The 57,671-nt window shown below is 47.3% G+C and carries 52 protein-coding genes and 1 tRNA gene (1 of these 53 only partly in view); 37 read left to right on the top strand and 16 right to left on the bottom strand.

Annotation, left to right across the window (positions count from 1 at the left end):
* Positions 1–52: 52 nt before the first annotated feature.
* The 10 genes from thrS to AC1RJL_RS07360 all read left to right on the top strand — a co-directional run bounded on the left by thrS (position 53) and on the right by AC1RJL_RS07360 (position 8,845).
* Entirely contained in the window at positions 53–1,978 is a 1,926-nt protein-coding gene (thrS, locus tag AC1RJL_RS07405; protein ID WP_492912460.1) for a threonine--tRNA ligase, read from the top strand.
* A 74-nt stretch (positions 1,979–2,052) separates the two neighbouring features.
* The gene (gene infC / locus AC1RJL_RS07400) at positions 2,053–2,601 is read left to right on the top strand and encodes a translation initiation factor IF-3 (protein ID WP_492913450.1); all 549 of its coding nucleotides are present in this window, start codon (positions 2,053–2,055) and stop codon (positions 2,599–2,601) included.
* Between the two features lie 61 nt (positions 2,602–2,662).
* Complete coding sequence (rpmI, locus tag AC1RJL_RS07395; protein ID WP_007642209.1) at positions 2,663–2,860, top strand: 50S ribosomal protein L35; 198 nt, start codon at positions 2,663–2,665, stop codon at positions 2,858–2,860.
* A gap of 35 nt (positions 2,861–2,895) precedes the next feature.
* Entirely contained in the window at positions 2,896–3,255 is a 360-nt protein-coding gene (rplT, locus tag AC1RJL_RS07390) for a 50S ribosomal protein L20 (protein WP_133685253.1), read from the top strand.
* 254 nt (positions 3,256–3,509) lie between these two features.
* Positions 3,510–4,523, top strand: a complete 1,014-nt coding sequence (gene pheS / locus AC1RJL_RS07385; RefSeq protein ID WP_492912457.1) for a phenylalanine--tRNA ligase subunit alpha — start codon at positions 3,510–3,512, stop codon at positions 4,521–4,523.
* Positions 4,524–4,635: 112 nt separating this feature from the next.
* Positions 4,636–7,011, top strand: a complete 2,376-nt coding sequence (gene pheT, locus AC1RJL_RS07380) for a phenylalanine--tRNA ligase subunit beta (protein ID WP_492912455.1) — start codon at positions 4,636–4,638, stop codon at positions 7,009–7,011.
* 12 nt (positions 7,012–7,023) lie between these two features.
* Positions 7,024–7,332 carry an integration host factor subunit alpha gene (gene ihfA / locus AC1RJL_RS07375; protein WP_007642205.1) on the top strand — a complete coding sequence of 103 codons (309 nt, stop codon included), beginning with the start codon at positions 7,024–7,026 and terminating at the stop codon, positions 7,330–7,332.
* Positions 7,313–7,672 (top strand): MerR family transcriptional regulator, encoded by a 360-nt coding sequence (locus AC1RJL_RS07370; RefSeq protein ID WP_492912452.1) that lies wholly within the window; start codon positions 7,313–7,315, stop codon positions 7,670–7,672. The genes ihfA and AC1RJL_RS07370 overlap by 20 nt, the downstream gene beginning before the upstream one ends.
* 152 nt (positions 7,673–7,824) lie before the next feature.
* Positions 7,825–7,901, top strand: a tRNA-Pro gene (locus AC1RJL_RS07365).
* 194 nt (positions 7,902–8,095) lie between these two features.
* Entirely contained in the window at positions 8,096–8,845 is a 750-nt protein-coding gene (locus AC1RJL_RS07360; protein ID WP_492912450.1) for a SapC family protein, read from the top strand.
* Positions 8,846–8,954: 109 nt separating this feature from the next.
* Here the strand turns inward: AC1RJL_RS07360 and AC1RJL_RS07355 are convergent, their stop codons facing one another.
* A complete protein-coding gene (locus AC1RJL_RS07355; RefSeq protein WP_133685247.1) occupies positions 8,955–9,269 on the bottom strand; it encodes an HPF/RaiA family ribosome-associated protein in 315 nt (104 codons plus the stop codon).
* Positions 9,270–9,604: 335 nt separating this feature from the next.
* On the opposite strand from AC1RJL_RS07355, the gene AC1RJL_RS07350 reads away from it, so the two are divergent.
* On the top strand, positions 9,605–10,075 hold the full coding sequence (locus AC1RJL_RS07350; protein WP_492912447.1) for an Hsp20 family protein: 471 nt from the start codon (positions 9,605–9,607) through the stop codon (positions 10,073–10,075).
* Between the two features lie 74 nt (positions 10,076–10,149).
* Here the strand turns inward: AC1RJL_RS07350 and AC1RJL_RS07345 are convergent, their stop codons facing one another.
* Positions 10,150–11,154 carry a GlxA family transcriptional regulator gene (locus AC1RJL_RS07345; RefSeq protein WP_492912445.1) on the bottom strand — a complete coding sequence of 335 codons (1,005 nt, stop codon included), beginning with the start codon at positions 11,152–11,154 and terminating at the stop codon, positions 10,150–10,152.
* 135 nt (positions 11,155–11,289) lie between these two features.
* Between AC1RJL_RS07345 and AC1RJL_RS07340 the strand changes: the two genes are divergently transcribed.
* The 10 genes from AC1RJL_RS07340 (at position 11,290) to recJ (ending at position 22,027) form a co-directional block, all read left to right on the top strand.
* The gene (locus tag AC1RJL_RS07340; protein WP_492912443.1) at positions 11,290–13,197 is read left to right on the top strand and encodes a beta-ketoacyl synthase; all 1,908 of its coding nucleotides are present in this window, start codon (positions 11,290–11,292) and stop codon (positions 13,195–13,197) included.
* Between the two features lie 213 nt (positions 13,198–13,410).
* Positions 13,411–13,659, top strand: a complete 249-nt coding sequence (gene rpsP / locus AC1RJL_RS07335; RefSeq protein WP_133685243.1) for a 30S ribosomal protein S16 — start codon at positions 13,411–13,413, stop codon at positions 13,657–13,659.
* Between the two features lie 28 nt (positions 13,660–13,687).
* Positions 13,688–14,227: a ribosome maturation factor RimM gene (gene rimM / locus AC1RJL_RS07330; protein WP_492912441.1), complete on the top strand. Its 540-nt coding sequence runs from the start codon at positions 13,688–13,690 to the stop codon at positions 14,225–14,227.
* A 57-nt stretch (positions 14,228–14,284) separates the two neighbouring features.
* Positions 14,285–15,058, top strand: coding sequence for a tRNA (guanosine(37)-N1)-methyltransferase TrmD (trmD, locus tag AC1RJL_RS07325; RefSeq protein WP_492912439.1), 774 nt, complete (start codon positions 14,285–14,287; stop codon positions 15,056–15,058).
* Between the two features lie 4 nt (positions 15,059–15,062).
* Positions 15,063–15,419, top strand: coding sequence for a 50S ribosomal protein L19 (gene rplS / locus AC1RJL_RS07320; protein ID WP_492913449.1), 357 nt, complete (start codon positions 15,063–15,065; stop codon positions 15,417–15,419).
* Between the two features lie 141 nt (positions 15,420–15,560).
* On the top strand, positions 15,561–16,487 hold the full coding sequence (xerD, locus tag AC1RJL_RS07315; protein ID WP_492912437.1) for a site-specific tyrosine recombinase XerD: 927 nt from the start codon (positions 15,561–15,563) through the stop codon (positions 16,485–16,487).
* Positions 16,488–16,529: 42 nt separating this feature from the next.
* Positions 16,530–17,327 (top strand): DsbC family protein, encoded by a 798-nt coding sequence (locus AC1RJL_RS07310; RefSeq protein WP_492912435.1) that lies wholly within the window; start codon positions 16,530–16,532, stop codon positions 17,325–17,327.
* A gap of 144 nt (positions 17,328–17,471) precedes the next feature.
* Positions 17,472–18,776, top strand: coding sequence for a homoserine dehydrogenase (locus tag AC1RJL_RS07305; RefSeq protein ID WP_492912433.1), 1,305 nt, complete (start codon positions 17,472–17,474; stop codon positions 18,774–18,776).
* Positions 18,777–18,796: 20 nt separating this feature from the next.
* On the top strand, positions 18,797–20,194 hold the full coding sequence (thrC, locus tag AC1RJL_RS07300; protein ID WP_492912431.1) for a threonine synthase: 1,398 nt from the start codon (positions 18,797–18,799) through the stop codon (positions 20,192–20,194).
* A gap of 93 nt (positions 20,195–20,287) precedes the next feature.
* Positions 20,288–22,027: a single-stranded-DNA-specific exonuclease RecJ gene (gene recJ, locus AC1RJL_RS07295; RefSeq protein WP_492912429.1), complete on the top strand. Its 1,740-nt coding sequence runs from the start codon at positions 20,288–20,290 to the stop codon at positions 22,025–22,027.
* A 2-nt stretch (positions 22,028–22,029) separates the two neighbouring features.
* Here the strand turns inward: recJ and AC1RJL_RS07290 are convergent, their stop codons facing one another.
* Positions 22,030–22,659, bottom strand: a complete 630-nt coding sequence (locus tag AC1RJL_RS07290; RefSeq protein ID WP_492912427.1) for an arylesterase — start codon at positions 22,657–22,659, stop codon at positions 22,030–22,032.
* Positions 22,660–22,722: 63 nt separating this feature from the next.
* Between AC1RJL_RS07290 and AC1RJL_RS07285 the strand changes: the two genes are divergently transcribed.
* The 3 genes from AC1RJL_RS07285 (at position 22,723) to AC1RJL_RS07275 (ending at position 27,361) form a co-directional block, all read left to right on the top strand.
* Positions 22,723–23,406, top strand: coding sequence for an ABC transporter ATP-binding protein (locus AC1RJL_RS07285; protein ID WP_492912425.1), 684 nt, complete (start codon positions 22,723–22,725; stop codon positions 23,404–23,406).
* A gap of 5 nt (positions 23,407–23,411) precedes the next feature.
* The gene (locus AC1RJL_RS07280; protein WP_492912423.1) at positions 23,412–25,910 is read left to right on the top strand and encodes an ABC transporter permease; all 2,499 of its coding nucleotides are present in this window, start codon (positions 23,412–23,414) and stop codon (positions 25,908–25,910) included.
* Positions 25,911–25,981: 71 nt separating this feature from the next.
* A complete protein-coding gene (locus tag AC1RJL_RS07275) occupies positions 25,982–27,361 on the top strand; it encodes an MATE family efflux transporter (protein ID WP_492912421.1) in 1,380 nt (459 codons plus the stop codon).
* Between the two features lie 45 nt (positions 27,362–27,406).
* On the opposite strand, the gene AC1RJL_RS07270 is transcribed toward AC1RJL_RS07275, so the two are convergent.
* The 7 genes from AC1RJL_RS07270 to AC1RJL_RS07240 form a co-directional block, all read right to left on the bottom strand.
* Complete coding sequence (locus tag AC1RJL_RS07270; RefSeq protein WP_492912419.1) at positions 27,407–29,395, bottom strand: hypothetical protein; 1,989 nt, start codon at positions 29,393–29,395, stop codon at positions 27,407–27,409.
* Position 29,396: 1 nt separating this feature from the next.
* Positions 29,397–29,789, bottom strand: coding sequence for a DUF2304 domain-containing protein (locus AC1RJL_RS07265; RefSeq protein ID WP_492912417.1), 393 nt, complete (start codon positions 29,787–29,789; stop codon positions 29,397–29,399).
* A gap of 2 nt (positions 29,790–29,791) precedes the next feature.
* Entirely contained in the window at positions 29,792–30,508 is a 717-nt protein-coding gene (locus AC1RJL_RS07260; RefSeq protein ID WP_492912415.1) for a glycosyltransferase family 2 protein, read from the bottom strand.
* A gap of 26 nt (positions 30,509–30,534) precedes the next feature.
* Positions 30,535–32,499 carry an NPCBM/NEW2 domain-containing protein gene (locus AC1RJL_RS07255; RefSeq protein ID WP_492912413.1) on the bottom strand — a complete coding sequence of 655 codons (1,965 nt, stop codon included), beginning with the start codon at positions 32,497–32,499 and terminating at the stop codon, positions 30,535–30,537.
* Between the two features lie 37 nt (positions 32,500–32,536).
* On the bottom strand, positions 32,537–33,496 hold the full coding sequence (locus tag AC1RJL_RS07250; RefSeq protein WP_492912411.1) for a glycosyltransferase family 2 protein: 960 nt from the start codon (positions 33,494–33,496) through the stop codon (positions 32,537–32,539).
* A 1-nt stretch (position 33,497) separates the two neighbouring features.
* Complete coding sequence (locus AC1RJL_RS07245; protein ID WP_492912409.1) at positions 33,498–33,893, bottom strand: GtrA family protein; 396 nt, start codon at positions 33,891–33,893, stop codon at positions 33,498–33,500.
* 209 nt (positions 33,894–34,102) lie between these two features.
* Positions 34,103–34,330, bottom strand: a complete 228-nt coding sequence (locus tag AC1RJL_RS07240; protein ID WP_492912407.1) for a 4-diphosphocytidyl-2C-methyl-D-erythritol kinase — start codon at positions 34,328–34,330, stop codon at positions 34,103–34,105.
* A 331-nt stretch (positions 34,331–34,661) separates the two neighbouring features.
* Between AC1RJL_RS07240 and AC1RJL_RS07235 the strand changes: the two genes are divergently transcribed.
* The 4 genes from AC1RJL_RS07235 (at position 34,662) to AC1RJL_RS07220 (ending at position 37,267) form a co-directional block, all read left to right on the top strand.
* On the top strand, positions 34,662–35,135 hold the full coding sequence (locus AC1RJL_RS07235; protein WP_492912405.1) for a MerR family DNA-binding protein: 474 nt from the start codon (positions 34,662–34,664) through the stop codon (positions 35,133–35,135).
* A gap of 75 nt (positions 35,136–35,210) precedes the next feature.
* Positions 35,211–35,780: a dCTP deaminase gene (gene dcd, locus AC1RJL_RS07230; RefSeq protein WP_492912403.1), complete on the top strand. Its 570-nt coding sequence runs from the start codon at positions 35,211–35,213 to the stop codon at positions 35,778–35,780.
* A 54-nt stretch (positions 35,781–35,834) separates the two neighbouring features.
* The gene (locus AC1RJL_RS07225) at positions 35,835–37,061 is read left to right on the top strand and encodes a BaiN/RdsA family NAD(P)/FAD-dependent oxidoreductase (protein ID WP_492912401.1); all 1,227 of its coding nucleotides are present in this window, start codon (positions 35,835–35,837) and stop codon (positions 37,059–37,061) included.
* A gap of 20 nt (positions 37,062–37,081) precedes the next feature.
* On the top strand, positions 37,082–37,267 hold the full coding sequence (locus AC1RJL_RS07220; protein ID WP_062058844.1) for a hypothetical protein: 186 nt from the start codon (positions 37,082–37,084) through the stop codon (positions 37,265–37,267).
* An 84-nt stretch (positions 37,268–37,351) separates the two neighbouring features.
* Here the strand turns inward: AC1RJL_RS07220 and AC1RJL_RS07215 are convergent, their stop codons facing one another.
* From AC1RJL_RS07215 to purM, 4 genes are read right to left on the bottom strand one after another with little or no spacing between them, the layout of a single operon-like run.
* On the bottom strand, positions 37,352–37,837 hold the full coding sequence (locus AC1RJL_RS07215; protein ID WP_492912398.1) for an FKBP-type peptidyl-prolyl cis-trans isomerase: 486 nt from the start codon (positions 37,835–37,837) through the stop codon (positions 37,352–37,354).
* 60 nt (positions 37,838–37,897) lie between these two features.
* Entirely contained in the window at positions 37,898–38,611 is a 714-nt protein-coding gene (locus AC1RJL_RS07210; RefSeq protein WP_492912396.1) for a DUF3108 domain-containing protein, read from the bottom strand.
* Between the two features lie 11 nt (positions 38,612–38,622).
* Entirely contained in the window at positions 38,623–39,291 is a 669-nt protein-coding gene (purN, locus tag AC1RJL_RS07205; protein ID WP_492912394.1) for a phosphoribosylglycinamide formyltransferase, read from the bottom strand.
* 4 nt (positions 39,292–39,295) lie between these two features.
* Positions 39,296–40,351: a phosphoribosylformylglycinamidine cyclo-ligase gene (gene purM, locus AC1RJL_RS07200; protein WP_492912392.1), complete on the bottom strand. Its 1,056-nt coding sequence runs from the start codon at positions 40,349–40,351 to the stop codon at positions 39,296–39,298.
* Positions 40,352–40,610: 259 nt separating this feature from the next.
* Between purM and AC1RJL_RS07195 the strand changes: the two genes are divergently transcribed.
* The 9 genes from AC1RJL_RS07195 (at position 40,611) to AC1RJL_RS07155 (ending at position 55,557) form a co-directional block, all read left to right on the top strand.
* Positions 40,611–41,867, top strand: a complete 1,257-nt coding sequence (locus AC1RJL_RS07195; protein WP_492912390.1) for a DUF2066 domain-containing protein — start codon at positions 40,611–40,613, stop codon at positions 41,865–41,867.
* Positions 41,855–42,589 (top strand): DnaA regulatory inactivator Hda, encoded by a 735-nt coding sequence (hda, locus tag AC1RJL_RS07190; protein ID WP_492912388.1) that lies wholly within the window; start codon positions 41,855–41,857, stop codon positions 42,587–42,589. The genes AC1RJL_RS07195 and hda overlap by 13 nt, the downstream gene beginning before the upstream one ends.
* A 237-nt stretch (positions 42,590–42,826) precedes the next feature.
* Positions 42,827–44,599 (top strand): glycoside hydrolase family 9 protein, encoded by a 1,773-nt coding sequence (locus AC1RJL_RS07185; protein ID WP_492912386.1) that lies wholly within the window; start codon positions 42,827–42,829, stop codon positions 44,597–44,599.
* A 170-nt stretch (positions 44,600–44,769) separates the two neighbouring features.
* Positions 44,770–46,659, top strand: a complete 1,890-nt coding sequence (locus tag AC1RJL_RS07180; RefSeq protein WP_492912384.1) for a methyl-accepting chemotaxis protein — start codon at positions 44,770–44,772, stop codon at positions 46,657–46,659.
* 331 nt (positions 46,660–46,990) lie between these two features.
* Positions 46,991–47,887 carry a hydroxypyruvate isomerase family protein gene (locus AC1RJL_RS07175; protein WP_492912382.1) on the top strand — a complete coding sequence of 299 codons (897 nt, stop codon included), beginning with the start codon at positions 46,991–46,993 and terminating at the stop codon, positions 47,885–47,887.
* Between the two features lie 20 nt (positions 47,888–47,907).
* Positions 47,908–49,596, top strand: coding sequence for a GMC oxidoreductase (locus AC1RJL_RS07170; protein ID WP_492912380.1), 1,689 nt, complete (start codon positions 47,908–47,910; stop codon positions 49,594–49,596).
* Positions 49,593–50,147 carry a gluconate 2-dehydrogenase subunit 3 family protein gene (locus AC1RJL_RS07165; RefSeq protein ID WP_492912378.1) on the top strand — a complete coding sequence of 185 codons (555 nt, stop codon included), beginning with the start codon at positions 49,593–49,595 and terminating at the stop codon, positions 50,145–50,147. The genes AC1RJL_RS07170 and AC1RJL_RS07165 overlap by 4 nt, the downstream gene beginning before the upstream one ends.
* A 312-nt stretch (positions 50,148–50,459) precedes the next feature.
* Positions 50,460–53,036, top strand: coding sequence for an ATP-binding protein (locus AC1RJL_RS07160; RefSeq protein WP_492912376.1), 2,577 nt, complete (start codon positions 50,460–50,462; stop codon positions 53,034–53,036).
* A 244-nt stretch (positions 53,037–53,280) separates the two neighbouring features.
* Positions 53,281–55,557 carry a PQQ-dependent sugar dehydrogenase gene (locus tag AC1RJL_RS07155; RefSeq protein ID WP_492912374.1) on the top strand — a complete coding sequence of 759 codons (2,277 nt, stop codon included), beginning with the start codon at positions 53,281–53,283 and terminating at the stop codon, positions 55,555–55,557.
* Between the two features lie 78 nt (positions 55,558–55,635).
* Here AC1RJL_RS07155 and sppA read toward each other — a convergent pair whose 3' ends face one another.
* On the bottom strand, positions 55,636–57,552 hold the full coding sequence (sppA, locus tag AC1RJL_RS07150) for a signal peptide peptidase SppA (protein ID WP_492912372.1): 1,917 nt from the start codon (positions 57,550–57,552) through the stop codon (positions 55,636–55,638).
* Between the two features lie 21 nt (positions 57,553–57,573).
* Positions 57,574–57,671, bottom strand: partial view of a DUF2069 domain-containing protein gene (locus tag AC1RJL_RS07145; protein ID WP_492912370.1) — the final stretch only. 352 nt of this gene lie beyond the right edge of the window; only the last 98 of its 450 coding nucleotides appear in the window; the start codon falls outside the window, past its right edge — the gene reads right to left on this strand; its stop codon occupies positions 57,574–57,576.

Genomic DNA, 57,671 nt, shown 5'->3' with positions numbered 1-57,671 from the left:
ACTTTTAAATCATGTGACCTTTCGTAGGGGTCACCACTGAAAAGGATACAACATGCCTGTAATTACTCTCCCCGACGGTTCCAAGCGTCCTTTCGAAAATCCCGTTACTGTTTATGAAGTTGCCGCTTCTATCGGCGCCGGTTTGGCCAAGGCGACCCTCGGCGGCCGTGTGAATGGTCAACGTGTGGATGCGCACGACTTGATTACTGAAGACGCAGACCTGGTGATTTTCACCCCGAAAGACGAAGACGGTTTGGAAATTATCCGCCACTCCTGTGCGCACTTGCTCGGCCATGCGATCAAGCAACTGTTTCCCGATGTGAAAATGGCTATCGGCCCAACCATCGACAATGGTTTCTATTACGACATTGACCTTGAGCAGAAGCTGACCGACGAGGATATCTCCCGCCTTGAAGTACGCATGCTGGAATTGGCCAAGACCGAATACGACGTCGTGAAAAAGAAAGTCAGCTGGCAAGAAGCCTATGACGTGTTCACCGTGCGCGGCGAGACTTACAAGCTGGAAATTTTGGATCGCGACGTCCCTAAAGATGCGACGCCGGGTCTGTATCACCACGAAGAATACGTTGACATGTGCCGTGGCCCCCACGTGCCCAATATGCGCTTCTGCCTGAACTTTAAATTGATGCGCACGTCCGGCGCCTACTGGCGCGGCGACTCCAACAACAAAATGTTGCAGCGTATCTACGGCACTGCGTTTGCAGATGCTAAACAACTTAAAGCCTATTTGAATTTGCTGGAAGAAGCGGCCAAACGCGACCATCGCAAACTGGCGAAAAAATTTGATTTGTTCCATCTGCAAGATGAAGCACCGGGCATGGTGTTCTGGCATCCGAAAGGATGGACTCTGTGGCAACAAATCGAACAATACATGCGCACCAAGCAAAACGACTGGGGGTATCAGGAAGTAAAAACCCCGATGATTATGGATCGCACCCTGTGGGAGAAGTCCGGCCACTGGGAAAACTATCGCGACAACATGTTTACCACTGAGTCAGAGAAGCGCGACTTTGCGGTTAAACCAATGAACTGTCCGGGTCATATCCAGATTTTCAATCACGGCCTACGCTCGCACAAAGACTTGCCATTGCGTTTGGCAGAATTTGGCTCCTGTCATCGCAATGAAGCTTCAGGTGCATTGCACGGTATTATGCGTGTACGCGGTTTTGTGCAGGATGATGCCCATATTTTTTGTACTGATGACATGGTGGTGGAAGAAGTTTCTTCCTTTAACCAGATGCTCAAATCCGTGTACGACGATTTCGGTTTTACCGATATCGCTGTAAAACTTTCCCTGCGTCCGGAAAAATATGCCGGCACCCTGGAAACCTGGAACAAGGCGGAAGAGGGCCTGCGTGCAGCGTTGCGTGCGGCTGGGCTGGAGTGGGAAGAACTTCCCGGTGAAGGCGCCTTCTATGGCCCGAAAATTGAATACCAGATCAAGGACGCGTTGGGTCGCTCCTGGCAGTGCGGTACTATCCAACTGGATTATGTCTTGCCTGAGCGTCTGGATGCGGAATATGTTGCTGAAGACAATGTGCGCAAACGTCCGGTCATGTTGCATCGTGCGATCCTTGGCTCCTTCGAACGTTTCCTTGGAATCCTGATTGAGCACTATGAAGGTTCCTTCCCGGTTTGGTTGGCGCCAGCCCAGGTTGCAGTGATGAATATCACCGATAACCAGGCTGATTACGTCAAATTAGTGGAAAAAACCTTGCGCGATAAGGGCATTCGCGTAATTCCGGACTTGAGAAACGAGAAGATCGGCTTTAAAATCCGCGAGCACACAATTCAGCGGGTACCCTACCTGCTCGTCATTGGCGATAAAGAGGTTGAAAATCAATCACTTGCAGTTCGCACAAGGGACGGACAAGATTTGGGTGTAATGACTCTGGAAGCTTTCATCGCGCACTTGACCGCCGATATAGCGCGTCGAGGCAGAAATATTTCTGTTTAAAAGAAAGTTTTTTTGCCTGTTAACGCTAAGAAGCAAAAAAGATTCGTTCCTATTAATTATTTGGAGATACAACTATCAAACGAGATAACGCTCCCGCGGCCAAAGGCAATTCTAAGAAAGCGCGGATCAACGATCAGATCGAAGCCAAGCAGGTTCGTTTAATCAATGCAGAGGGTGAGCAAGTTGGTATCGTGGCACTGAGCGATGCACTGGCTCAGGCACAAGCCGCTACCCTTGACCTGGTGGAGATCGTTGCTGATAGCGATCCAATAGTCTGTAAGATTATGGATTATGGCAAGCATCTGTTTGAAATCAAAAAAACCAAGGCAGCTGCTAAAAAGAAGCAAAAGCAGCAACTGGTGAAGGAAATGAAATTTCGCCCAGGGACGGAGGAAGCGGATTATCAGGTCAAATTAAAGGCTCTGATGCGCTTCCTTGAGCATGGGGATAAGGCCAAGGTAACGTTAAAGTTCCGCGGTCGCGAGCTCGCCCACCAAGAATTGGGAATGGAAATGATGCAACGCATCGAGACCGACCTGACCGAGATGGGTACCGTGGAGCAGGCTGCCAAAATGGAAGGTAAGCAGCTCACTATGGTGATCGCCCCCAAAAAGAGAAAATAGTCGGGCTTTTAGCTGCCTTGATTATTTATATTATTTACCCAAATGTGTGGAGTTCTATCACATGGCAACCAAAGCTAAAGTACACAGTGGCGCGTCAAAGCGCTTCAAAAAGACTGGCGCGGGCTTCAAGTTCAAGCACGCTAACAAGAGCCACATCCTGACCAAAATGACGACCAAGCGTAAACGCCAACTGCGCGGCACCAGCATCGTTGATGCAGCCGATGTACCACGCGTAAAACGTTTGTTCCGTGCTATCTAATAGCGCTTTTTGAGAATTTTGTAGAGGATTGAATTATGGCCCGTGTTAAGCGTGGTGTAGAGGCGCGTCGTCGTCACAAGAAAGTATTAAAAGCGGCTAAAGGTTACTACGGTGCACGTTCGCGTACATTCCGTGTTGCCAAGCAAGCGGTTATCAAAGCTGGTCAATATGCTTACCGCGATCGTCGCGTTAAAAAGCGTAATTTCCGTGCTCTGTGGATTACTCGTATCAATGCCCAATCTCGCGCTGAAGGCTTGTCCTACAGCCAATTGATTGCTGGCTTGAAAAAGGCGAGCATCGTTCTCGACCGTCGTGTACTGGCTGATCTGGCTGTGTACGACAAAGCAGCTTTTGCTGCTGTTGTTGCGAAGGCTAAATCAGCTCTGGCTGCTTAATCGTCCAACAACCTCAAGCCCGCAAGGGCTTTTGTGAACGCGATGAAAGGGGAGAGCTTTAGGGTTCTTCCCTTTTTTTATGTTCAGGATGAACGGGCAGAAATTGCTCTTGCATTTCTGCACTTCCGCCATCCATGGCGGTCGTGTACCGCTCGATATATAGCACAGGAGCGGTCTCTTTCCGGCGAAGTCATGCGCTTGAAAAATCTAATCTAGTCCGACTCATAGTTGACCTATTCAAACTGGAAAAGCAGATGGAAAATCTCGCTGCGCTTACCCAAGAAGCGCTCAAACTTGTTGCCGATGCCCAAGATCTGGCTGTACTGGATGCAGTGCGTGTGGATTATCTCGGTAAAAAAGGCCACATCACGGCGTTGATGAAAAATCTCGGTGGTTTATCTCCCGAAGAAAGACCGGCCGCCGGTGCTGAAATCAATAAAGCCAAAGATGCGGTGCAAGACGCGCTCAATGTGCGCAAAGAATTACTTGAACAAGCAGCGATTAACGCCAAGCTTGCCAGCGAAGTGGTTGATGTAACCTTGCCAGGTCGCGGTCAGCACACTGGTGGTTTGCATCCGGTAACCCGTACATTGCAACGTATTGAAGAAATCTTTGCTGCTGTCGGTTACAGCGTTGAAGTGGGTCCTGAAATCGAAGATGACTATCACAACTTTGAAGCACTCAATATTCCCTCCCATCACCCCGCGCGGGCGATGCATGATACGTTTTATGTGGATGATACCCACGTACTGCGCACCCACACTTCACCGGTGCAAGTGCGCACTATGGAAAACAAAAAACCACCCATTCGTGTGATCTGTCCCGGTCGTGTTTATCGCTGCGACTCCGATGTAACTCACTCACCAATGTTCCATCAGGTAGAGGGGTTGGTGGTCGATAAAAATATCAGTTTTGCCGATCTCAAAGGCACCATGGATCAATTCCTGAAAGCGTTCTTTGAGGCCGATGTTCCTGTGCGTTTCCGTCCATCCTATTTCCCGTTTACTGAGCCATCTGCCGAGATGGACATCCAATGTACCCAATGCCGCGGTAAAGGCTGCCGTATGTGTAAAAGCACAGGTTGGTTGGAAGTCGGGGGGTGCGGCATGGTGCATCCGGAAGTGTTTAAATCCAGCGGTGTTGATCCGGAGACTTATACCGGTTTTGCATTCGGCATGGGCGTGGAGCGCTTGGCGATGCTGCGCTACGGCGTGAATGACCTGCGTTTGTTCTTCGAGAACGATCTGCGTTTCTTAAAACAGTTTTAATGGTGCGTAGGTTGGGGTGAGGTACGAACCCCAACACAAATAACGCGGTGATGTTGAATGTTGTTACGTTGGGGTTCGCGTTGCTCACCCCAACCTACGGAATAGATGAAATATGAAAATCAGTGAATCTTGGCTGCGCGAGTGGGTAAACCCGGCCATAGGTACCGATGAATTAGTCGCCCAGCTGACCATGGCGGGGCTTGAAGTGGATGCAGTGGAGTCTGTTGCGGGCGATTTCACCGGCGTGATTGTGGGTGAAATTATTGGCTGCGAACAGCACTCCGATGCCGACAAACTGCGTGTTTGCCAGGTGGCAGGTTTGCCTGATGGCCCGAGTCAAGTCGTCTGCGGTGCAGCCAATGCACGCGTCGGTATCAAAATTCCCTTTGCCACCATAGGTGCGCAACTGCCGGGCGATTTCCAGATCAAAAAAGCCAAGCTGCGCGGTGTCGAATCCTTCGGCATGCTGTGCGGCCAAGCCGAATTGAAAGCCGGTGATGATGATACAGGCCTATGGGAACTGGCAGCCGATGCTCCAGTAGGGCTGAATCTGCGTGAATACTTAAATCTCGACGATAAGCTGATCGAAGTCGACCTGACTCCCAATCGCAGTGATTGCCTCAGTGTAAAAGGCATTGCGCGCGAAGTAGGGGTGTTGAACCGCGCCTCGGTCAAGGCGCCTGCTATTGCTCCTGTTGCGGCGAGTATTGATGACAGTGTCCCTGTGCATCTGGAAGCTGGTGCTGCGTGTAGCCGCTACGTAGGTCGGGTGATTCGCAACATTGATATCAGCCGTCCAAGTCCAGCATGGTTGCAGGATAAGTTGGTTCGTTCAGGTTTGCGCAGTATTGATGCTGTGGTTGATGTGACCAACTACGTGCTGCTTGAATTGGGTCAGCCCATGCACGCGTTTGATTTGTCCAAGCTTAGCAACGCAATTCATGTGCGTTTGGCGCAGCAGGGTGAATCAATCCGGTTGTTGGATGGACAAGAGATCAAACTCAATGTCGATACTATGGTTATCGCCGACCAACAAAAAGTTTTGGCCGTTGCGGGCATTATGGGCGGCAAGGAAAGTGCGGTAAGTGAAGCTACGCGCGATATCTTCCTGGAAAGTGCGTTCTTTAATCCGCTGGCTATTGCTGGCCGCGCCCGTTCCTATGGTTTGCATACCGATTCATCACATCGCTTTGAGCGCGGCGTCGATTACAGCTTGCAACTGGATGCTGTTGAGCGCGCAACGGCATTGCTGCTGGAGATTGTTGGCGGTGAAGCCGGGCCGGTCGTGCATGTCACTAATGAGCTCTTGCCGCAGGAGCGTAAAGTCAGTTTGCGCAAGGCCCGTATTGTTAGTGGGCTGAGCTTGGAAATGGCCGATGACGAAGTGGTCGATATCCTTGCGCGCTTGGGGCTGTCCCTGCTGTCGCAAAATACCGAGGGTTGGGTATTTGCGGTCCCAAGTTACCGCTTTGATATTTCCATCGAAGCAGATTTGTTGGAAGAGCTGGCGCGCGTCTACGGCTACAACCGTTTACCGACAAGAAGCCTCGCTGCGCCCCTGGATATAGAGCCTCATCCCGAAGCCAGTATGGGTTTGCCCGCGTTGCGTAACCAATTAATAGCCCGTGGCTATCAGGAGGCGATTACCTACAGCTTTATCGAGCCAAAACTTTCTGCGTTGTTTGATCCGGAAGTGTTTCCCGTTGTGCTACGCAATCCTATCAGTTCGGATATGGCGGCAATGCGTACCAGTTTGATGCCCGGTTTGGTCAGCGTGTTGCGCAGCAACCTCAATCGCCAACAGAACCGGGTGCGGTTGTTTGAATCCGGCTTGCGTTTTGTCCCTTCGGCAGATGGCCTGAAACAGGAAGCCATGCTTGCCGGTTTGATTTACGGTAGTCGCGCTCCTGAGTCCTGGGCGAATGTTGCCGATGTTGTAGATTTTTTCGATCTCAAAGGGGATTTAGAGTCTTTGCTGGCGTTAACTGGCGATGAATCAGCTTTTACCGTTAAGGCAGGCTCTCATCCTGCATTGCACCCTGGCCAGACAGCGGATGTTTATCGCGATGGAGAGTGGCAGGGTGTGATAGGGGCATTGCATCCGAGCTTGCTGCAGCAATTGGATATCCCGCAATCAGTCTATTTATTTGAGGTGCGTCTCAACTCGCTGTTAAAAGCGCGTATCCCGGCATTTACGTCATTGTCTAAATTCCCTGAGGTGCGCCGTGATCTGGCATTGCTGGTCGACCGTGATTTGGCTGCCGACAAACTCTTGGCGGCAGTTAAAGCTCAGGCAGGTGAGTACCTCATCGACTTAAAGGTATTTGACGTATATATGGGCAAAGGCATTGATCCACATAGAAAAAGTGTTGCAATGGGGTTGACCTTTCAGCATCCATCACGCACTCTTAATGAAGATGAGATCAACGCCTCCATTGATTCGATTGTTCAGTATCTGGGGGTAAATTTTTCCGCTACCCTCAGATAGGGAATAATAATTATGTCGGACGGTGCTCTGACCAAAGCAGATTTGGCCGAGAAACTTTATGAGGATCTTGGACTCAATAAGCGTGAAGCTAAAGAGTTGGTGGAACTCTTCTTTGAAGAGATCCGCCATGCTTTGGAAAATAACGAACAGGTCAAACTTTCTGGTTTCGGCAATTTTGAATTGCGCGATAAAAGCCAACGTCCGGGTCGGAACCCCAAAACGGGTGAAGAGATTCCTATCAGCGCCCGCCGTGTGGTTACCTTCCGTCCAGGACAAAAACTTAAGGCACGAGTAGAAGCGTATGTTGGAACCGAGTCATAACGACGAACTTCCCGTAATTCCCGGTAAGCGTTATTTCACTATTGGTGAAGTCAGTGAATTGTGTGCGGTAAAGCCACATGTGCTGCGTTATTGGGAACAGGAGTTTCCCCAGTTGAATCCGGTTAAGCGCCGTGGGAACCGCCGTTATTATCAGCGTCAGGATGTATTAACTATCCGTCAAATTCGCAGCTTGCTTTACGATCAGGGGTTTACCATTGGTGGTGCGCGGTTGCAGATGTCGAGTGAAACCAATCCCTCAGAATCAGGCCAGTTAAATCAACTGGTTGTACGTATGATTGATGATTTGGAACACCTGCTTGATCTATTGAAAATCAAATAATTTTGCAGGAAAAACAACCGCTTTTTTTGGCAGTTGTTTGCTTATCAGGCTTTGGTAGTAATTCTTAATTCTCTGATTGCATTGCCAATAAATTAAGGTATTATGCCCGTCCTTCGCGAGGCAGGATTCAGGTTCTGCTGCGGATAAAAAGTCGGAGCGTAGCGCAGTCAGGTAGCGCACTATACTGGGGGTGTAGGGGTCGTGGGTTCAAATCCCGCCGTTCCGACCATTTTTTATTTAAGAATCAATAACTTAAAAGCCCGCTTTTTAGCGGGCTTTTTCGTATCTGTATTTTGGTCCAGCTTAAGGCCAATTAATCGTCTTCTAGTGGCAGGCGCTTGTGAAAGTGCTACCATGCGCCCCTGTTTTGATTTACAACCCTGGTTTTTATCCCAAGCCGAGAAAATAAATAGAGGTATCCTCGTGGCAAAGCAACTCATGATTTATGACAACATCCAACCATTGTCATCTGATATCCATCGCAACTGGTCTGTCCAGGTTGATGATTATTCATTTGTCTCGCATATGATTTCTGCGCCGATATTGGCCACTGAAATTCCGTTTGCAGCAAGCGAATTCCCGATTGTGTTTTCTGCAACTGCTAACGAGGGCGAATATATTCCTCTGGCAATCATGGGTTTGAAGGAAGGTGAAAACCTTTCGCTGAATGAAAACTTCCAATTCACCTCGCGTTACATTCCTGCATTTATCCGTCGTTACCCGTTTGTTCTGGGTGGTGATAAGGATGCGGATACCATGGCATTGTGTATTGATGCCGACAGCAAAACTGTGTTGAAAGATGGTAGTAAAGGTCGTCGTTTGTTTGAAGAAAACGGTGAGCAGTCTGCGCATTTAAAAGAAGTGGTTGAATTTTTGAAGGATTACCAGTATCGCGCTGAAATGACCAAGGTTTTCTGCAGGCGTTTACATGAGCTTGATTTACTTGAGCCAATGCAGGCCAATATCACCTTCAAAGGCCGCGAAGAATCCAATATGAATTTGACTGGCTTTTACGTAGTTAAGCGTGAAAAATTGAAGGCATTGAATGATGCTGATGCATTGGATTTGTTCAAAAAAGATGGCTTGGAATTAATTTATAGCCACATGCAATCCTTGGCAAATCTGAATCATTTGATTAGCAAGAAATCAGAGAAGCTTGGTGTAGTTGCTTAAAGGCTACTTAATAAGCTTGATTTGATAATAAACCTAAACCGGGGTCAGAAAATGATCCCGGTTTTTTTGTTTTGGGCAAATGAAATATCTGATGTGAAAGCGTAAGAAATTAACGGGTATTACGTTGTCGTGCTGCCAGCTGTTTTACTTTTCGCTCCGCACTTGAGAATGCATCGCGGACAGCAACATGAATGGATTCATCATTCTGGGTAATTGCGAGAGGGTGACCAACAATATCCAGTTCAATTGAGGCGCGGAATTGCTTGCCTTTGTTTTTATGATGATGGGGAGTATCAAGAACAACACGGCTATGAACTATCTGGTCGGTGTAGCGGCTGAGCTTTTCAAGCTTTTTGGTAATAATGTCGTTTAGTGCAGCAGAAGAATCCAAATCACGATATACAACGTCGACAGCAGGTTTCATCGTAAGGCTCCTTAACGTTTATGTTTAGGAGGCTGGGGATTCGCGTTGAGTTCCGCGAAACAATCCCGACCCTCCCTATCTATATTGATGATCCCTCAATAAATAGCAAGTTTTTTATTAAGTTTTCTTAATAACATTTAGATCTTTTGTTGGGACTTAAAGGTATTGGCAGCCATAAGGAAAATAACCTTATATTTTTTTAAAAGCGCCTTGAAATAGTGTGGTCTGTCCTCATTTCATTTTTCGTGATGGCTCGTTAGAGGATCACATACCCTGAATGACTTGATCGAGAAGATAAGTCGCCCAATTATATTGCTCAAATGAGGATATTGAATATGCGTAATTTTGATTTTACCCCTTTATACCGGTCTGCAATTGGCTTTGATCGTATGGCTAATTTATTGGATAACCTGTCTCGTACCGAACAGAATCAACCCAGTTATCCCCCGTACAACATTGAACTAACAGGTGAAGATAAATACCGAATTACTATGGCGGTTGCCGGTTTTGATCAAGCTGAATTAACTATCGAAGTAAATCAAAACAACTTGACTGTATCGGCAAACAAAGCAGCCGATGAACAAGCGCGTACTTATCTACATCAGGGAATTGCAGCGCGGAGTTTCGAGCGCCGTTTCCAGTTAGCTGATCATGTACAGGTGAAGTCGGCAAATTATGAAAATGGATTACTGCATATCGATTTGCAGCGGATTATTCCTGAATCCATGAAGCCGCGTACTATTCCGATTGGAGTGCAAACATCCGAAAAATTATCCGTTGTGCCTGCGAGTGTTGACGCTGCATAACTGAAGAAAATTTTGTGCTAACAAATAACCCCGATGTCATCGATATCGGGGTTATTGTTTTGAGTTATGAATGCTCAGGTGCTAAATAATTTTGCTCTTACAGTATCGCGATAAGCATTGGGTGTGGTGGCTAATTTTTTCTTAAACAGGGTAGTGAAGTAGCCTGTATCTTGATAACCAACTTTGTCCGCAATCTCGTTGATTGACAAGTTACTTGTTTTTAATAAATCCTTGGCAATATTGATGCGAATTTCTTGCAGGTAATCCAGTGGGGTTTGCCCCAGGGCGTTTTTAAAACGGCGGTTGAGTGTGCGCACACTCATGCCGAATCGAGTGGCAACTTGCGGAAATAAAATATCGCGTTGGTAATTATCCTGTAGCCAAATTTGTATTTGGGTAATGTCTTCATCCGGATGTGGATTTTCTGTTGCTTCAAAAAATCCGCTCGTTTCATAGGCCTGGCGAATTTCGTGGGAAAAGTGTCGTTCTACATGGCTGGAAATATTTTTCCCAAAAAAACGCTGGATGAAATGTACGGTTAAATCGGCGAGCGAATTAACGCTGGCCGCGCAATACAAATTTCCTGCTTGCGTAATAAAGTATTGACGCTTGAGTTGTACCTGCGGATAGTCTTTTTGGAACTGGTCGAAGTAATGCCAGTGAGTCGTTGCCGCTTTGCCTTCCAATAATCCTGTCTCTGCCAGAAAACATACCCCGGTTCCTACTGCGCTAATGATGGCGCCGTTTTGGTATTGCTCGCGCAGCCATTCCAATGTCTCGCCATGCTGTTGAATTATGGGGCGAGGATTTCGCCACAAGCCGGGAATATAGATCAAATCACTGACTGGTTTATCCGCAATAGTAAGTTCGGGTTGCCATAAGATGCCGGTTCGCGTCGCAATTGGGAACTTACTGAGTCCGATAGTTTTTATGTCGAGCGGGCGCTGCTGGTTTTTGGGCAGCATGCTGCGAACGGCGCTTTCTGCAGCAAGCAACATCTCCATTGGCAGTGTGCTGCTTGTGGCGAGCATGCGCTCACACAGCAGAAAGTGAATACGAATAGGTGGATTTCTGCTCATTTTATGGTGGGTTTATCCAGATTGATGATTTTTGGCTAATTTACCACTGAAAATGACCAAATCAACAAGGACATTGCATCGCAATGCTCATACACTTTCTCCGGTTTTGTATTCTTGCCAATAATGGAGTTGGTTATGTCTGTTGCTCGTTTGCCGGTTATCGTGGGTTTTGGTGGATTTAATGCGGCTGGCCGCAGTTCCGGCCACCACGCTTATCGCCGCATGGTGATTGAGAGCTTGCAGCCGGCGGAACGTCAGGAGACGCTGGCTGGATTGGCATTAATGATGGGGTTGATCAGTTTTGCTGAGGGTTCCTATCGTGATGCTGATGGCAATCCACTTGGTCTTGTGGATATAGAATCCCGTTTTGGTGAGCAGGTGCTGGATGGCACCCTTATCCGTCGTATCGATAAAACTTTCTTTGACGTTGATGCTACCCATTGGCAGAAATCGGCAACCTTGAGTGCTGGCGCTTCGCCTTTGGTTGTCGAAATGCGTAAGCGTGACCTGCCTGAGCCCGTACCTGCTGAGTGGCAAGTTGAAGCGATTGATGATGATCGTGTGCGTGTGGTGATTCCGTCGGGACTTGAGGTTAAGTTTGATAGCTACCGCGAGCTACCAGTCAAATCCGCCGGCCAATTGCCGCGCGGCTTTAATCCTGGTGCGCTGTATAACTCTCACTATCACCCGCGTGCGTTACAGCTAGCGGTGATTGGTGCGTCTGACGCAATTCAATCCACAGGATTGGCGTGGCAGACGGTGATGAACTCTATAAGACCTGATCAGGTTGGGGTTTATGCCAGTAATGTAATGAGCCAAATGGATGAAAATGGCTTTGGCGGGCTTTTACAATCGCGCCTGAAAGGTAGTCGTGTCAGCGCCAAGCAGTGTCCGCTGGGATTAAATACTATGCCGGCTGATTTCGTAAATGCCTATATTCTCGGCAGTGTCGGCCAGACTGGTGCGATTACCGGTGCTTGTGCGTCTTTCCTCTACAACTTGCAGGCGGCTGCGGATGACATCGCTTCAGGTAAGTGTCGTGTGGCGGTGGTGGGCTGCGCAGAAGCTCCGATAGTGCCGGAGATAATCGATGGCTATGCGACTATGGGAGCGCTGGCCAGCGAGGAAAAACTGAAGAAGCTGGATGGTACAGAGGAGGCGGATCCGCGCCGTACCAGCCGTCCTTTCGGTGAGAATGCCGGTTTCACTATGGCAGAGGCCAGCCAATATGTGGTGTTAATGGATGATGCCTTGGCAATCGAGTTGGGTGCCGATATTCACGGTGCAGTAGGCGATGTGTTTATCAATGCCGATGGCTTTAAAAAATCCATTTCTGCCCCTGGCCCGGGAAATTACATCACCATGGCCAAGGCCGTGGCTTCGGCCCGTGCGATTCTGGGTGATGAGTCAGTCCGGTTGCGTTCAATTGTTCAGGCGCACGGTTCCAGCACGCCGCAAAACCGGGTAACTGAATCGCAAATTTTTGACCAGGTTGCGCAGGTATTTAATATTACTAATTGGCCGATATCTGCAGTAAAGGCCTATGTCGGCCACTCTCTGTCAGCCGCCAGTGGCGAGCAGTTAATTGCCAGTTTGGGTATTTTCAAATACGGCCTTATCCCCGGTATCAAAACGATCGATAAGGTGGCCGACGATGTGTTCGCCGACCGATTGCAAATTTCGACCAAAGATGTTGCAGCTGAACACCCTCTGGATGTCGCCTTCCTGAATTCCAAAGGTTTTGGTGGTAACAATGCTACTGCCAGTATTTTTGCCCCTCATATCGTCGATTCAATGTTGGCTCGTCGCTATGGGGAGGCTGCATTTGCTCGCTATCAGGAAAAGCGCGAAGAGGTTCGTGCCAATGCGTCTGCCTATGATGTTGCTGCATCCCATGGTGATTTTGCTACCATATATCACTTTGGTGAGGGCTTGATTGATGAAACCCTGATTAAATTCGATCAGGAGCACTTGGGGTTGCCTGGGTTTGCACAGGCGATAGATCTCGGCTTTACCAATCGTTTTTCCGATATGTTTGACTAGATATAGTGGTAAAACGCCGCTTGCCCCATAGGTAGAGGGGCGAGGTTATTTTGCTTAATGATTTTTGGCCTATACAAAACCCAATCTTTCCCTTAAAATGCCGCGCCTTTCGCACAGCTTATTGTGCGACTCACGATTTTTTAACTTGAAAGTCGATTTTTAACCGGGAATGCATGTCTTTCCCCCATAAGTAAACACAGGAAGAAGACCTCAATGGTAACTATTCGTCTGTCACGTGGTGGCTCCAAAAAGCGCCCGTTCTATCATCTGACCGTAACCAACAGCCGCAGCGCCCGTAATGGCCGCTTCATCGAGCGTATCGGTTTCTTCAATCCGGTTGCTCGTGGTCAAGAAGAGCGTCTGCGTGTTGATGCTGACCGTTTGCAACACTGGGTTGGTCAAGGTGCACAGTTGTCTGAGCGCGTTGAGCAACTGGTTAAAGAAAGCAAAAAAGCAGCTTAATTGCCTGCAAAAACAGTAAAGGCGCCTGATGTCTGCGGAATCCAATTTAGTTAACGTCGGGCGAATTACCGCTGTTTATGGTGTAAAAGGGTGGGTGAAAGTTCACTCTTACACCGATCCGCAAGAAAATTTGTTTGAGTACCATCCCTGGTTTTTGAAAACCAGACATGGCGTTAAAAAAATTGAGATCGATGAGGCTCGTCCTCATGGCGATGCATTTGTCGCGCACATTGTGGGTATCGATGATCGCGATTTGGCTGCGCAATATACCGCCGCTGATATTGCTGTCGAGCGCGAGCTGTTACCGGAACTGGATGATGGCGAATACTACTGGAGCCAGCTAGAAGGCTTGGTGGTGTTTACCCGGTTCGAGGGTGGTGAACGTCAACGCCTTGGTGTCATTTCCAAATTAATGGAAACCGGCGCAAATGATGTGCTTGTTGTGGTTGCAGATGCAGAGAGTATTGATCAGCGCGAGCGTTTGATACCTTATGTGCCTGAGCAGTTTGTGTTGTCCGTTGATCTCAATGTTGGCGAAATGCTGGTAGATTGGGATCCTGGATTTTAGTTTTTAAAGCTCAATTTTTTGGTGTAAACGCTGTGAGGCGAGAGGGGTAATCGTCAATTGCTTAAAATTGCGGTTGTTTCCATTTTTCCTGACATGTTTAACGCGATTGCCGGTTTTGGGATAACCAGCCGCGCAATCAAGCAAGGCCTGGTGGAGTTAAAAACAGTAACTCCACGTGATTTTGCCCATGATCGTCATTCAACGGTAGATGATCGGCCATTTGGCGGTGGTCCCGGAATGGTGATGATGGTACAGCCACTGCGCGATGCCATAGCTGCCGCAAAAACCTGGGCGGGTGAGGATGCAAAAGTCATCTATCTCTCACCGCAAGGACGAACACTGACTCAATCCGGTGTTGTTGAGTTGGCAGCCAGTGGCAATCTGGTTTTGGTGGCGGGTCGTTACGAAGGTATCGACGAGCGATTGATACAAACAGTTATCGATGAAGAATGGTCCATCGGTGATTACGTGTTAAGTGGCGGTGAGTTGCCAGCAATGGTGCTGATTGATGCGGTAACACGGCTGATTCCGGGTGCTCTTGGGCACGCGTTGTCGGCAGAGCAGGATTCATTTACGGATGGTTTGCTGGATTGTCCTCACTATACCCGTCCGGAGGAATTTGAAGGGATGCGTGTGCCGGAGGTATTGGTATCCGGTAATCACGAACTGATTCGGCGCTGGCGCTTGAAACAAGCGGTAGGGCGAACGTGGCTGAGAAGGCCTGATTTATTGCACGCAATAAATTTAACCGAGGAGCAGCAAAAGCTGTTGACGGAATATCGTCGTGACCTTGATACGACAAACTCTAGCTGTGAAGCTATAGACTCTTAGGAGAATATCAATGACTAACCCAATTATTCAGGCGTTGGAAAACGAACAACTGAAAGCAAGCCTTACTGAATTTTCACCAGGCGACACCGTTGTTGTAAACGTGAAAGTAAAAGAAGGTGACCGTGAGCGTGTACAGGCTTATGAAGGTGTTGTAATTGCCATTCGTAACCGTGGCCTTAATTCTGCATTCACCGTGCGTAAAATTTCTCACGGTGTAGGTGTTGAGCGTACCTTCCAAACTCACAGCCCATTGATCGACAGCGTAACCCTGAAGCGTCGTGGTGATGTGCGTCAAGCGAAACTTTACTACCTGCGTGACCTTACTGGTAAGGCTGCTCGTATTAAAGAGAAGCTGGTATAAGTTTAAATCGATAGTTAGTATCGATTTTCAAAAAGCCGAAGCAGGAAACTGCTTCGGCTTTTTGCTTTTCTTTGCCTCGCTGTATGATTGCCATGTTTTAATTGAGCCGCTACAGTCGGCTTTTGGTTTCTGGTTGTCATTATGGTAGTTAACAAGCCTTTGGAATTGGTGCCGGCGCTGGCGGATTCGCAACTTATTGCTGAATATCTGGATGCCATCTGGATGGAAAAAGGCTTGAGCGATAATACCCAGGAATCCTACCGGCGTGATCTCGCACAGTTTGCCGTTTGGTTAAATCAGCGAGGTCAACAATTGATTGGTGCCGATGCGGCGCTGGTGCAGGATTATCTGGATATCCGCCTGCAGCAAAAACTATCGAGCCGTACATCGGCACGTTTTCTCTCTTGTGTGCGAGGTTTTTATCGCTATCTGCTGCGCGAGAATCATATCAGGGAAAATCCGATCGCTCTGGTCGATAATCCAAAATTATCCCGACCACTGCCGAAATCTTTAAGCGAAGCTGATGTCGAAGCCCTGCTTGCAGCACCGGATTTATCGGATCCGATTGGTTTGCGTGATCGAACTATGCTGGAAGTGCTTTATGCCTGCGGTTTACGCGTCACTGAATTGGTTGAATTGACCATGCCGCAAATCAACCTGCGCCAGAATGTGGTACGGGTGATGGGCAAGGGTAGCAAGGAGCGGTTGATTCCCATGGGAGAAGAAGCGGCAGCATGGCTAGCGCGTTATTTGCGCGAAGCGCGACCTGTGTTGCTGAATAATATGCCGGATGAGGTAGTATTTCCGAGTGCGCGTGCCCAGCCGATGACCCGCCAGACGTTTTGGTATCGTATAAAGCATTGGGCGATGGTGGCGGGTATTAAAAAAGATTTGTCGCCGCATACATTGCGCCACGCGTTTGCGACCCATTTATTGAATCACGGTGCCGATTTACGTGTGGTACAGTTGCTGCTCGGGCACAGTGATTTATCGACGACACAAATTTATACCCATGTGGCCAAGCTGCGGATGAAACAACAGCACGCGCAGCATCATCCGCGCGGTTAGTGACAATGACCAACAATTTATAAACCTGTAAGAGATATGACTATGATAAAAACATTAAAAACGCTGGGCTTTGCAGCTTTGGCGACTTTCTCTTTAACCGCTTTTGTAGCAACTCCTTTTGCTGCGGCACAAGGGGATCTGCTCAAGCGTAAAAGTGTTGAAGATACGATCCTGGAAAACCTTCAGAAGGCGCGTCCTGATATTAATTTCGGTAAGCCGCGTCCTTCGGTTATCAAAGGTCTTTATCAGGTACAGGTGCCTGGTGGTCCGGTACTGTATGTGACGCCGGAAGGTGACAAGTTTATTGCCGGTGAAGTATTTGGTATCGATAGCAATGGCTTCGCTAAAATTGAAGATCCCTATGTAATTGAAGAGCGCAAGAAGGCGCTGGCAACTCTGGACGGTAAGAGCAGTATCAACTTTGCACCGAAAGGTAAGGCCAAAGCAGTTGTATATGTATTCACTGATATCGATTGCGGTTATTGCCGTAAATTGCATAGCCAGATGCATGCCTATAACGAAGGTGGCCAGCAAAAACCCGGATACAACGATTTGGGTATTGAGATTCGCTATCTTGCTTATCCGCGCGCCGGTATTCCCAGCCCATCAGCTGACAAATTGATCTCCACCTGGTGTGCTAAAGACAAGCAAGATGCTATGACCAAGCTTAAGGCTGATCAATCTGTTCCAAACGCAACCTGCGATAATCCGGTTGCGGCCCAATTCCAACTTGGCGGCCAATTGGGTGTGAATGGTACGCCGGCTTTATTCCTGCCTGATGGCAAGTTAATGCCCGGTTATTTGCCCCCGGAAGACTTGGCGAAAAGCCTCGGAATCTAACTTTTAAGCTAAGTTGGTTCGCCAAAACCGGCTTATCCAACGGCGATTCCAGAGCATAATTGACACTGACGGCCACCATGAGTATGGTGGCCGTCTTTTTTGGTATTGGCGTAAAACACTCTTAAATTTGACGAGGAATCCACCTTGAATCCGGTAAGAATAGGTATCTGCGGTCTGGGCACCGTGGGCAGCGGTACAGTTAATATCCTTTCGCGCAATAAAGCGCTGATTGATGCCCGCGCCGGTTGCAATATTTCCATCGTACAAATTGGTGCGCGCCGCGATAATCCCAATTGCGATACTTCAAAATACAATGTAACCCGCGATGTATTCGATGTTGCTAATAATCCGGATGTGGACGTTCTGGTTGAAGTGATGGGTGGTACCACTGTTGCGAAAGACCTGATTCTCAAGGCTATTGAAAATGGCAAGCATATTATTACTGCCAACAAAGCGTTGATCGCCCATCATGGCAATGAAATTTTCGCAGCGGCGAAAGCCAGGGGCGTAACCGTCGCATTTGAAGCTGCTGTTGCTGGCGGTATCCCGATTATCAAAGCAATCCGTGAAGGATTGGCGGCGAACAAGATTGAATGGCTTGCCGGCATTATTAACGGTACCGGCAATTTTATTCTCACTGAAATGCGCGACAAAGGCCGTTCATTTGCTGATGTATTGGCTGAAGCCCAAGCATTGGGTTATGCGGAAGCCGATCCTACTTTTGATGTAGAAGGTATAGATGCTGCGCATAAGTTGGTAATCCTTGCTTCACTCGCATTTGGTATTCCGTTGGAGTTCAACAAAGTATTTACCGAAGGCATTACCAAAATTGCTGCTGAGGATGTAACTTACGCAGAAGAGCTTGGCTATCGCATCAAAAACCTGGGTATCGCACGTCGCACCGATAAAGGTATTGAGCTGCGTGTTCATCCAACCTTGATTCCCGAAAAGCGTTTGATCGCCAATGTTGATGGCGTAATGAACGCAGTGTTGGTAAAAGGCGATGCTGTGGGCGCAACACTGTATTATGGTGCCGGTGCCGGTGCAGAGCCGACTGGCTCATCTATCGTGGGTGATATTGTTGATGTGGCGCGTACGCTGACTGCATCACCTGAACATCGTGTCCCTTATTTGGGTTTCGGTGCAGATTTTGTTTCTGCACAACCGATTCTGCCAATTGAGGATGTGGAAACGGCTAACTATTTGCGTATGTCAGCGCAGGACAAGCCGGGTGTGCTGTCAAAAATTGCCACCATCCTGAGTGATTCTGGCATCAGTATAGAAGCGATGATTCAAAAAGAAGCCAAAGATGGCGAATCAACAGTGCCGCTGATTTTATTGACCAATCAAGTGCAGGACAAAAAGCTGGCGGCTGCGATTCGCAGCATTGAAGCCTTGGATTCTATCACCGGTTCTGTTCAGCGGATCCGTGTCGAAGCATTGAAATAATTTCTTAAAGGTTAGTAATCGTGAAATACATCAGCACTCGCGGCCAAGCGCCTGCACTCAGTTTTGAAGAAGTGGTCCTTACCGGTCTTGCGCCGGATGGCGGTTTGTATGTGCCGGAAACTTTGCCGAAATTTACTAAAGAAGAAATCGCTTCCTGGGCTGGTTTGTCCTATCAGGAATTGGCTTTTAATGTGATGAAGCCTTTTGTTGCTGGGGCAGTCAGCGATGAAGATTTTAAAAAAATTATTGCTGATGCCTACGCAACTTTCCGTCACGATGGCATTGCACCGCTGGTACAAACTGCACACAACGAATGGATTCTGGAATTATTCCAGGGACCAACTCTCGCGTTTAAAGATTTCGCACTGCAATTTTTAGGTCACTTGCTTGATCACTTGTTGAAAAAGCGCAACCAAAAAGTAGTGGTGATGGGCGCAACGTCTGGTGATACAGGTTCTGCTGCCATTGAAGGTTGCCGTCGCTGCGATAACATCGATATTTTTATCATGCACCCGAACAATCGTGTATCGAATGTTCAGCGTCGCCAAATGACTACAGTGCTTGCACCGAATGTATTTAATATCGCATTGGAAGGTAACTTCGACGATTGCCAGAACATGGTGAAAGCGAGTTTCGGCGATCAATCTTTTTTGCCGGAAGGCCGCCAACTGGTGGCGGTAAACTCGATTAACTGGGCGCGTATCATGGCGCAAATCGTGTATTACTTTTACGCTGGTTTGGCATTGGGTGCTCCTCATCGTCCAATTGCTTTCTCGGTTCCTACTGGCAACTTCGGTGATATTTTTGCTGGCTATCTTGCCAGGCAAATGGGTTTGCCGATTGACCAGTTAGTGATTGCTACTAACAGCAACGATATCTTGCATCGCTGCATCAGCAGTAACGATCACAGCAAACACCAATTGCAACATACTCTGTCGCCAAGCATGGATATTATGGTGTCGAGCAACTTCGAGCGTATGTTGTTTGATTTGTATGATCGTGATGGCAATGCGATTCGTCAGCTGATGGAAGATTTCAAATCTGGCAGCATGACACTGAAGGAATCCGCATTGGCGCGTGCGCGCGAATTATTCACCAGTCATGGTGTTAGCGATGAAGTAACCATTGATGTGATTCGTGAAGTATTTGATCGCACTGAATACCTGCTCGATCCACATACTGCAATTGGAGTAGACGCTGCACGTAAGACTCGTCGCCGTCAGGATATTCCAATGGTAGTTTTGGCTACCGCACATCCGGCAAAATTCCCTGAAGCAGTTCGCAAAGCAGGGCAAGATGCGGATCCTGCGTTGCCACACCATATGCAGGATTTATTTGAGCGCGAAGAACGTTACACTGTATTGCCGCAAGACTTGGCAAAGGTGCAACAGTTTGTTGCAGCGAATGTTCGCAAGTAATTCTAACGCCTTGTGTTAATAAAACGCCGCAGGAATTTATTCTTGCGGCTTTTTTATTTCTGCCGTTATTTTTATTCATCCCGAAAGTAAATTATGCAAAAAACTATTCGCCGTCGTGATCCTGTCCAGCCTGTTGAATTTCAATCGGCTATTCATCCGCTCTTGCAGCGCATTTATAACTCGCGTGGTGTGAAACATGAGCGTGAATTGCAGTATCAGCTTGCGAATCTCCATAAGCCTAATTTCAAAGGCTTGGCAGAGGCAGTGAGTCTTTTAGCCGACGCCGTTGTGGCGCAGGCAAAAATTATTGTGGTGGGTGATTTTGATGCGGATGGTGCAACCAGTAGTGCATTAGCAGTGTTGGCGTTGCGTGCGATGGGATTGCCTCATGTAGATTTTCTCGTGCCTAACCGGTTTGAATATGGCTACGGACTGACGCCGGAAATTGTTGCCGTCGCTGCTGCACAGCAACCGGATATTATTGTCACTGTGGATAATGGTATTTCCAGCATTGAGGGCGTAGAAGCTGCGCGGGAACTCGGCATTGCGGTTATTGTTACCGATCACCATTTGCCGGGTGAGCATTTACCTGATGCGGATGCCATCGTGAATCCTAATCAACCCGGTTGCGAATTTCCGAGTAAAAATCTCGCGGGTGTCGGTGTTATTTTTTATGTGATGAATGCCCTGCGCGCCGAGTTGCGTCAAATGGGTTGGTTTGAAGAGAGCGGTATTGCCGAGCCAAATATGGCGAGTTTCCTGGATCTGGTCGCTCTCGGTACTGTTGCCGATGTGGTGCCGCTGGATTACAACAATCGTATTTTGGTTGCGCAAGGTTTGCAGCGAATTCGCGCCGGTGTTTGTCGCCCTGGCATCAAAGCGATGTTGGAGGTCTCTGGCAAGCAGGCTAATAAATTGGTGGCAAGTGATTTTGGTTTTGCGCTTGGTCCGCGATTAAATGCGGCAGGCCGGCTGGATGATATGTCGCTCGGTATCCAATGTTTAATGTGTGAGAGTGAAAATCTTGCGCGCGAAATGGCAGCGCAACTTGATGAATTAAATCGCGATCGCAAAGCGATTGAGACGGGCATGCAGCAAGAGGCAATGGGCATGCTGCAAAAAGCCTTGCAGGCTGATGCTGCTAGTTTATCTTGGGGCTTATGTCTCTTCGATGAAACCTGGCATCAAGGTGTGATTGGTATTTTAGCCTCGCGTATTAAAGATAAATACCATCGTCCGACAATTGTGTTTGCCGAGGCGGGTGACGGAGAAATAAAAGGTTCTGCGCGTTCAGTGCCCGGTTTTCACATTCGCGATGCGCTTGATGCTGTCGCTGCTCGACATCCCGGGTTATTAAATAAGTTTGGTGGCCATGCAATGGCAGCGGGAATGAGTTTGTCCCGTGCAAATTTTTCTGCTTTTTCCCTCGCTTTTGATGATGAAGTGCGCAAGCAATTAACCTTTGATGATTTGCAAGCGGTTGTGGTCAGTGATGGGGAGTTATCTGTGCAGGAGTTATCGCTTGGAGTTGCCACACAATTGCGTGAAGCAGGGCCGTGGGGACAACACTTTCCCGAGCCGATTTTTGATGGTGAATTTTATCTGGTGCAGCAAAAATTGGTTGGTACGAAGCATTTGAAAATGACCTTGGCTTTTGATGCGCAAGGCCAGCAATTAGTTGATGCGATTGCATTTAATATAGACCCAGATCTTTGGCCAAATAATCAGATCAGTAAAATCCGCGTAGCTTATAAGTTAGATATCAACGAATTTCGGGGCAACACCACGGTGCAATTACTGGTGGACTATTTGGAGCCATCAATGCGGCAATAATGTTATTGCTGCAATAATTTCTCCAGTTCCGGCTGCACATTTTTCACAATAATCAGTTGAGCCTCAGCGGTAGGATGGATGCCATCCCGCTGAATTAATTCTGAATTTCCACCAATCCCCTCCAATAAAAACGGAATTAATGCCACCTGATTTTTTTCGGCAAGTTGTGCGTAAAGTGTTTTGAACTGAGTGCTATAACGTGGCCCGTAATTGGGCGGAATCTGCATTCCCGCGAGTAATACTTGCGCGCCGTTTTTTTTGCTCGCATCTATCATCATTTGCAAGTTTTTTTCCAGTAGCTTAAGCGGTTGCCCACGCAAACCATCGTTGCCCCCTAATTCCAGAATGACAATGTCCGGTTTATGTTCGGCAAGCAGTGCAGGCAGCCGAGTATTACCACCGGAACTGGTTTCACCGCTCACGCTGGCATTGATGATCTGTACTGCGTGTTTTTTCGTTATCTCTTTTTCTAACAGATTTACCCAGCCCTGTTGAATGTCGATGCCGTAACCGGCACTCAAGCTGTCACCCATCACCAGTATTTTTGTTGTTTCAGATGTTGTGTTTTGTGCATAAGTGAGACTGGTGACAAATGTCAGGAGTAAAAACAGGTAAATCTTCAGTTTGCACATGGTCATCAAAATCCTATGCCAATAGAATGGGATGTATTCGTATTTCATAAAGGTTACTCAATTATGTCTGCTGTTGCTATGGTTCAAGCGAATTCAGTTACCAAACAGGTTAATACGCACGAAGGTAACTTAACGATCCTTCATCCGATATCAATGAATGTGTTGGCCGGAGAGTCACTGGCTATCACAGGCGCATCAGGGTCAGGTAAGTCTACTTTGCTAGGTATTCTCGCCGGTTTGGACGTGCCTAGCAGTGGTGAGATAATTCTTCATGGTAATAACCTCTCGTTGTTAGACGAGGAAGGGCGCGCAAAAGTTCGCGCTGGCAATGTCGGTTTTATTTTCCAATCATTTCAATTGCTGCCCGGTCTCACCGCGCATGAAAATGTCATGCTGCCCTTAGAGCTCCGCGGTGATAGGTTGGCTACTGGCAAGGCGCGTGAGTTTCTGGAACGGGTTGGTTTGGCATCGCGCTTACATCACTACCCACAACAATTATCTGGAGGAGAACAGCAGCGTGTTGCCATTGCGCGTGCGTTTGCAAGCGAACCACAAGTGTTATTTGCTGATGAGCCTACTGGCAATCTTGATAGCACGACGGGTGCAAAGATTATTGAGTTGCTGTTTGAATTAAATCGCGCACAGGGTACAACGCTAATTTTAATTACCCATGAAGAGCGCCTGGCGCAGTTGTGCCAGCGTCGTATTGAATTGGCAGCCGGCGCCATAGTATCTGGCAGGGAGTAAAGGCGATGATGCTGGCAATTAATTTATTAAGGCGTAATTGGCGTAGCGGCGAGTTGAAACTTCTTGGCATATCGCTGTTACTTGCAGTATCAGTACTGAGTGGCATCGCTATTTTTACCAATCGTCTTGAGACGACCTTGATTAGTGAAAGTAATAGTGTCCTTGGCGCGGATTATATTGTGCGCGGTTCGCAACCGCATAATCCGGAATGGCCAGCCATCGCAAAAAAAGAAGATATCCGGCAAACACAAGCCGCTTTATTTTCTTCCATGGTGTTCGCTGGTGATGAAATGCATTTGGCGTCGGTAAAAGCGGTGGATACCGATTATCCCTTGCGCGGAAAATTTGAAATTAGCAATGTGCCGTTTGCAATTAATGCAGCCGATATCAACGTTGCCAGCGGTATTCCTGCACCCGGTGAGGCTTGGGTTGATTCGCGTTTACTGCCACTACTAAAAATCCAGTTGGGTGATAAAGTCGCAGTTGGGGAATATGAACTTAAAATTACCCAAGTGCTGATTCGTGAACCCGACAGTGCCAGTCCATTTAGCATGACGGGCGCGCGCCTGATTATGAACATGGCCGACCTCCCAAAAACCCATGTGGTCCAACCGGGCAGCCGTGTGGATTACCAATGGTTAATTGCGTCAGACAATAACAGCAAATTAAAAGCGTTTGTCGATAAATTAAAACCTCAATTAAATAAACACCAGCGGTTAATTGATATAGATTCAGCGCAAGAGCGGGTAGGGCGCACCTTACAAACGAGTCGTCAATTTTTATTATTATCCGCGGTGATTGCGGTTCTTCTAGCAGGTGTTGCAATTGCGATTACTGCGCGGCAATTTTCGGCGCGTCACACCGATCAAGTTGCACTCATGAAAAGTTTAGGTGCTGGTGCTGTGCGCATTCGGACACTGTATTTTTCCCAGCTGGTTTTATTGGGTGTTGTTGCATCGTTGGTTGGCTTGTTATTTGGCGAATTGCTACAGCGAACTGTTGCTGTCAGTCTGCAACAGGTGTATCAAATACGATTGGGTAGTGCGACTTTTTATCCTTATGGCCTGAGCTTTTTTTCCGGCCTTTTATGTTTAGTATTTTTTGCATTGCCTGCACTTTGGTATTTGCCTGCGGTTCCTCCGCTGAAAATTTTGCGCCGTGAATTGGCCGTTAATATGCCACAAGTATGGGTGCAGGCTGCGTTGGCATTGTTTGCGGTATTGACGCTAGTTATATTGTTTAGTCGTGATTTGGAATTGGCATTAAGTATTAGCGGGGCCTTACTTGCCGTAATACTGGTTACTATTTTGGCTGCCTCCGGGTTGCTGGCGGTGAGTAAAAAAATGGTATTGCGGCTGGGAGGATTTTGGCGTTTGGCATTTGCTAATTTGCAACGCCAGCGCGGGCAGAGCCTGGTACAAATTTTGGTATTTGCAATTGCTATCATGCTGCTATTTACCCTTACCATTGTGCGTACTTCGCTAATCGAAGAATGGAAAGTGCAAGTGCCTGACGATGCGCCCAATCATTTTCTGGTAAATATCCCGCCGGATGAATTGCCCCAAGTGCAAACCTTATTGCAGCAAACCAAGGTGCGTCCTGAACCCATCTACCCGATGATGCGTGCGCGTCTCACGCATATTAATGGTATTGAGACCACAGAAGATCAGCGTTCTGTCGCTAATGCATTACGTCGCGAATTAAACGTCACTTGGGCAGAGAATCTGGCGGCAGATAATAAAGTCCTTGAAGGACTATGGTGGGATAAATGGCAGCGCAGCACTAACAATTTGCCCGGTGTGTCGGTAGAGGTGAATACCGCAAAAGAAATCGGGTTGAAGATTGGCGATAGATTGCAGTTTTCCTTTGGCGGTTTATTGCTGGATGCAGAGGTAGCCAGTTTCCGCAGTCTTGATTGGCGTAGTATGCGGCCCAATTTCTTTTTTATCTTTGAGCCTGGCTCGCTGGATAGTTATTCGCCGACATTTATCACCAGTATTTATTTGTCGCCTGCGCAAAAATCATTTATCAACACACTACTACACGATCACCCAACGATATTGGTAATGGAGCTTGATCGTATAATTGAACAGATCCGCACTATTGTAAACCAGGTGAGTGATGGTGTATTACTGGTGCTGTGGCTCACATTAATCGGCGGCTGCCTGGTGTTGCTCGCTGCAGTGATGGGCAGTATTGCAGCACGTAAACAACAAGCGGGTTTGCTGCGTGCATTGGGTAGTCCGCGCCAACTGATTATAGGCAGCATCTGTGCGGAGTTTGCGATCCTGGGTTTCCTGGCGGGTTTGATTGCTATTATCGGTACGGAAATATTGCTGATCAGCTTACAAAAATTCGTGCTGGATACCGCTATACAACCGCACTACATTTTCTGGTTAATCTCTCCCCTCAGCGGCGCGCTATTTGTTTCTGCGCTAGGCTATATCTGTTGCCGTCATGTAGTGACAACACCTCCAGCTGTTGTATTGCGCGAAGCTGCGTAATTCTACTCTTATAGTTTAATCAGGCGGAGAGTAAAATCTCCGTCTGATTATTCGATTACACAGAAGTTGTTATGAAATCTGCACGCAAGCAAGTGCCACAAAGCCGTGTCCTCGACAAAGGCATTTGGGGCATGAGTCGCCCTATGTTTATCGACCAGGCGGTGACTTACACCATTCCTTTGGTCGATATGTATTTTCTTAGCCGTATTTCCGATAGTGCGGCTGCGGCTGTAGGTGCTATCACCCCACTGGTATTTGTCGCCAATGCCTTTTTAATTGTGAGTGCGTTTGCGGGAGCGAGTATTGCGAGCCAGCGTATTGGTGCGAATGATTATGCCCGTGGCAATGCCACCATTGCTGCCTATACGGTATTTGTAATGGTATTGGCATTAATCGCTGCGCTGGCGGTAAATTACGGTGGGCCATGGGTTGCCTCGGCGATGTCATTAAGCGCCGATGTTGAGCAGCATGCCCGCACTTATTTATCGATTATCGGTTGGATGGTGGCACTCTGGGGTTGCCGCGTCATCTATCAAACAATTCTCAATATTTATGGCGAACCCCAGTGGAATACTTATAGCAACATTATTTTATTTTTTGCCAACATTATTGGATGCTCCATCGCAGTTTACGGCTTTATGGGAATACCTCCGACCGGTGTTACTGGTGTCGCTACGGCGAGTGTAATTGCAGCAGGTGCGAGCCTGGCGTTTGTTATTTTGGTTGTTCACTTTAAGCTGCGTATTCATATTCCATTGCGCGAAGGCCTGAAGAATTTCGGGGTGCTTATTACACCGGTAATAATGATTGCCGCTCCCTCAATTCTCGAACCCATGTCATTTCAAGCTTATATGATTGCGTTGAATTGGATTGCGGCAGAAGTGGGTGATCTCGCCTTGAAGGTGAAGGTCTATGCATACAATACGTTTTTATTCTGTTTGATGATTTCCATTGCCTTGGGAATGGCAACTGAGGCTATTATTGCGCAGCGGGTCGGCCGAAAAGAATTTGATTTAGTCGATAAACAACTCAAGCAGACATTAAAGATTTCGTTAATCGGCACTACTGCATTGGCGTTGACTTGGCTGCTTTTTAATAAGCCAGTTTTGCAATTGTTCAGTAATGATCCAGAAGTAATAGCGATTGGGGTCTGGGCATTTTTTCTAAGCTTTTTAGCCGAGCCCTGGCGCACCGTGAATATTACCATCGGGAGTGCGTTGCGCTGTACGGGCGACGCAGCATTTACTTCCATTTCCAGTATTGGCGTGATCTGGTTATTTTCAGTTCCGCTCGCTTATGTTTTGGCGATTCCCTGCGATTTGGGATTGTACGGATTATTAATTGCAGCAGTGTTGGATGAGTTTATTCGTGCACTCATTAAAGGCTGGCGGTGGAGGAAAGGGGTTTGGAAATATACGGGAGTGGCTGCACGGGAAGGGCGATCAGTATGATCATGAATATAACTTCATGATCATACTGCGATTAAATTTCTTAACTTACACAATGCCAAGAATAAATAGCACACTGGAAATTGAAAATAATATTGAAAGCGTTTTTCCTATATTTGCCATGCGTGCTGCACCGATCCGTTCAAAACTTAAAATGCTGACAGCATAGAGTCCGCAGAAAGTTACAAGAATTGGCACTATGTAACGAAAATCAATATTGGCAGGGAATGTCATACGCATGTAGGTCACTCCAGCCCATAGGAAAAAGCCGGACAGTAATATGGGGGTCATGCGTTTAAAATCTTCCCTGGCCATATAGTAAAGGCCGCAGATCATGTAAATAAACATTAGTACAGCAAGGAAACTGGTCGATACCGCTGTATTGACTGACATCAGGCTGGGGTATTTAAACTCACCAAATAAGCCGGTTTTGCCAAGGTAATTCCAAAAGAATTGGCGTCCCATGCGATCATCATAAGGGTCGGTAAAGGGTTCAGTGATAAAAATTTTCACATCGAACCAAAAATAATTGGTCGCCGTGTTGCCTACAAGGTTTGCCTGTGAAAGCCCATCGATATTGTCGATATACAATTTGTCACGCTTGCCTTGCATTTTTAAAATCAAGCCAGGGCCGACGGTAATTGCTACTGCGAGCAACATAACTATGCAGGGCACAATTGCCATCTTGAAATAAGTAGCCCATTGCCTCGTGCTGATCATTTTGTACAGGCCGATAACGCCCAGCACTGCCACTAAAATTTCACCATTTGCTTTGGTTAGGATTGCAGCAGCGCCTACGATGCTGGCAATCATCAAATCGCGCTTTTGATCGTGTCTATACCAGCGGACAATATAATAAAGGCTAGCGGTGAACAGGAAATAAAGCAGTGGGTCATTGCCGATGCGCACCGAGTGAATAATTGCCACGGGCCAGAAGGCAAAGAGTGTACCGATAATCCACAACAAACTATCTTCTTTAAATGACTTGCATAAGCGCGTAATAACACCAGGCTTTTCTTGTACTTCTTGTACTTCTTGTACTTCTTGTACTTCTTGTACTTCTTGTACTTCTTGTACTTCTTGTACTTCTTGTACTTCTTGTACTTCTTGAGTGTGAATTGGACTTATTGATTCCGCTTCGATTTTTGGCTTGCGATAAAGGTTAAGCAATTCATTGAGAATCATTAGACCAAATAATACAAATCCCATGGAATAAACAAGGCTTAGCAATTGCTGCACCCGGAAAATAGCCACTTTATTATTCGGCTCAATCAATTGTGTCGCTTTATAAACGATAGCGCCGGTGTAGTAATAAAGCGGCGGATGGAAAAAGGCACCGCCAGTTGCGTAATCCACTGGTGGCGGCATCCAATGTTGGGTGAGATATTCACTGTAGCCGATATGATCTCCCAAATCATGGTCGCGAACATCGCCCGGCGTTACCATAAAATAGAGCAGGCGAATCAATAATGCACCGATAAACAATACTTTGATCGGGGTTGAAAACTTGAACGTATTTACCAACTTTAATGCAATAAGAACGGCGAAAATGGTTAGTAACAAATAGGTTATTTTGGCAAAGCTCGCATCGCCTTCTGCGCTAATCACTATGCCCATCATTCCGCCTTGATCAGAATAGAGAATTTCTATCTGGTTTTCCCCTTCATGCAAATATTCGCTCAGATCGTAGATAAAGCCCTTGTTGTAGTCTTTACGTTGTTCATGAGGAATATGATTTAAATCGACACTTTTTTGATTAACTGTTAATGCGAGTATTTCATCATCAGGAATAATACGTAAGGTTGAGCTGGAGTTTTTGCTCATTTCAACAGTTCCGACTAACCGATATACACCACTTTCAGGTGATTGTATAAAACCGGGGGTGCCAATGACTTGGGTATTGCCGGATGGTGTCGTCAGGGTAAAGTCGGAAAAGGTCGGCTGGATAGAATGCAAACTGTAAGCAATCAGTACCAGCGTAATAATAAGGAGGTAGAGAGTTTTGGATTTTAATAAGTTAAATATCATTGCTTTCATTTTATTCTTTATCCTTAATGCGCAACTGAAGTTTCTTAAGCTCTGCCTTGAGTATGCCTACTTCCTGAATAAGGTTTTTATTACCTTCGGCAAGTTTGGAAATAACTACCGAGAATTGAATTAAAATAAAAAATACAGATAGTACGAGGATTAACAATAATGCGGCGGGCGCGTATAGGATTCCCAACGTATTAGCTACCACTGCGAGCAAAGGTTTAAAAATAGAAAGTGCAATAAAAATAAAACCAAAGCCTAACCACAACAGTGAGTATTCTTCCTTTAATTTTTTGCGCTTCACCAGCTTTAGGATAAAGATAAATAAAAGTAAGCTACCAATAATGGAGAATACTTGGATGCGATTGGCAATTATTAAATCAATTGTGATATCTAACATAACTAAGTCCTGCGAATCTTTTGCCGTTGGGCAGTCATCAACATGGCGAGAATAACCTTGATCATATAATGTGCCGACCTCCATCCTGATATAGATGATTCACCACCTTGACGTTCAATCATCTCCACTGAAATTTCCTGGATGCGAAAATCATTTGTCCCCAGCAATATGACGGTTTCCGGTTCCGGGTAATCAGTAGGATAATTGGCGGCGAGAAAAGCAATTGTCTGTTTGTTGTAAGCGCGGAAACCTGAAGTGCTGTCGGTAATTTTTTTGCGAATGAGTACGCTGCTCATTAATTCAAAAATTCGAATGCCAATTCTACGCATGAATGTTGATTGGAATCCCTGGGTTTTTTCTACAAATCGGGAGCCAATGCAAACATCATATTCATTCGCTTGCAATGGGCCTAATAGTTTAGGTATTTCGCTCGCCAAATGTTGACCATCGCCATCAAATTGGATGGCATAGTCGAAATCATGGTAAAAGGCATATTTGAAACCTGTCTGCACTGCGCCGCCAATTCCAAGATTGGATGGTAACTGGATAACTGTTGCCAGCCCGCTAGCTTCTGCTTCACGCTGAGTATTGTCTTTAGAGCCATCGTTGATTACCAGGCATTCGTAATTGCTGCCGGCATCTGCTAAAGATTGAATGACTTTTGCAATATTCTTTTCTTCGTTATATGCCGGAATAATTATCAGAATTCGCTCGTGCATTTCGAAACCCTGGTCTAAATGATCAATCAATTTGAAGTAGGTGCCGGTAAGGATTCCCGCAGCATGTCCGATTTTTGGGTAAAAGTGATAACTGTGTTAACCCAGTCAGCATGATCCCACTTGTCATCTTTTAGTGATGTGACTTTCAAATTAAGTTTTTTAACACCGGTAACGTCAATAGTGTGGGTAGGTAAGCTGCGCTCATGTCCTAAAATAGGTTCCGATTCCCACAGCAATTTTTCGTCGCCCCAAACAGAGAACCGGACATCTGCACTGCCAACTTCATCATCCAGACCTACTTTGAAATTGAATTCGGTTGCGCCGTCAGGCAGTTGATATTGGATATCTGAATTAGCATGGGTACCTATACCTTGTGCATAACGACGATTGGCAAGTGAGAGATGATTACCGTCAAAACTGCGATGCAAAGCCATAGTGCCATGGTCTTGTCGGGCATAATTCAACGGCAACTCGGTCAGAAATTGTTGGTTTTCTGTAAGTGACAGTTGATGTATCTGGTAGCGATCAAAAAAATAGCCCAGCATTCCGCCTGTCGCGATAATAAAGAATAGAACCGCAGCGAAGGGAATTTTGGATGCTTTGATAGACAGGGATGCAAATGTATTGAATACCCTTCTTCCAATCATTAACTCGGCTAAGCCCAATATCAAAACTATTACGATTAGCCATGAAAGGCCATGCCAAATATCGGAGCCATTAATCTCCAAAATAATCAGCATATTCAGTGCGCAGAGCATACTGATTATGGTTGGATAAATAAGCTTTTGGTGGGCTATGGCGCTGTACGCCAACGCCAATACAACGGCAGGAAATAAATATCGTTCATGCATGGCTGGCAGCAAGGTAAAAAACGCTACAGCGCATATCATTGCGGAGAAGAATGAATGGGCTAGTAATTGTTGTTCATTATAGTTTGTACTGTTTTTGACGAGAAAATGGATGCCTTGAAAAAATACATAGAGTGCGGTTAATGAGAATAAGAGCATGCCGAAATATTTTGCGGTAAATGCGGTGGCGATTGCCGAGTCTGCCGCAATGCCGAAAAGGACAATATTGTCCGGTGCTGTATTCCCAGTGAGTAAAATCCAAATGTTGGCCGCATTAAACGTAGTCATCGGATACTGCCCGAGTGTATCGATATACGCTTGCTTGAATGCCTGCCAAAAGTGCCCGGCTAGAATAGAGGGCAGGAAGACTACTGCACCCAGCGCGATAGCAAGTAAAATTCCTACAAGATGTTTACTTGTGTTGCGAAAAAATAAAAACCCAAATACGGGTGCAAAGGCGATCATCTGGAATTTTGTGAGTAGAGCCAATGCAAAGACAGGAATGGATAAATAACTCCAGCGCTGATCCACGGCTAATAATATTGCAGCAAATGCCATCACCGCTGGAATAAGATCTACTTGCCCCCAGATGGGCCCATTAACCAAAATCGCCGGGTTTAATACCGTTAACAGCATCATGGTATGGATAAAGCTTCGCGATGCGTTGAATCGCTTTAATTGGCTGAATACCAGTAGCGTTAATATACAGTGAAAAATTGTTACCGGGATTTGGGTGAGAAATTTTAAAAAGTCATTGTGTTCAAGTGGAATGCCACTCAGTGTATAAAACTTCCCTACTATATAAAGCCAGTGCACATACAGCGGAGGATAATTGCCATTAAATCCGTCGTAACCATTGGTTGATAACTGACGCACCCAGTCTTGCCAATAACCAAGGTCCTGACTGTAGCCTTTCAAAAAGAGCAAGCCAAAGTTAGCGATAACGGCCAGAACCAAATAGGCCTGCAACACACTGGACGACCAAGGTGAGGAGAGATTGGTGTTGAGCGGAGCCAAATCACTAAGTGATTTATTGGAAGTCGACATCGGCGTTGTTTCGAGATCTTCTGTACCGGCGGCTGATTCAGTTTCCAGTATTGGCTCAAAAGTGCTGTTCGAATTAGTATCTGTTGGCGCGTTCATAAGAATAATCTTGTTCCTGCCTGGTATTAGTGAGTGATTAATCCTTTTTGCCTACGATATCGCTTATATGAAACTTTGGCCTTCTTTTTACTTCTTCATAAATTTTTGATAGGTATTCACCAATAATACCCAGACAGATTAACTGCACACTTCCGATGAATAACAAAGGTAGAAGTACAGATGCCCAGCCCGGAGTGGCGTTGTCAGTGAGGAAGCGTATTACCAGTACCCAGGCAATTAGTATGAAGGACGCGAAACCTGAGAGCAGACCTAACACGGTAATCATGCGCAATGGTGCAGTAGAAAAAGCAGTAATACCTTTCCAGGCGAATGACAGCATTTTCTTCAGTGGATATTTACTTTCACCCGCTTCGCGCGCCTGACGCTCATATTCAACTATGGACGAGGGATAGCCGACCTCACGCACAATACCGCGAAAAAATAAATTGGATTCGCCGTATTCTTTTAATGACTCTAATGCGCGACGGGAGAGCAGGCGGAAATCGGCATGGTTGAAAACCAGATCGACGCCCATTTTTTTCATCAAATGGTAATAGCCTTCAGCAGTAAAACGTTTGAAGAATGTATCGGTATGACGTGCGGAGCGCACACCGTAGACAACATCATTTCCTTTCAGGTATTCATCCACCATTGCTTCGATATTATGCGGATCATCTTGTAGATCAGCATCGATACTGACGGTGATATCTTCAGTGGTGGTACAAAGGCCGGCGTAAAGCGCATTTTGATGACCTTTGTTGCGCGATAGCTTAATTGCAACTAATGCGGGGTTATTGGCTGCTTCTGCGGCGAGGATTTTCCAGGTTTGGTCTTTGCTGCCATCATCAACCAAATAGATTTTAGATTCAGTAGTGATCTTTCCTTTGGTAATCATTGCATCGCGCAAATTCAGCATGGTCGCCAGCGTTTTGGGCAGCATTTCCTCTTCGTTATAGCAAGGAATAACCACTGCGAGCGATGGAATGGAAACTGTCATTTTAATGATTCCTGTAAATCCAGAATTTATGCACCACAAAATTCAATACCACAGTTATTCCTGTGGCCAGAAATTGGGCAACCAAATAATGCTCGACCCATGGTAAGGCGAGAACGTTATCGAATAACCATAAAAAAGCGGCAAACAACAAAGTATTGGTTGATAAGCCGATAGCAACCGCCAGCGCATACTTCGGGAAAGTGTGTGCGTGGTTGCTAGAGCTCTTGAATGTGTAGTGGTAGTTCGCCCAGTAGTTAAAGAATGATGAAAGCACATACCCTGTAGCAGAGGCGATTACCTCTGGTAGTAAACGGCTTTCAACAAACAAGATCAGTAGTAGAAACTGAATCAGGGTGGATATTCCACCGATACCTACAAATAGAACGAAGCGTTTCATTGTTATTCTATTGAGTTGTTATTGTTGTGAATTGTCAGTAATTGCGCTGTTCCAAAAACGCAGCACATTAGCATACTTTTATCACAAAAGTGGTAGGAATTATAAAACTCTAACGCAGCTTAAAGAGGGAATGTGACGATTGTATAAAATGAGTTTGGGCAGAGGGTGGAGTTTAGTAGAGGCATAATTTTTATTTTATTAATAAAAAATTATGCCCATTTCAAGGCTGCGCCTACACGTTCGATGTAAATGTACTCGGCTTTATTGGTAAGCGGATGGCAGGTATGGCGTAAATGATGATGATCAAGGGTTGAGCCCATGTATTCCCAGCAATGGCTATCATTAACACAAAGGGGATCACCTTCGTTCATACGATAGCCCGCCAGCTCGTCCCACATCTTTTGCCACTCAGGGTGATTGATGTCGAGATATTCCATAAATTGTCCTTTGGCAGGTAAAGTTGGCTGCTAAAACAGAATGAATAATGTTCAGTTATTCTGGTTTATTAAATATCTTTGTCAAGAATCACTAGTAACTTAATGATTTATATAAAGTTATTTATGCAGAATTGTGCGTTAATTCACTTATTATAAAGTATTTTTGTGAAATATTGGCGTTTAAATATGTATTTTTGTGTCTAAATGTAGCAAAAATTTTGCAAAATATTACAAGTGGTTATAGATAGGCGGTGAAGACTCTTAGTTGACATTCCAGTTACTGAAATGTTTAAGGTGTCCATCATTAAACTATTTGTTGGAGGAGGGATATATGAATATCAGTCAGGCTGCGCAAGCGTGTGGTTTACCCAACAAAACCATCCGTTACTACGAGGACATAGGCTTGGTTGTGCCGCAACGGCAACAAAGTAATGATTACCGGATTTATTCGTTGGACGATATAGCCCAACTGCGCTTTCTGCAGCGCGCAAGGGCGGTTGGTTTTAGCCTTGATGAGTGCCGCGAGCTTTTGGCGCTGTATGCCAATCCGCAGCGTCGGTGCGTGCAAGTGAAGGCAATGGTGAAGGAGAAGATCGTGCAGGTCGACCAACAACTCATTGCCTTGAGTGCGATGCGTGACACTTTGGTTGATATGGCAAATGAATGCGCTGGCGATGACACCAGCGACTGCGCGATTATCAATCAACTGGCGGTTGTAGAATTGCCGCCTGTTAAGAGATCAAACGCAATGGCGTTTACCTTGGTGGATACGCCGGATGATACAGTTTCAAGCGATCGCTCCTAAGCCATGTGCCGGTGTTTTTCTACCTTGAAAAAGGCTATGATGCGCGCCGTTTAACTATTTGCAATTGGAGCGACTATGAGCATCAAATCCGATAAGTGGATGCGCCGTATGGTTGAAGAGCACGGCATGATCGAACCCTATGAGCCTGGCCAGGTTCGTTATGACGCTCAGGGACAACGCATTGTGTCTTACGGTACTTCAAGTTACGGTTACGATGTTCGTTGCGCTGATGAGTTCAAAATTTTTACCAATGTGCATTCCACCGTGGTCGACCCCAAAAACTTTGACGAAAAAAGTTTTGTCGATATCAAGAGTGATGTGTGCATTATTCCGCCCAATTCTTTCGCCTTGGCGCGTACGGTTGAATATTTCCGTATTCCGCGCAGCATTTTGACGGTGTGCCTGGGTAAATCAACTTATGCGCGTTGTGGCATTATCGTTAACGTAACGCCGCTGGAACCTGAGTGGGAAGGGCATGTGACCCTGGAGTTTTCCAACACTACGCCTTTGCCTGCAAAAATTTATGCCAATGAAGGCGTTGCACAGATGCTGTTTTTTGAATCAGATGAAATTTGTGAAACCTCGTATAAGGATCGCGGTGGCAAGTATCAAGGCCAGCGCGGCGTAACTCTACCTCGCACCTGATATTTTCACCTGTAATTTTTGCTGGTGCCACGCACCAGCTCTGCAGTGCTTGCTATGGCAATCCCTTCCCAAACTCAAGTATTAGTTATTGGTGCCGGTGCGGCCGGTTTAATGTGTGCCGCAACAGCTGGCGCGCGTGGTCGCGCGGTGGTCGTTATCGATCACGCCAATAAAGTGGGCAAAAAAATTCTCATGTCCGGCGGCGGTCGCTGCAACTTCACTAATATGGAGGTGCTGGCTAAAAACTATCTCTCGGACAATGCCCACTTTTGCAAATCAGCGCTGGCGCGTTATACCCAGTGGGATTTTATCGCGTTGGTGCAAAAACATCGTATTCCCTACCACGAAAAAAAACTTGGCCAATTATTTTGCGACAACAAAGCGCAGGATATTTTGTCGATGCTGCTTGATGAGTGCGCGCAAGCCGGTGCTGACATCTACACTCTCTGTGATGTTGAGCAAGTCATTGCACTGGCAGAAAGCGATTGGCCGATGCGTTATAAAGTCAAAACCTCACAGGGCACGATTTATTGTGAGTCTTTGGTAGTGGCGACGGGGGGCCTTTCAATTCCTACTCTGGGTGCTACAGGTGTGGGTTATGAATTGGCGGAACAATTTGGTCTGCCGTTAAAGCCGCGCACTGCAGGTTTGGTTCCTTTTACGCTTTCACCAGCGCAGCTTGCAGTATTTTCGCCTTGCGTTGGTAGTGCGCTTGAGGTCAGCGTGAGTTGCGAAACGGTGAGCGGATATATGAGTTTTGCAGAATCCATGCTCTTTACCCATCGCGGCTTTAGTGGTCCCGCTATGTTGCAGATATCGTCTTACTGGCAGCCGGGTAAAGAAGTGGAAATAAATCTGTTGCCGCAATTAAATTTGTTCGATTTTTTAAATGAGCAACAGAAAGCGCGCCCCAAGGTTTTGCTTACGACTATCATCGGCGAATTGCTCACTAAAAATATCGCGCAATGTTTATGTGATTACTGGGGTGAGCGGTGGAAGGGCAATCGTCCCATCAATCAATACACGCATGCAGAGTTGCAGGTGATTGCTACGCAATTCCACGAATGGAAAATCATGCCTGCCGGCACGGAAGGTTATCGTACCGCTGAAGTTACATTGGGAGGTGTGGATACTAATCATCTCTCCTCCAAAACTATGGAGGCAAAAACGCAGGCGGGTTTATTTTTCATTGGTGAAGTTGTTGATGTAACAGGTCATCTGGGCGGCTTTAATTTCCAGTGGGCCTGGGCATCAGGTGTCGCGGCAGGTGCTTATGTTTAATAAAGCGAGGGTGCTAAATCATGGGTGATGTTATCCAATTCAAAAAACCAAGCCCCTTTGATAAACATAAAGGTAAAACGCTGTGCCGCAGCGGTTTTCATAAGTGGGAAGTGGTAAAAGAAAAACAATTTGATGTGAAGCAGGGCAAGCTGGTAACGATCTATAAATGCAGCCGTTGTGGTGAGCAAAAAGTAGAATTGAAGTAGCAGTATTTATCGCTTCGTATTGCAATAAAAAAGCTTCCCCTGCATTAAAACAAGGGAAGCTTTTTTGTTTTTATCACTGGGTGATTAGTGGTGGTGATGTCCACCGGCACCGTGTGCATGGCCGTGGTTCAATTCATCTTCGGTCGCTTGGCGTACTTCGGTAATTTCTACATCGAAGTTCAGGTCAACACCGGCTAATGGGTGATTGCCATCAATGGTCACTTGATCGCCTTCCACTTTGGTTACCGTAACAACCTGCAGGCCTTGTTCGGTTTCTGCATGGAATTCCATACCTACTTCAATGTTGTCGATGCCAGAAAACATATTGGATGGCAGCTCTTGTACCAGGCTGTCATCGCGCAGGCCGTAAGCTTGGGCTGCAGCAACGGCAACATTCAATTTATCACCGACGGTTCTGCCTTCCAGTGCATCTTCCAGGCCGGGAATGATGTTGCCTGCACCGTGCAAGTAAGAGAGAGGCTCATGGCCGTCTGAAGAGTCGAGCACCTTGCCAGTGCCATCGGTTAAAGTGTAATGGAAGCTGGCAACGCAGTTTTCAGAGATGTTCATAAAGAGCCTTTTCGTTTAAGTAAATAAAGTTAATGGGATTCCTGGTTAAAGCGTAAATCATTAAAACTTTTTGATGGCTTTGCCATTCAGGGTCGCCTTATGGATATAGATGGTATAGGCCTCGCCTTTCTCTTCTTGCTGTAAGCGTACCAGTAAATAATTCCAATCTTTAGCAAGCCATGCATAGGTTACACGCTCGTCATTTTCGCGGCTGCGTTTGACTTTGACTGTATTGACTTTGCCTAACGGTGTATCCAGTAATTCCTCACCTACGGTGGTGAATGTGTAGTCTTTCAGGCGACCGCCATCGGCAATTTGATAGGTAAAGTTTTTATGTCCGTTGCGCAAATCCTGTTGTAATTGGATCTGGTAGCTTAATTTATCCTGTACTTTCTGTGCGATGTCCATTTGCCAACTGGTTTTCTGCACATTGTTGGTTACAGTCTTATTAGGCCAGTCAAAGCTTAGTTCTGCGGTGCGCGCTTTGCCAAGGCCACGTCTGGCATAGCTATAGTGCAGGGGGCTAATGGTTTGTTGCTTCGGATTCCACTGCATTTTGCTTTTTTCAGTGATGGTTCCGACCATGGAGTCTGCTTTAAACAGCAGTTCATATTGATTGTCGCTGGTTTTGGTCAGGCGATTGGTAACCGTAATATTGAAGCCATAGAGCTTGGCTTTATATTCATTATCAAACGTTACCGGGGCTTCCGCTGCAAAAGTCAGGGGGGCGAGTAGTATGGTGAGGCAAAGCAAGATGGTGCGGATACTGGGCATGGATATTCCTTTTAAAGCTCATTTGCCTCAATTTGATAACCGCAAGCGGGCAAAAGTTCACCATTTAACTCGGTTTTGTTATCTACCATTTTCAATTTACCTTGTGCAAACCATTTTACCGCTAATGGATATATCACATGTTCCTGGCGCTGTACGCGCTTGGCGAGCGTACTGGCATCGTCAGTTGCGAGTACCGGGACGACAGCTTGAACAATGGCGGGGCCGCCATCCAATTCTGCCGTTACAAAATGAACCGTTACACCATGCTTGCTTTCGCCAGCATCAATCGCGCGCTGGTGAGTATGTAACCCCTGGAATTTGGGCAGTAGCGAAGGGTGAATGTTGAGCATTCTGCCTTGGTAGTGTTGGGTAAATTCCGGCGTGAGGATGCGCATAAACCCGGCGAGAACCACAAGGTCAGGATTATATGCATCGATGGTGCGCATTAATTCCTGATCAAAGGCTTCGCGGCTGGCGAAACCTTTGTGATCAAGGACAGCAGTGAGAATGCCTGCCTCGATGGCACGGGTTAAGCCAAATGCGTCGGGACGATTGCTGACTACAGCGGCTAGCTCGATCGGCAGGTCGCCGTGGGAGACACCGTCAATCAACGCTTGCAGATTGCTGCCACTACCCGAAATCAGGACAACAACCCGGGTTTTCACTCCGTTGGATAACATTCGCTTAGAGGCCTTGCAGTTCAACCTGGTGTTCTTCACCGGTTGCTTTAGCGATGGAGCCAATCACAAACGCATTTTCACCCGCTGCACGCAGGATGCTGAGGGCATTCTCTTTCTCGCTTGCTGGAACAGCGATCACCATACCCACACCACAGTTGAAGGTGCGATACATTTCGCGGATGTCCACGTTGCCGCCGCGCTGTAACCATTGGAATACGGGTGGAAGTGCCCAGCTCTTGGTATCGATTATGGCTTTGCAGTCATCCGGCAATACACGCGGGATGTTCTCGGTCAGGCCGCCACCGGTGATGTGAGCCATAGCGTTGACTTGTGATTCTTTGATCAACTTCAATACTGATTTAACGTAAATGCGGGTAGGTTCCATCAGCGCGTCTGCCAGTGGTTTGCCGCCGCAATCCTGATTCAGGTCGGCTTTGGTGACATCGATAATTTTGCGGATCAATGAATAACCATTGGAATGTGGGCCGCTGGAGGTCAGTGCGATCAAAGTATCGCCAGCTTGTACTTTGCTGCCGTCAATGATTTCAGATTTTTCGACTACACCGACGCAGAAGCCAGCCAGATCGTAATCTTCGCCTTCATACATTCCGGGCATTTCGGCAGTTTCACCGCCTACCAATGAGCAGCCGGACAATTCACAGCCATCACCAATACCGGATACTACCGCAGCAGCTACATCCACATTGAGTTTGCCAGTGGCGTAGTAATCGAGGAAAAACAATGGCTCGGCACCGGTAACAACCAAATCATTAACGCACATGGCTACCAGGTCGATACCGATGGTGTCGTGTTTTTGCAGGTTCATCGCCAAGCGTAACTTGGTGCCCACACCATCAGTGCCGGATACCAATACCGGTTGGCGATAGCCCTCGGGTATCTCGCACAACGCAGCAAAACCACCCAGGCCGGCCATTACCTCGGGGCGACGTGTGCGTTTGGCAACGCTTTTAATGCGTTCAACCAGCGCATCGCCCGCGTCTATATCAACGCCTGCATCTTTGTAGCTAAGGGATGGGGTAGGGGTTTGGTTTTGGCTCATAAGAAAGGGCTCACAGCTCTGGCAGTTGGAGTGGTTTAAAAAAAGGCCGCCATTCTAACAGCTTATAGCGGTACTTGCAGGCCAAAGCGCTATTTGGCGGTAAGTTATTGTTTGGAGGTTTTGTTTGGACGGATGTTAATCAGTAAGCGGGAATCGGTGGAATTTGTGCCGACTGCCCCGATTAGCCTTGCCGCGCCCTTGTTTAAGCCTGTTACAATGCCGGCTTCCCGATTTTAGTCGCTGCATCCAGGGGTAAAATTTGTTGCGCTCTCCGCTTATCCGTCTGCTGGTTTCCTGTTTGATGATCAGCCTTGCCAGTCCGTTATGGGCCGGGCAATTGGTTGATATTTATCGTGCCGATACTCTGGTGAAAAACCAATCCGAGGGCGAGCGCAATGCAGCTGCCCGTGCAACCTTGGGCGAGGTGATTGTCCGTGTCTCCGGTCAGCGCAGTGCCCTTGATCATCCTGCTATCAGAGAGGCAACTACCAAGGCGCAGAATTATCTGTTCGGCTTCAGCTACAAATCCTCTAGCGAAACAATAACCGTCAATGGAAAAACGTCGGCGGCTATCGGATTGCAGCTTAATTATGCGCCCCAGGCGATAGAGCAGTTGCTGCGTCAATCGCAGTTGCCGGTGTGGCCGGCGCAGCGTCCCAACGTGTTGGTTTGGTTGGTATCGAAAGACCAGGCCGGATTGCACCTCGCAACCGATCCGATTGATATCCAGGCGATGCAACTGCAAGCGCAGTATCGCGGTTTGCCTTTGGTGGTGGCCGATGCCGGTGTTGCCGCCGGGGATTTATGGAATCCGGATCGCGCAACCCTTGAAGCTGTTTCAGCGCGTTATAAAGCTGATGCAATCCTTGTCGGCCGTTATACCCCCTATAGTCTCGGCCCAATTCCGCCAGTAGGTGCAGTGAATAGTGCTGCTTCAACTGCGGCGGGCGTGGCCCAGGGGCAAGGTCCCTGGCTGGGTGACTGGCAGTTATTCCACAACGGCAATGTCCAGTCATTCAGTGACGAAACACCCGAAGTGAAAGGTTTATTGACCTCTGTTGTTGATCGTGCGGCGGATTATTTCGCCAACCAATATGCGATCACCCCGACAGGCCAGGGGCCGCAAGCGATTATGTTGCACATCGGCAATATCACCAGCTTTGGTAAATTCAAGCAGGCACAGGCTTACCTTAATGAATTGGCAATGGTGCAACGCATGGAAGTGGTAAAAGTGAATGCCGATGGCATATTGGTGCGCCTCACAACCGAGGGTGATGTGAAATTGTTGGTAACGACATTGGCGCTCGGACGCCGTTTGACACCAACGCACACTAGTGCGGAATCGATGAGTAATACCCTGACTGCCGTTGCCAGTAATGCCGAAATTGATGCTGATGCCATGGGCGATCTGGATCAGGCATTGGCGAATGAAAATGCCTCTGGTAATAGCTCCGCAGTTGTGTCGGTGAATGCGGGTAGTGTCGGTAATCCTTTGATGTATGTTTGGCTGAAGTAGTTTTAGTGATGGTAAATGTGCCGCAGCAATTGTCGCTAAGTGTTAACTTGAATGATGACGCGACGTTTGAAAATTTTTACGCACCTGCGCATACGCACAATGCGATGGTCGTGCAGGGTTTGCGCCAGCAATTGGATGGCAGCGGTGAAGCGTTTATCTACTTATGGGGTGCCCCCGGTTGCGGCCTTACCCATCTATTGCAGGCCGCATGTCACCAGGCGCAGGAAATGGGTTTGTCTGTCCAGTATCTGCCGCTGCGCGATCTTGTCGGCTACGCGCCCGATGATTTATTTACCGGTTTGGAAATGATCGATCTGGTTTGCCTGGATTGTTTACCGACTATTGCCGGCCACTCCGATTGGGAACAGGCAATTTTCCATCTCTATAATCGCCTGCGCGACGCCGGAAAATGTTTATTGGTTGCGGCGGAATACAGCCCGCGTGAACTCGCGTTGAGTCTGGAAGATTTACGCTCGCGTTTGCAATGGGGCTTGACCTATCAAGTGCACAACCTGGTCGATGAAGATAAACAACAAGCGCTGCAAATGCGCGCCCGCAACCGCGGGTTGGAATTGGGCGATGAGGTAGCGCAGTACATCATCCAGCGTTTGCCGCGCGACACCAATGAACTCTTCTGGCAATTGCAGCGGCTTGATCACGCCTCGCTTGCCGAGCAACGTAAACTTACTATTCCTTTTGTAAAGAAAGTATTAGCGATTTGATCTCTACCTGCTTCACCACCAAAATCCCGCCTGCCTATTTACTCTTGTAGGCCATCTTCTTTTTTAGGTCACCACTTTAGGTTTTCACGCAAAAACGAAGCGCGTTGTTACTTCTGGTGAAGTAAGCTCGTTTCGTTTGTGAATGTATTTTCCCAGCGTTACACAACAGCCTGATTAACGACATTTAACACCATAACAAAAGGCTCATTGGGGCCTGCTACGCAATGGAGAATCGCAATGGTTTTATTTAATCCGACACGCCTGGTATCAGTGCTGGTGTTTGTCGCTGCATCCGGCTTGATGCTGGGCTGCGGCAACAATGGCGCACCAGCAGAAAAACCTGCCACATCATCTGCCGCAGCCGGCAGTATCAAATTAAATCAACTCGGCTTTTTACCTGAGGCTGCGAAATGGGCAGTTGTTCCCGATGTTGCCGCAACTCAATTTAACGTTATTGACGCAACTAGCGGTGCTGAAGTTTATAGTGGCAGTTTAAGTGCAGCCGCTAATTGGGATGCGTCGGAAGAAAATGTAAAGCTTGCCGATTTCTCCAATGTTAAAACACCCGGTCATTATCGTGTGCGAGTTGATGGCGTAAATGATTCTTACCCGTTTACGATTGGCAATGATGTATACAGCGCGTTAAACGCAGCGAGCATCAAAGCATTTTATTTTAATCGCAACAGTGCGGAATTATTGCCGGAGCACGCCGGTGTTTATGCGCGTCCGTTGGGCCATCCCGACACGCGGGTTTTAATTCACCCGTCTGCAGCGAGTGAAGCGCGTCCTGCGGATACGATTATCTCCAGCCCCAAAGGTTGGTATGACGCTGGCGATTACAACAAATACATTGTTAACTCCGGTATCGCGACTTATTCACTGCTTGCCGCTTACGAGCATTTCCCGGAAATATTTAATAACCAGAATTTAAATATTCCTGAAAGTGGTGACGCCATTCCCGATCTGCTCAATGAAACCCTGTGGAATCTTGAGTGGATGTTGACAATGCAAGATCCAAATGACGGTGGTGTGTATCACAAGCTCACCAATAAAAAATTTGATGGTACAGTGATGCCACACGAAGCAACTGCCGAGCGCTACGTCGTGCAAAAAACGACTGCAGCAGCGCTGGATTTTGCAGCGGTAATGGCAACTGCCGGCCGCGTGTTGGTGCAATATGAAAATCATTTGCCGGGTATGTCGGCAAAAATGTTGGCTGCGGCGGAATCTGCGTGGGCATGGGCAGCTGCTAATCCGGCAGTGATTTATAAGCAGCCATCCGATATCAAAACCGGTGAATACGGCGATGCAAATCTCGCCGATGAATTTGCCTGGGCGGCGGCCGAGCTGTACATCTCCACCAAAAAAGACAGCTACTACATCGCGATGCAACCGGCCGAAACAAACGCGACAGTTCCCTCGTGGGGTGATGTGCGCAGCCTGGGTTGGATTTCGCTTGCACATCACCGCAAACAATTAACCGCAATTGCCGACCAACAATTGATCGCCAGCCGTATTGATGAATTGGCGGCAAGTGTGCAAATAGTATGGGCGACGTCTGCTTATCGCGTCACCATGCAGAAAAAAGATTTTGTGTGGGGTAGCAACTCGGTTGCGTTAGGGCAGGCGATGATACTGGTGCAAGCATACCGGTTGAACGGCAAGCGCGATTATCTGGATGCCGCGCAGGCAATGCTGGATTATGTTCTCGGGCGCAACGCAACTGACACGTCGTTCGTTACCGGCTATGGCACCAGGACAACTTTGCATCCGCACCATCGTCCGTCGGGCGCCGATGGGATTGCCGAACCTGTTCCGGGTTTTATTGCGGGCGGTCCGCAAGCAGGGCAGCAGGATAAGTCCGATTGCGAGGTTGCTTATCCATCGCCGATTACCGCTAAATCCTATCTTGATCATTACTGCAGCTACGCCAGTAATGAAGTGGCGATCAATTGGAATGCACCATTAGTGTATGTATCTGCTGCTATCCTGGCGCTGACACCAAAGTAACCACCGCACACAGGAAAATGTTCGATTAAGCCAGCCTCGCGCTGACTTTTTTGATGCCTGAGTAAAAACACCCATAAGGATTCCTGCGTCGCGTGCTGGATTTTCCTGAATCCCGTCTATGCTTTTAACGTTTCCTGTCGCTCTCATCGCAATCGTGTAAAGGAGTCTTTGTGAATTTTCATAGTCTGAATACCAAAATGATGTCGATCATCCTGTTGGTAGTGGTGAGCTATGTCATCACCTTGTGGGTGCTCAACAGTCAAGCCAGCCGTATGCAACACGGTTTGGCAACTGAATATGCGGAAGAGCTTGCGCAACATGAAGCCTATAAAGCGAAAGGCCGGTTAGACGTGGCGATGAACGCCTCGCGTACGCTCGCGCAGGCATTGGCGGGGTTGCGTAAAGTAAATGGTAATCGTGCGACTGCAGATGCATTGCTGCGCGAAGTATTGGATGCAAATCCCGCATTCCTCGGTGTATGGACCGGGTGGGAGCCGAACGCATTTGATGGTAAAGATGATGCTTACCGCAACGCGCCTGGACATGATGGTAGCGGACGCTATGTTCCTTATTGGAATCGCGGATCGGGCAAGTTGATTGTTGAGGCATTGGTGGATTACGACAAGCCGGGTGCAGGCGATTTTTACCAGTTACCTAAAAACAATCGCACCGAAACCCTGATCGAACCCTATCTCTATACAGTGGCAGGTAAAGAAATCCTGATTACCACCGTGGTTGTACCCATCATTCAAAACGGTCAGTTTTTAGGGGTGGCGGGCGTGGATATCGCGCTTTCCGATTACCAAAATGAAGTCAGCCAGATTCACCCTTACGAGGTGGGGTACGCCAGTTTGCTATCCAACAATGGAACCTACATTGGCGATGCCAAAGCAGATAATGTTGGCAAGCAAATTAATGATGGTAAGTTATTCGCTGCAATTCGTGCAGGTGAAACGCTCGGGCGCGAAACGTTTGATGATTATTTGCAAGCGGATGCTTATCAAGTTTCTGTGCCCGTTATAGTTGGCAACGTCACAACACCCTGGTCGTTTCGCGTGAGTGTGCCGGTTGAGCGGATGATGGAAGATGTGATTGAGATGCGTAACATCGCTATTATTATTGGCGTGGTCAGTATTGTGTTGGTGACGATTATTCTCATCTGGGGAATTCGTACCTGGGTATTAAATCCAGTCAATGTTGCACGCGCAGCGGCACTGCGTCTTGCTGACGGTGATTTGTCGGTAACGATTGATGCGTACGGCAAAGATGAAATTGCGCAATTGCTCGGCGCGATGAAAACCATGAGCGAAAAATTGGTCGGGATAATTCTCACTATTCGCAACTCTGCGCAAGAGTTGGTGCAATCCAGTGAGCAGGTGGGAAGTACATCGCAAAGCCTTTCACAAGCAGCGACACAACAAGCGGCAACCGTAGAAGAGACTAGTGCATCAGTGGAAGAAATTTCTGCTGCCGTTGCGCAAAATTCCGATAACGCGCGTGCGACCGACGGCATTGCCAGTAGTAGTGCCACATCGGCTGCAGAAGGTGGCGAAGCAGTGCGAGAAACCGTATTAGCCATGCGCCAAATTGCCGACAAAATTAAATTGGTCGATGAAATTGCCTACCAAACCAATTTGCTCGCGCTCAATGCCGCGATTGAAGCTGGCCGTGCAGGCGAACACGGAAAAGGTTTCGCTGTAGTCGCTGCCGAAGTGCGCAAACTCGCACAGCGCAGCCAAGAGGCCGCACAAGATATAGGTGCAGTTGCCGGTAAAAGCGTACAGCTCGCTGAACGTGCCGGTAGCTTATTAGATGAAATGCTTCCATCGATTCGCAAAACTGCTGACTTGGTTCAAGAAATTAGCGCCGCATCCAGTGAGCAGTCAAACGGGTTGGAGCAAATCAGCGCAGCCGTAAGCCAACTGGCGCAAACCACGCAGGTGAATGCATCTTCTGCCGAAGAGCTGAATGCAACCGCGGAAGAGATGAGTAATCAAGCTATTCAATTGCAGGAAATGATGGAATTTTTTGTGGTCGATGAGCGTGTACAGCATTATTAGGAGATTAAATTGTTTTACAAAAGCCAGCCATGCGCTGGCTTTTTTGATTACAAAAAATTCCATGTATTTTTAATTGGGATATGCTTGGGATTTTTCGCGCTACGGCCAAGCAGAAATGGGGTTTTTCCAAATGGAAAACTTTGTTGAATCACAGTTATAAATAATCCCTTCTCTTTTTTACTGTTCTTTTACACCTGTTTGCACGTTATTGTCATAAAGAGTAAAGATGCGTTGACCGCATAGATAACCTTTTGGCGGCGAGCTAACCTTTATTCGCGGCTTTGGAGAGAGCCGTGGTAACCACCAGGTAACAAAAATAGAGTTAGTGACCATGAGCCATTCCGTAAATCGCCGTGCACTGATGCGCGGCGCTGTCGCCAGTGCATTAGGTTTATCCAGCCTGTCAGCACTCGGTACAGAACTCGCTTTATCATCCGGTACTCCTACAACTGCCCTGAAAGGCAATATTTCTCACTCAGTCGCGCGCTGGACGTTTGACTTTCTTTCGCTTGAAGAACTGTGCCTGGTTGTTAAACGTTTGGGTTTTTCAGCGATTGATTTAGTTGGGCCGAAAGAGTGGCATATTCTTAAGCAGTATGGGGTGGATTCTTCCATGTGCAATGGCGCCGAGTTGAATCTGGAAGATGGCTGGGGCGATAGCCGGTTTCATAAACCACTGGTAGAGAGCTACCGCAAACATATCGATCTGGTGAGCGCTGCCGGCTATAAAAACCTGATTTGTTTTAGCGGCAATGCGCGTGGCAAAGATCCGGAGGAAGGTTTGAAAAATGCGACCAAAGGTTTGCAAAGCATCCTTGCGCAAGCTGAAAAGCGCGGCGTAGTTTTGCAGATGGAATTATTTAACAGCAAAATCGATCACCCCGATTATTTCTGTGATAACTCTGCATGGGGAATCGAGTTGTGCAAGCGTCTCGACTCACCCAATTTCAAATTGTTGTACGACATTTATCACATGCAAATCAGCGAAGGCGACATCATCCGCACCATTCAACACCATCATCAATACTTTGGTCATTACCACACGGCGGGTGTACCTGGCCGCAACGAGATTGATGATTCCCAAGAGCTTTACTACCCAGCCATCGTTCGCGCCATTCAAGCCACCGGCTTCAAGGGTTACGTCGCGCAGGAATTTATGCCCAAGCGTGCCACGAACAAAGAAAAAATTGAATCCTTGCAAGCCGCTATTCGCATCTGCGACGTTTAATCCCATTCAGAGGTAGGTCTATGAGTACACAGCACTTCGATGCCATCGTTGTTGGCTCCGGCATTAGCGGTGGTTGGGCCGCAAAAGAACTGACTGAAAAAGGTTTGAAAGTATTGTTGCTCGAACGCGGGCGCAACATCGAGCACATTAAAGATTATGTGAATGCAGGAAAAGATCCATGGGATTATCCACATCGCGGTCGTCCTACGCAGGAGATGAAAAGAAATCACCCGGTATTGCAGCGCGATTTTGTGCTTAATGAAGAAACCAACGGCATGTGGGCAAACGAACAGGAAAGCCCTTACGTTGAGAAAAAACCGTTTGATTGGTTTCGGGGCTATCACGTCGGTGGCCGCTCGTTATTGTGGGGTCGCCAAAGTTATCGCTTTAGCCAGCAAGATTTTGAAGCTAATGTGCGTGAAGGTATCGCTACTGATTGGCCGATTCGCTACACAGATATCGCGCCCTGGTACGATTATGTTGAGCGCTTCGCCGGAATTTCCGGCAGCCTCGAAGGTTTGGATCATTTGCCCGATGGTCAATTCCTGCCGCCGATCGAACTTAACTGTGTAGAAAAAGATGTAGCGGCTCGCATCAAAAAAGTGTACGCCGGCAAGCGTTTAATGATTAACAGCCGCGTTGCGAATATCACCCAGCCAAAGCCGGAGCAGGGCAGGGTTAATTGCCAGTATCGCAACAAATGCTGGTTGGGTTGTCCGTTCGGTGCTTATTTCAGCACCCAGTCATCCACCCTGCCGGCGGCGATGAAAACCGGCAATCTCACACTGCGACCTTTTTCAATAGTAAGCCAGGTGCTGTATGACAAAGATAAAAAGCGCGCGCGCGGCGTAGAAGTAATTGATGCAGAAACCAATCAGACTTATGAATTTACTGCGAATGTCGTTTTCCTTAACGCCTCCAGTTTTAACTCCACCTGGATTCTAATGAATTCCGCTACCGATGTGTGGAGTGGTGGTTTGGGCAGCAGCAGTGGCGAATTGGGTCACAACGTAATGGATCATCATTTCCGTGTTGGTGCCGGTGGTCTCGTTGAAGGTTATGAAGACAAATATTATTACGGCCGTCGTCCAGCCGGTTTTTATATTCCGCGTTTTCGTAATCTTGGTGATGAGAAGCGCAATTATTCGCGCGGTTTTGGTTATCAGGGTGCGGCAAGCCGTCAGGATTGGAACCGCGATATTGCCGAGATGGGTGTCGGTGCTGACTTTAAAAATGCGCTTGCTGAACCGGGTGCATGGACTATCGGCATGACGGCGTTTGGTGAAATGCTGCCGCATCATGACAACCGTATTTATCTCGACCACAATACCAAAGACAAATGGGGTCTGCCTGTTTTGGCAATGGATGTTGAGATTCGTAAAAACGAATTGGCAATGCGTAAAGACATGATGCAAGACGCGGTAGATATTCTTGAAGCTGCCGGCGTTAAAAATGTGCAGGGTGCTGACTGGGGTTATTCACCCGGGATGGGCATCCATGAAATGGGTACTGCGCGGATGGGGCGCGATCCAAAAACCTCAGTGCTCAACGGATTTAATCAGGTATGGGACGCTCCCAATGTGTTCGTCACCGATGGCGCCTGTATGACCTCGGCCTCTTGCGTAAACCCATCGCTAACTTATATGGCTCTTACTGCGCGGGCAGTTGATCACGCTGTCAAAGAATTGAAAAAGGGGAATCTGAAATGAATCGCCGTGAATTATTAAAACTGATTACTGCTGCTACCGGCACTGCAATGATTGGTGGCACTGCGCTGTTGAGCGGCTGTGCCACCAGTCCACCCGTTCCGGCCAATTTTTCTGATGAAAATATCGCGCTGCTGGATGAAATTGCAGAGACGATTTTACCGCGCACCGAAACACCGGGTGCAAAAGATGCGAAAGTCGGCGAGTTTATGACAGTGTATGTGAATGATTGCTACACACTTGATGAGCAAGCTATTTTTCATAAAGGTTTAATGGCCTTTGAAGACAGTTGCAAGAAAACCTGCAAACGCAATTTTATGGAACTTCAACCTACTGAGCGCGAAGCGTTTATAAATCAACTCGACCGCGAGGCAAAAGCGGAAGTGGCGATGGGTAAAATTCATTACTTCACTATGATCAAGCAACTGACCCTGTTTGGTTTCTTCACTTCGGAAGTGGGCGGTACGCAGGTACTGCGTCATGCTCCGATTCCGGGTCGCTTTGATGGCAACCTCGCCTACAAGGTGGGTGACCGGGGTTGGGCTACTAAATAGTCGAAAGCAGGTAAGTAGTTGGAAACAGGTAAAGGCAGCCAATCGGTTGCCTTTTGGTATCGCAGCAAAAAAGTGGACGTCATATTTCATCGGGTAAATATTCAAAAAATGAAATTATGCACAGTTTTGCGATGGAAAAAATATCGCCACCCACGCTCAGAATCTTCCTGCAGCTTTTTAAATCCCTGACTCTTTCCTTTCCTGCGTATTTAAGGTTTCATACCGGCTATTTAATTTTTACCCTTCAAAAGGGCCGGCTGGAACTTCACCAATATGCAACATTCATTGGAATTTTTATCGCGCGGAGGGGAAATGGCTTCCCTGACGCGTATGTACAATTGGAGTTCCACACCACTTGGGCCGGCAGAGCAGTGGCCTGAAATCCTCAAAACCACCTTACGTCTGGTACTGACATCCCACCACCCTATGTTTATCTGGTGGGGGCCGGGGCTCATCCAGTTTTATAACGATGCGTATCGCCAAACAATGGGGCCAGAGCGTCACCCCAGTGCGCTTGGTCAACCAGGTCAAGAATGTTGGGGAGAAATTTGGGACATTATCGGGCCGCAAATTATGTCTGTTATGGCTGGTGGTGAGGCCACATGGCATGTTGAGCAGCTTGTTCCGGTAACCCGTCACGGTAAAAAGGAAGATGTGTGGTGGACCTATGGTTACAGCCCGATTGCGGATACTGCTGGCGTGCATGGTGTCCTGGTTATTTGCAACGATGTTACCGAAGAGCATAAATCCAGGAATGAGTTGCACAGGTTGAATGAAGAATTGCTGGTGCAGATCAATAATTGCCAGCGGCTTGAAGCGGATCAGGCGTTTCAATTGCAATTGCTGGATAAATTAAGCGAGATAAATGAGCCGGGCGAAATCGCTTCAGTCGTATTTGAAATGCTTGGTCGGCAACTGGGTTTGGCGAGGATCAGTTTTTCCAATATCGATGATCCTGATGATGGCAGCTTCATTGTTGAATACAGTTGGAATGTGCCGGAGGTCAATAGTATCCAGGGCCTGCGTGGCTCGATTGCGGATTATAGCCCTGCCATTTTGAATGATCTACAACAGGGACGGGTGATGTGTGTCACCGACACCAGGTCGGACGAACGAACCGTTGGCGGAGCCTATGAATCCCTTGAATCACTTGCTGTGCTAGGTGTACCTATTCGCAGGAACGGTTTGTTAGTTGCGTCCCTGAGTTCACATCGCACCGTGGGGCGCGATTGGAGCCCGAATGAAATCAATTTATTTAAAGAGGTTGCCGAGCGAATTTTTACCGCCATTGAACGGCGGAAAATTGAAGCGTTCAGGGCCGCGTCACGCGAAAAACTTTACGAGCGCCAAAAAGAAGAAAGCCAACGCCTCAATGCATTATTTCAACAGGCGCCCAGCTTTATGGCAGTACTGCGTGGGCCGGAACATGTATATGAAATGGTGAATACATCCATTCTACAGTTGCTTGGCCAGCGTGATTATGTCGGCTTGCCAGTGCGGCAAGCCGTGCCGGAACTGGAGGGGCAGGGTTATTTTGAGTTGCTCGATAAGGTTTATAAAACGGGTGAGCCATTTATTGGTTTTGGTATGCCGGTGAAGGTTTTCCGGAACCAATACCCTGAGGTGGAGGAGCGGTTCATCAACTTTATCTATCAACCTATTATTGAATTCGACGGAAGCATTAGCGGTATTTTCGTAGAGGGTAGTGATGTCACAGAACAATATCTTATCGATCAGGAATTAAAACGCGTTAATGAACAATTGGCGGAAAAAATTCGCGATCTTGAATTGGCGGACAAACGCAAAAATGAATTTTTGGCGATGCTTGCCCATGAGCTGCGCAACCCACTTTCGCCCATCAGTGCCGCCTCGGAAATGTTGCGCCTCGGCCGGCTTGATCCGCAAGGAGTACAGCGAACCAGTGAAATTATCTCCCGCCAAATTAAACACATGACGGGTTTGATTGATGATCTGATGGATGTTTCGCGCGTTACCAGTGGATTGGTCGTACTGGAAAAAACAAAACTCAATTTGCAACATATGTTGCTTGAGGCCGTGGAGCAGTTGCGCCCGTTGGTCGAGCGCCGCCACCACCAATTAGCCATTGAAATTCCTACCGATGCAATGTATGTGAATGGCGATAAAAAGCGGCTCATTCAGGCAGTGGCGAATTTATTAAATAACGCCGCCAAATACACCCCCGATGGTGGCAATATTCAATTAGTGCTGAAAATTAACAATAATATGGCGGGGATTATCGTCAAAGACAATGGCATTGGAATGGATGCGGTAACTACTCGCGATGCATTTCAATTGTTTACACAAGCCGAGCGTAGTGCAGACCGGACCCAAGGTGGTTTGGGAATTGGACTGGCATTAGTTAAAAGCCTGGTGGAACTTCACGGTGGTAAAGCTGAAGGCCATAGTGAAGGCTTGGGGAAAGGAAGTGAATTTTCTATTTGGCTCCCGGTTTTACATGAGTCAGATTCGTTTGCGGATTTCACCTCGAATGCCGCTTCACTCTCAGCCAAATCCCTACGCATTATGGTGGTTGATGACAATGTTGATGCCGCACACATGCTGGCGATGTATTTGGAAGCAATGGGTCACAATGTTGTTTTCACCCATTCGGCAACCGAAGCATTAACACTGTCATTGCAGCAATCATTTAATGTTTTCCTGCTCGATATCGGCTTACCCGAAATAGATGGCTACGAGTTGGCCAGAATGCTGCGTTCGCAATCTGTTACCGCAAATGCGGGATTGGTTGCGATTACGGGTTATGGCCAGGATAAGGATCGAGCAAAAGCCAAAGATGCAGGTTTTGACTATCATTTATTGAAGCCGGTTGATGTCACCCAGTTGCTAGGGTTGCTGGATAAAATGTAAATGCCTCGCGTATAACAACCCCGGCCAGTTCGCTGCCCGGGGTTTTATTTTTTTGCCGCTACAAAATGTTGATGATATCTGGCTGCTATGGGGTATCGCCCACAGAACGCTACAGGTATCAGCGTTATGCTTTTTAACCTGTGTCAGATTTGCTGGTGCAGCCTCCATAAATAATCGCATAAATAAAACACATGACCGTGTGACCTGACTTTCTCAACTGGTATTGCTCGGAGAGGTAATCACCATGAAAAATTGCGTAAAAAAGTTATTGGTTATTTCCAGTTTTATGTTTTTTGTTTCCTGTGGCGGGGGCGGTAGTAACAGTGGAGGTTCCAATAACTCACTATCATCAATAGCCGCAGCGCATTCATCCTCACCGGTAACCAGTGTTGCCAGCTCAGAAACGGTTTCCTCTGCTGTCAGCAGTATCGTGTCGGGTTTGTCAGCGCGTCCCGAAAACGCAACTTGTATTGCACCCGCTCCGGTGAATGCGGGAATTCCTGGCGATATAAGTTGGCAGGCGGTATTTCCTTCGTTGCCGAATATTTCCAACGCAACCAATTTAATTCAAATTCCCACTGACGATACTTTTTGGTACGCGACACGGCAATCGGGCAAGGTGGTTAGATTTCAAAATAATTCATCTGCAAATGCGCTCACAGAAGTTCTTAATATTGAAGATCGCGTCGATTTTTCCGGTGGTGAAACCGGTTTGCTCGGTATTGCATTTCATCCGCAATTCGCGAGCAAACGCTATGTGTACCTTAATTATATCGCCAGCGGTAGTGGCGGTCAGATGGAAACTCGAGTGACACGTTTTACTGTTGCACAAAACGGTATTATCGATAGGAATTCAGAAGTTATTTTACTTCGCTTCGATCAACCTTATTCCAATCATAATGGTGGGCAACTCGCGTTTGGAAATGATGGGTTTTTATATATAAGTTCCGGTGATGGTGGTAGTGGCGGCGATCCGCAGCAGAATGGGCAGAATAAAAATAATTTGCTCGGAAAAATTTTGCGTATCGATATTGATAACACCAGCAGCGGGCGCAATTATGCAATTCCTTCTGATAATCCATTTGCAACCAGTGGCGGCTCACCGGAAATTTGGGCCTACGGTTTGCGTAATCCCTGGCGCTTCAGTTTCGATAAAGAGAATGGCGATTTATGGGCCGGTGATGTAGGGCAAAACGCCTGGGAGGAGGTAAACCTGATTACGCGCGGTGGTAATTATGGCTGGGGCGATATGGAGGGTGACAGCTGTTATAGCGGTCGGCCAAATTGTTCTACCGCCAATAAAATCAAACCGCTGTTATCGATTAACCATAACACCAATGTGTGTTCGGTCATTGGCGGTTATGTCTATCGCGGTAGCCAGTACCCTGCGGCCTACGGGAAATATTTTTTCACTGACTATTGCGTTAAAACAATGCAGTCCATCACCCGCAATAACGATGGCACGATTAATGTTGGCGATCATGGCGATGTGCCTGTCGATATAGTGTCATTTGCGCAGGACAATTACGGCGAACTTTACGCCATTGGGCAATCCGGTGCCGGTTCACAAATTGTCAAATTGGAGGCGGCAGGCGGTGGCTGGCAACCGGGTACTATGGCTGCCGACTTATCAGCAACGGGTTGTGTGGGTAGGTTGAATCCAAAATTGCCAGCAACGGCAATGATTCCCTATGAAGTGCAATCTGAACTCTGGTCAGATTCTGCAGAAAAAGAGCGTTATTTATCGCTGCCAGATGCAACTAAAATAGGAGTGGCGGAAGACGGAGATTTTCTGTTTCCTGTCGGCAGCGTATTGATGAAGCATTTCAAATTAAATGATCGCTTTGTTGAAACGCGCTTGTTTGCGCGCGGGGAATTGGGATGGCAAGGATTCAGTTATGAATGGCGCGATGATCAAACTGACGCGCAGTTGCTGACCGATGCAAAAATCAAAACGGTCAACGGCATTCAATGGGAATTCCCGAGCCCGGCGCAGTGTTTGATTTGCCATACGCAAGCGGCCAATTTTTCACTGGGTTTGGAAACCGTGCAGTTAAATTCAGTTATGCGGTATCCATCCTCCGGTATTCATGCGAGTCAGTTGGATACGTTGGCACACATAGGTTTATTTTCCAACGCAATCACAGCAAATCAAAAGGCACAAAAATTATTTGCACTTGATGATACCGCCGCGACACTTGCACAACGTGCCCGTAGTTATTTACACAGCAACTGCAGCAACTGTCACCGTCCCGACGGTACTACACCGGTAAATATCGATCTGCGTTATACCACAGCGCTTGCCGCTACACGGACCTGTAATGTGCAACCGGCTGGAGGTGATCTTGGAATTACCAATGCACGGCTTATCGCACCCGGCGAACCTGCGCGATCTGTATTACTGGAGCGAATGAAATTGCGTGATGTTAATCAAATGCCGCCTTTGGCTTCACATATTGTTGATCAAGCGGCAGTTAATGTGATTGCCGATTGGATAGGATCACTGCAAAGCTGTGAATAGGGTTGCTTGTGTGTAAGAAGGAATGATTGGCAGCAACGCTGCCAATCATTTTGTCGAGCCGGGATGGAGTGCGAGTAATCAGGGAGCTACACAATCAAGGCATTGCACGTAAATGCCCTGTGGATCGTTCATCTTTTTTAAATCACTTAATGGTTTCAATACTGGACTTAATTCGTTCACTATATTGAGTGAGGTGAATTGTTCCAGCAGGGATGCAGGGAGAAAAGTGCCTGCATGGCTTTGTGTAAGCGAACGCAAAAACTCTTCTTTAGGTGAAAGTGGGCGCTGGGCGAATTCGACTTGGTAGTCACTCAGTTTTGCCTCTGCTACAACTGCCGCAATAACATCATTCAGTGTACCCAGTTCATCGACCAAACCAATTTCTTTTGCTTTATTACCGGTCCATACATGGCCTTGGGCAACTTCATTAATGGCATCGACTTCCTGCGCACGTGCCTCAGCAACGAGGGTGATAAAACGTTGGTAAATATTATCCACGCTGTGTTGCACCACCTTGCCTGCTTTTTCAGATAATGGACGATCCAGGCGCATAGTGCCTGCCAATTCTGTAGTGCCTACACCATCGGTATTAATACCAATTTTTTGCAGGGATTTTTCCAGGGTCGGGAATGCGCCAAACACGCCGATGGAACCGGTAATGGTGGTGGGTTGTGCCCAGATTTTATCGCCGGCGGTAGCGATCCAATAACCGCCTGAAGCAGCGACTGTTCCCATGGAAATATAAACAGGAATTTGTTTATCGCGCAGGGCAATAATTTCGGCCCGAATAATTTCTGACGCAAAGGCGCTGCCGCCACCGGAATCGATGCGAATAACAACGGCTTTGACTGCAGTGTCTTCTTTTACCTGACGCAATAATTCCAGCATGCTTTCACTGCCGATAGTGCCGTCAGGCTGATGACCATCGACAATCGAACCCGCTGCAACAACAACGGCAACTTTATGTTGTGCAAGTGATCGACGCTTGCGTACGTCGGCCAAATAACCCTTAACCCCAACGCTGTTATACCATTCGCCGTCTTTGCTTTTACCGGCGGCAGCAATTAATGTTTGTTCCATCTCCTGGCGTGAGGTCACTTTATCAACCAGCTTTTTTTCCAATGCGAGTTTGGCGCTGTCGCCATCCGTTAATGCCATATGGGCATCAAGATTATTGATGTAATCATTGATGCTGCCGGATGATAGCTTGCGCGAGTGTTCGATTTTATTGGTGTAGCCATTCCATAATTCGCCAATCCATTGTTCGTTGTGCTCGCGCGACTCAGGTGACATATCGTCGCGCAAGTAAGGCTCCAAATAATCTTTGTATTTGCCGGAACGGAATGCGTGAATAGTTACGCCCAGTTTATCCAGCGCGGTTTTGTAGTAGTTCATGTAGCGACCGTAGCCGGTAATTTCCACTACACCCATATTGTGCAGATAAATCTCATCGGCAAAGCTGGCGAGGTAGTATTGGTCTTGCGAATAGTTGTCACTCACCGCGATGATTTTTTTACCGGCCGCTTTAAAATTTTCCAATGCCTGGCCGATTTCATTCATTTTGCTGATGCCGCCACCGAGCATGCGACCGGGTTCAAGTACCAACAGAATTACACGTTTATCTTTTGCACCTTTATCGATTGCTTCAACGAGATCGCGCACCAGGGTTTCACTTTCATCGGGATTGTTATCCGACATCAACAAGCTCATTGGATCTATATAGCTGCGTTGGTCAACCAGCACACCGGTAGGTGCAATGCGCAGCGCAAATGTCGCGGGCAAGGGTTGCGGCGCGCTGGAGCCAATTGCAATGACAACAATAAGCAACAAAATAATAAATAGCGTATTCATTACCGCATTGCGGAACCAGGTGATTGACCTGCCCATTCCACCAAACAAGCGGCTCCACGCACCTGTTTTTTTGGCGGGTGCAGCGCGTGGTATGGTCGATTGTGGTGCGTTTGGCGGTGTTGATTCGTCGTAATTTACAGACACAATAATTACCTTCCGAAAAAGTTATGAATGGTTTTTTTGGGTGGACAAATAATAATTCCAATATTGCAGCCAGCGGCTGGTCATCATGGCGGCGATAAATAACACGGTGACGAGAATAG

It is taken from the genome of Cellvibrio sp. GW822-FHT04B05, from assembly GCF_058800985.1.
The sequence above is the reverse complement of the archived record's forward strand: the minus strand, read 5'-3'. Positions and strand labels throughout refer to the sequence as shown.

Bases quoted from the DNA above. Each gene is read 5' to 3' on its own strand.
- AC1RJL_RS07235 (WP_492912405.1), top strand. From the start codon at position 34,662: ATGAATATCAGTCAGGCTGCGCAAGCGTGTGGTTTACCCAACAAAACC.
- dcd (WP_492912403.1), top strand. From the start codon at position 35,211: ATGAGCATCAAATCCGATAAGTGGATGCGCCGTATGGTTGAAGAGCAC.
- xerD (WP_492912437.1), top strand. From the start codon at position 15,561: ATGGTAGTTAACAAGCCTTTGGAATTGGTGCCGGCGCTGGCGGATTCG.
- purN (WP_492912394.1), bottom strand. From the start codon at position 39,291: ATGTTATCCAACGGAGTGAAAACCCGGGTTGTTGTCCTGATTTCGGGT.
- AC1RJL_RS07265 (WP_492912417.1), bottom strand. From the start codon at position 29,789: ATGTTAGATATCACAATTGATTTAATAATTGCCAATCGCATCCAAGTA.
- pheS (WP_492912457.1), top strand. From the start codon at position 3,510: ATGGAAAATCTCGCTGCGCTTACCCAAGAAGCGCTCAAACTTGTTGCC.
- AC1RJL_RS07250 (WP_492912411.1), bottom strand. From the start codon at position 33,496: ATGACAGTTTCCATTCCATCGCTCGCAGTGGTTATTCCTTGCTATAAC.
- AC1RJL_RS07275 (WP_492912421.1), top strand. From the start codon at position 25,982: ATGAAATCTGCACGCAAGCAAGTGCCACAAAGCCGTGTCCTCGACAAA.
- AC1RJL_RS07340 (WP_492912443.1), top strand. From the start codon at position 11,290: ATGTCTGTTGCTCGTTTGCCGGTTATCGTGGGTTTTGGTGGATTTAAT.
- AC1RJL_RS07220 (WP_062058844.1), top strand. From the start codon at position 37,082: ATGGGTGATGTTATCCAATTCAAAAAACCAAGCCCCTTTGATAAACAT.
- AC1RJL_RS07225 (WP_492912401.1), top strand. From the start codon at position 35,835: ATGGCAATCCCTTCCCAAACTCAAGTATTAGTTATTGGTGCCGGTGCG.
- AC1RJL_RS07285 (WP_492912425.1), top strand. From the start codon at position 22,723: ATGTCTGCTGTTGCTATGGTTCAAGCGAATTCAGTTACCAAACAGGTT.
- AC1RJL_RS07355 (WP_133685247.1), bottom strand. From the start codon at position 9,269: ATGAAACCTGCTGTCGACGTTGTATATCGTGATTTGGATTCTTCTGCT.
- ihfA (WP_007642205.1), top strand. From the start codon at position 7,024: ATGTCGGACGGTGCTCTGACCAAAGCAGATTTGGCCGAGAAACTTTAT.
- AC1RJL_RS07290 (WP_492912427.1), bottom strand. From the start codon at position 22,659: ATGTGCAAACTGAAGATTTACCTGTTTTTACTCCTGACATTTGTCACC.
- rplT (WP_133685253.1), top strand. From the start codon at position 2,896: ATGGCCCGTGTTAAGCGTGGTGTAGAGGCGCGTCGTCGTCACAAGAAA.
- AC1RJL_RS07160 (WP_492912376.1), top strand. From the start codon at position 50,460: ATGGCTTCCCTGACGCGTATGTACAATTGGAGTTCCACACCACTTGGG.
- AC1RJL_RS07310 (WP_492912435.1), top strand. From the start codon at position 16,530: ATGATAAAAACATTAAAAACGCTGGGCTTTGCAGCTTTGGCGACTTTC.
- AC1RJL_RS07165 (WP_492912378.1), top strand. From the start codon at position 49,593: ATGAATCGCCGTGAATTATTAAAACTGATTACTGCTGCTACCGGCACT.
- AC1RJL_RS07210 (WP_492912396.1), bottom strand. From the start codon at position 38,611: ATGCCCAGTATCCGCACCATCTTGCTTTGCCTCACCATACTACTCGCC.
- thrS (WP_492912460.1), top strand. From the start codon at position 53: ATGCCTGTAATTACTCTCCCCGACGGTTCCAAGCGTCCTTTCGAAAAT.
- AC1RJL_RS07260 (WP_492912415.1), bottom strand. From the start codon at position 30,508: ATGCACGAGCGAATTCTGATAATTATTCCGGCATATAACGAAGAAAAG.
- AC1RJL_RS07255 (WP_492912413.1), bottom strand. From the start codon at position 32,499: ATGAACGCGCCAACAGATACTAATTCGAACAGCACTTTTGAGCCAATA.
- AC1RJL_RS07155 (WP_492912374.1), top strand. From the start codon at position 53,281: ATGAAAAATTGCGTAAAAAAGTTATTGGTTATTTCCAGTTTTATGTTT.
- rimM (WP_492912441.1), top strand. From the start codon at position 13,688: ATGTCTGCGGAATCCAATTTAGTTAACGTCGGGCGAATTACCGCTGTT.
- AC1RJL_RS07270 (WP_492912419.1), bottom strand. From the start codon at position 29,395: ATGAAAGCAATGATATTTAACTTATTAAAATCCAAAACTCTCTACCTC.
- AC1RJL_RS07240 (WP_492912407.1), bottom strand. From the start codon at position 34,330: ATGGAATATCTCGACATCAATCACCCTGAGTGGCAAAAGATGTGGGAC.
- AC1RJL_RS07185 (WP_492912386.1), top strand. From the start codon at position 42,827: ATGGTTTTATTTAATCCGACACGCCTGGTATCAGTGCTGGTGTTTGTC.
- AC1RJL_RS07170 (WP_492912380.1), top strand. From the start codon at position 47,908: ATGAGTACACAGCACTTCGATGCCATCGTTGTTGGCTCCGGCATTAGC.
- AC1RJL_RS07350 (WP_492912447.1), top strand. From the start codon at position 9,605: ATGCGTAATTTTGATTTTACCCCTTTATACCGGTCTGCAATTGGCTTT.
- pheT (WP_492912455.1), top strand. From the start codon at position 4,636: ATGAAAATCAGTGAATCTTGGCTGCGCGAGTGGGTAAACCCGGCCATA.
- rpsP (WP_133685243.1), top strand. From the start codon at position 13,411: ATGGTAACTATTCGTCTGTCACGTGGTGGCTCCAAAAAGCGCCCGTTC.
- AC1RJL_RS07280 (WP_492912423.1), top strand. From the start codon at position 23,412: ATGATGCTGGCAATTAATTTATTAAGGCGTAATTGGCGTAGCGGCGAG.
- AC1RJL_RS07345 (WP_492912445.1), bottom strand. From the start codon at position 11,154: ATGAGCAGAAATCCACCTATTCGTATTCACTTTCTGCTGTGTGAGCGC.
- AC1RJL_RS07175 (WP_492912382.1), top strand. From the start codon at position 46,991: ATGAGCCATTCCGTAAATCGCCGTGCACTGATGCGCGGCGCTGTCGCC.
- AC1RJL_RS07245 (WP_492912409.1), bottom strand. From the start codon at position 33,893: ATGAAACGCTTCGTTCTATTTGTAGGTATCGGTGGAATATCCACCCTG.
- AC1RJL_RS07370 (WP_492912452.1), top strand. From the start codon at position 7,313: ATGTTGGAACCGAGTCATAACGACGAACTTCCCGTAATTCCCGGTAAG.
- purM (WP_492912392.1), bottom strand. From the start codon at position 40,351: ATGAGCCAAAACCAAACCCCTACCCCATCCCTTAGCTACAAAGATGCA.
- AC1RJL_RS07215 (WP_492912398.1), bottom strand. From the start codon at position 37,837: ATGAACATCTCTGAAAACTGCGTTGCCAGCTTCCATTACACTTTAACC.
- recJ (WP_492912429.1), top strand. From the start codon at position 20,288: ATGCAAAAAACTATTCGCCGTCGTGATCCTGTCCAGCCTGTTGAATTT.
- rpmI (WP_007642209.1), top strand. From the start codon at position 2,663: ATGGCAACCAAAGCTAAAGTACACAGTGGCGCGTCAAAGCGCTTCAAA.